This is a genomic window from Rahnella rivi (genome assembly GCF_019049655.1).
Lineage (GTDB): Bacteria > Pseudomonadota > Gammaproteobacteria > Enterobacterales > Enterobacteriaceae > Rahnella > Rahnella rivi.
In genome coordinates, this window is record NZ_JAFMOX010000067.1 from 401,593 (window position 1) to 459,263 (window position 57,671).

The window sequence follows — 57,671 nt, forward strand, 5'->3', positions numbered from 1 at the left end:
TGCAGTCAGGCGGAGCGTGGCGACGGCTGGTAGATTTCGTTTTCCAGTTCGTTCACGGCGTTCTCATAGGATTTTTTATCGCCAAAGCTGTTTTTGATAATTTCTAACGGGCGGCCAAGGGTATCGAAAGGTTTCAGTTTTAGCACCTGAATATCTTCAATTTCGTGCACACCCTGATCGGCATATTTGTCCAGCAGCGTATTTAAAACGTTCTGTGCGGGTGCGGAATATTTGGTGAAGTAATTACGCTTACGCACGTTGTCCGCGCGTTCACGACGCGTCAGCGGCGGCTGACCGTAAACGACGTGGCAGAGCAGATCAAACGGGTCGAGATCTTTACCCACCTCTTCCGCCAGCACTTCCCACAGAATGCCCAATTCCTTTAATTCATCGATGATTACCTGTTTGCGGGTGGCAGACTGCCACTTACGGGTAAAATCATCAAGCGATGCGTAGTCTCTGTCTTTTAGCAGCGTTTTGCGGGTGTAATCCTGGAAGGATTCGGTGACCAGTTTCCCATCCGCATCGTAATACTGAACGCGTTTTGCCAGGACTTTCACCTGCACGCCATTCACGTAGAATTTACGGATTGGACGTTCTTCATCTTCTTCAAAAGGCGCGAAATCCGGATCGGGCGTAACGTTATATTCCCCCGGTGTTTCGTGAACCGCTAAGGTATCAGGATCCGGTATTTCATCCGTAGATTCATCTTCCAGCATTTCATCAAACTCAGAATCCGGATCGGAGATGTCCTCCGGCGTGGTGCGGATCACTTTTTCCGGCACGCCATCAAAACGTTCATCGGCAAACAGTTCCGTGGCTTTTTTGAAGTCGAGAATAGTGAACCACAGTTTGCCGAATTTCTCGTTGATACGCGTACCGCGCCCGATGATCTGTTTAAATTTGGTCATGGACTGAATATTTTGGTCTAGCACTACCAGCTTGCAGGTTTGGGCATCGACGCCCGTACTCATCAGCTCGGAGGTGGTTGCGATAACCGGATACGGCTTTTTCGGATTGATGAAGTTATCCAGCTGCGCCTTGCCGATATCGTCGTCACCGGTAATTTTCATCACATACTTTTCATTCTTCGCGACCTGCTCAGGGTTCAGGTTCACCAGCGCCCGGCGCATACGTTCTGCATGATCGATGTCGTTACAGAAGACGATGGTTTTATCCATCGGATTAGTGCGTTTTAAATAATCGGTAATGGTCTGCGCTACCAGTTGAGTACGTTCATCAATCACCAGCGTGCGGTCAAAATCCTTCTGGTTATAGATGCGGTCATCCACCAGCTCACCGTTTTTATCCATCTGCCCGATAGTTGGACGCCAGCCTTGCAGATCAACGTCGATATCTACGCGGACCACTTTATAAGGTGCGAGAAAGCCGTCTTCAATCCCTTCTTTCAGCGAATAGGTATAAACCGGCTCACCGAAGTAATCGGTATTGGACACTTCGTCTGTTTCTTTCGGCGTTGCCGTCAGGCCGATCTGCGTGGCGCTGCTGAAATAATCAAGAATTTCGCGCCAGGCGCTATCTTCCGAAGCGCTGCCGCGATGGCATTCGTCAATCACAATCAAATCGAAGAAATCAGGAGCGACCTGTTTATAAGCTTTCTGATGTTCTTCCGGCCCGGTAATGGCCTGATAAAGCGCCAGCTGAATTTCATACGCCGGGTCGATGGTACGCCCGGTGACTTTTGCCATTGCTGTGCCGAAAGGCTGAAAATCATTATTTTTGGATTGGTCGACGAGGATATTGCGGTCGGCAAGGAACAAAATGCGTTTCTTATTTTTTGCCTTCCATAAACGCCAGATGATTTGAAACGCGGTGTAGGTTTTACCGGTACCGGTCGCCATCACCAGCAGTACCCGCTTTTGTCTGGCAGAGACGGCGGCTATGGTTTTGTTAATCGCCTGAAGCTGATAATAACGCGGTGATTTACCGGTGCTGTCATCGTAATAATCCTGACTGATCACCGGTAGCTGCTCAGCGGTAAATCCTTTCCAAAAGCAATATTTTTCCCAAAGCTGTAGCGGTGTCGGGAAATCGGCGAGCGATATTTCAGACTCGAGTTGTGAGGGATTGGTTTTGTCGTGAAAAATAAAACCATCGCCGTTGGAAGCAAACACAAAGGGCACATCAAGCAAACGAGCGTACCCCAGCCCTTGCTGCATACCCTTGCCGATCTCATGCTTATTGGCTTTTGCTTCTACAACCGCAAGCGGTAATCCCGGCTTATGGTAAAGCACGATATCAGCGGATTTCACCGTCAGGCGTGCCGCCAGTTTTCCGCGTACCACGACTTTCCCGTCGCGAAGTTTTACCTCTTGGCGAATCTGCGTCATCACATCCCAACCCGCCTCTTGAATCGCAGGCAGGATGAATTTTGTGATGATGTCCGTTTCGGTCAAATGAGTTTTGTTAACGCCAGCCATAGCAGAGTTCCCAACGGTGGTGTGTGTCTTCAGATTAACTTACAAAGGTGTTTCAAATCATGACGTAAAACTAGGTTTTAATCCATAAGCCAACACAGCGTGTGCCTTTCACGAAAAAATCGTCATGAAAAAATATCTCAGGATTGCCGATAATTGTTCTCTCAGAGAGAAGACTAGCTAATGCAACTCTGGATTAGCGGGATACTTACACAGTGAGGTGGATTGGTTGCAGTAATGCGAAAGATAATTTAATTCTCACCGCCTCAGATGATAATGAGGCGGTGAGAATTTCATATCTACAGGAGCTGTATTTTTGCATCAACTCCAGCATGTTCTCTTAAAAGATAAATTAAACCACCACCATCAATTAATTCTATAGGTTTATCTTTACAGAAATTATAAGCATCTTTGCCATATTTACTAGTGCAAACCAAGATTCCTTTATTTGCACCTTCATTCATCATGGTTCCATAAAGATCTCGTACGGCACTCACACCTACAGTATCTTTATATCTTTTAGCTTGAATGACAACTTTCCCACCAAGTATAGGTCTTGTATCAAACGCTATTGCATCAACCCCGCCATCTTTAGTACCTCGGGTTAGTTTGGTATCTAATCCCATCTGCGAAAAAAGATTTGAAACTAAAACCTCGAACTCCCCAGGGGATAAATCCATAAGATTAGGACGCGATTCCAATCCAGATAAGGCATCACCCTGCTCAATAAATCTCTTATCTACCATATTAAATTCTATAATAGGCTTAATTGCTTGAAGTTCTTCAGGATGATTAGATACTTGAGCACCAAGACTACGAAGGCAAGCTACCTTATCTATTCGGTCTAATTTTATAGCCATAAACTCTTCTTTGAAAGCTCTAACAGATACGACATTTACATTGATATCATGCCCACTAGTTGGGTCGATCGTATCGAGCACCCCATTGAATACTACTGATAATATAGCACCAGCCTGATCAGCCTCAAAAATCTCATGTAATGTACGCAAAGCAATTGCAGCTATAATATCTTGATATAGCTTATTTATTTCAAATGGCTTTCTTAGTTTTGAAGTTATCGCATCACGCGTCTTAATATATTTGTATTCTAAATCCTTAGGGATAACATCGATACTAGGTATGAAATACTCTATTACTAATTCCTTGTTTGCAATTGTATAGGCAAGACGGAAATTTTGTTGAAATCCATCTTGCGGATACTCAGAGCGAGTAAGAACCATTTCGCAGTAATTTTTAACGGATAGTTCATCTCCAGAAAAATAACTTATTTCAAACTCATCAATATCTTCATTATGCCGATTCACCTCATCAAGATATCTATTTTTTTCTCGTGAATATTCATTTTTCATCTCTTCGATTTTCTGGCTTTTTTCTTTTTCTTTAGAGATATACTCTTTCATTTCAATTTCTAATTTCTTCTCAGCCAACTCTACTTTCGAATTGTATTTTTTACCCGCACCAGGTATTAACTTTCTCCATCCCATCGGCATAGGTACGAAATCTATTATCGGGCTACTGTCGGGTAAAAGATGGCTCGGTGTCTGAAATTTTTTAAAACTAGGTACCATTTTTAAACTTGAAAAATCAATAGAATCATCATGATTTAAAGTGTGTTCTAAAATGCCAGATAATTCAGAGATTGTTTCAACCAAATCAGAATTAAGATCGTTAACCTCCTCTATTCTATCTTCTAAATACATTACTTTAGCAAGTTTATCTGCCTCCTTTTGCTCACGAATTAACTGTTTTTCTTCACGCACGTATTGTGCATATTCTTGTCTGTTCTGCCTTTCTACACGCCTAGCTTCAGCGGCATGGCTTCTCAGAGATCTTTTATTTTCACGGTCAATTGCCGCAGCAGCCCTAACCGAAGCCCTCAAAAAACCCTCAAAACCGGATCTACGCCCCATTTTATGTCCTTAAATTAGTTTAGCGCTTTTACTGTGTATAAATGATAACAAACAATTTTTTTCATAATAGGCGAAGTCATGAACCAAAAATACCTTTTGGGATCATCGTGAATAGAAGTGAAGGCTATGAAATGACTTAAAAAAATTTAACCAACTGAAAAAAAAGAGTTTTCTATAAGAGTGAACACTGTGACCAGTTTTTCTATAAATCTTTTTGTATCGCGTAGGCTAGTCAGAGTCACCCTACTCAAAGCGTTCAAAATATGAACATAACAAAGCACGATTATCTGCATTGGTATACGTTTAGGTATACACCACAAATCTGAACTCGTAATTAACTAGTTAAAACAATAATTTAGCTAATTTCCTCAACCTCCCCCAGCCCACCAAACAAGGTTTCGGTTATTACCAGATAAGACCGTTACCGCAAAGAAAGCCGCAGCCCGCAAGGGTTTGCGGCTTTTTTATTGCCTGTTATCAAACCGCATTTGTGTACCTCTCACGCCCCAAAAAATTTCATTGATCTATTTCTTCGACTAATTTAGAGTTTACTTAAATTAGTAAACTCTAAATTAAAAAATGAAAAATACCGAAATCCGTTTTCTGCAAGAAGGCGCGACTCAGGCGGCACAACTTCTTAAGTCCATGAGTAACACCAATAGATTAATGATTCTTTGCATGCTCATTGACTCGCCAGGCACTTCTGCGGGCGATCTGAGCAGGCTGACCGGATTGAGTCCTTCCGCGACCTCCCAGCATCTGGCAAGGATGAAGGAAGATGATTTGATTGAATGTTCCAGGGATGAGCAAAGAAGGAATTACTTCATCAAAAATGAATCGATTCGAAAAGTTATCGCAACGTTAAAGGACATTTACTGCCCTGAGGATGTGAAATGATCGTGAAGACCGTAAGTCCATCTGAAGCACAAGAGCTTATGAACAATGGCAGCACATTGATCGATATCCGTGAACCTGCAGAATTTTTGCGTGAACACGTTCCCGGAGCACACTCTTTCCCGCTGTCTGACATCGTATTGGGAAAAAGCATTAAAAATCTTCCGATACAACATCCGGTCATTTTTCACTGTTTAGCAGGCTCCCGGACAACTCAAAATGCCGAGGCACTTGTCAGAGCTGCGGCGCCCGTCCCGGTTCTGTTGCTTTCAGGAGGAATTAACGCCTGGAAAAGCGCAAATCTTCCAACCGTAGAGGATAAAAAACAGCCGCTTCCGATCATGCGACAAGTTCAAATCGCAGCCGGAACGCTTATCCTTATCGGGATCCTGATGGGATACACAATCGATACAAGCTTATTTCTTTTGTCCGGATTCGTCGGTGCGGGCCTTCTTTTTGCGGGTATCAGCGGCTGGTGTGGAATGGCGATCCTGCTTTCCAACATGCCGTGGAACAGGATTAATAAATAAGTATGGGGTTTTTAAAAAAGCCGCAGCCCGTGAGATGTGCGGCTTTCTGTGCAGTTAGTGCCAGTGATTATTTTCACATCTGTCCTTCGTTGCGAAGGAAGCAGATTGGAAGAGCATTTACTGTGCTTCTAAATAGTGCTTGAGCGTCATTCGCAAATCTGGCGTTAATTCTTTGATGTTATTAAGCATCCAGCACAAATATGCCGGATCATCTTGCGCGATTTCCTCAATTTTTTTTCCACGATATTTACCGAACATCATTGTGCTCACCAGCGCAGGACGCCCGGTGATCGTCACCATCTGTTCAGGTGTCCAGCCTGACTCATCCATAATCCGAATCAATAACGCCGCCGTGATATAGCAGTCAAAAAGCGCACGGTGATGATGAAGCTCCGCAGGCGTTTCCACTTGCAGCTTGAGGGATTTGTATAACCCCATATTGCTGTACTTGATGCCAGGCCATAAACGTCGCGCAAGTTTGACAGTACAAATCCATTCGCCTGACATCTCAGGGAGCATACGCTGGTCAAAGCTGGCGTTATGAGCAACATAATATGGGCTCCCGTGGTAACGAGGAATGATGTCCTCTATCCAGGGTTTATCGGCCACCATGGCTTCAGTTATTTTATGAATTGCCATCGCCTGATAGCTAATAGGACGGTCGGGACGCACCAGATCGCTCATCGGATTGACGATCTGTCCATCTACGATATCGACAGAAGCAACTTCAACCACACCACCTTGCAATCCACAGGTTTCCGTATCGATAACGCGCAACATATTCCACTCCAGATGACCAGCAAACGCCGACTAAAAATGTAAGCGTAAAGGAATGAACTCACTCTGCCAACCGCTGAATCATTGAAAAGTAAACCGTGGCCATCGTTCACAGCTAAATCCAGGAACGACCGTGCAAAGCCTGCGGCTGAAAAAGGGTGAACTGCATGTCACATATAAAACACGAACAGAAAGACTTCGCCTAAGGTTTAAAAAATATCGGCTCCCCTCTTTGCAGCCGCACAGAAACAACGCGGCGACCACCCTTTCCTGAATTTATCTCTCAAATTAATCTGCCTGCTACTGCAACGACTCACATTGTTTTCGATACTCAACGCAGCGTCTGAAACTGCCCGTTCCCCAGATTCTCCGGGTGGATTACATTCATCACCAGGCGGACGTCTGCAACCTGAAAGGAGTTAAACAAGAATGAGGTCTATCGCTGTGTCTCTGAGAGCCTGTTGGGCCTCATCGCTGATATCCGTGTCCGTAATGATGGTGTCGATTTTTTCCATCGGCAGCACCAGGTTATACCCGCGACGACCAAATTTAGTGGAATCGGTGACGACGACAACGCGCTGAGCGGCATCGGCCATAATCCCGCTGATGCTGTAGCCCTCATTAAACGTCGTAATTCCGGTCGCCGCATCCAGACCATCGGCTCCCACGAACATCAGGTTAGCCACGATGCCCTGCAAGGCATACTCCGTGATATTGCCATGCAATGAACGCGTTTTGTGCCTCAGTGTTCCGCCACAAACAACCAGCGTGATATCCGGGTTCTCAGACAATACAAAAGCCGCCGGTAAGTTATTAGTAATGACCGTGATATCGCCGGATTTCACCAGTTCCTCAGCCAGCAACATAGTGGTGCTACCGCTATCAAGGATCACCGTATCGCCGGGCTTCACCATGCCTGCCGCAGCCTGCGCAATGCGCTTTTTAGGATCGCTGGCCTGAAGATAACGCTCTTCGAGAATCAATTCGTCCTGCGGCTTATCCTGCCCGTCACTTGCCTTGTCTTCACGCTTTGCCGCGCCGCCATGAAACCGGGTGAGTTCGCCTTTTTGACCCAGCAGGGTCAGATCCGCACGAACAGTCACCTCAGACACACCGAAAGCATTCGAAAGCTCAGCAACCTGAACGGTGCCTTTCTGATTCACTAATTCAACAATTTTATTGCGACGATCGTAAGTATTCATCCTGTTTAGTCCAAAACGTCCTATTTCGCACAGTGTAAACAAAAGATATCGAAGTGAGGATAAAAAATTAACGGGGATGTGAAATACAGCACGCTTAGCTTGCCGCCGGCCTCGCCAGAAAGCATCCCCCTCTCTCGCCCCTCAATCCAAAATGAAAGAAAACGAATGAAATGACTTACGAAATATTACGATCATCATCACGAAACACAAACAACGCTATTGTTAGACTTTCGAAAAGACACGAATATCTTCGAAAACAAACGGAGGAAAAATGAAAGAAATAATCAGGAAGCATAAGAGTGGCGAAAGTATCGGGATATGCTCAGTCTGCTCAGCTCATCCTTTAGTGATCGAGGCCGCGCTAAGAGAAGATCTGCACAGTGGTCGTAAGGTGCTGATTGAAGCTACATCTAATCAGGTTAATCAGTACGGCGGTTACACCGGTATGCTGCCGATTGATTTTCGCGATTTTGTGCTCGCAATAGCGGAGAAATTGGGGTTTCCGGTTCAGCGTCTTATTTTGGGAGGTGACCATCTCGGGCCAAATTGCTGGCAGAGTGAAAATGCTGAAAGTGCGATGAGCAAAGCGGAAGTCTTGATAGCACGCTACGTCGAAGCCGGATTCAGCAAGATCCATCTCGATGCCTCGATGTCCTGTGCGGACGATCCTGTCCCGCTTGATCCTCTCGTTGTGGCTCAGCGCGCAGCCCGCTTATGCAAGGTCGCGGAAAAGGTCGCGACACCACAGCAGAAACAGATGCTGACGTACGTTATCGGGACAGAAGTTCCGGTACCCGGTGGCGAAGCGTCCGCGATTAAGCATGTTCATGTGACCGAAGCCAAAGATGCCAAAGCGACGCTGGATATGCACTATCAGGCATTCCGTGAAGCAGGGCTGGAAAGTGCCATTGATCGGATTATCGCCGTCGTTGTTCAGCCGGGAGTTGAATTTGACCATAGCCGGGTGATCCATTATCAGCCCACTCTGGCAGAGGATTTATCAGCCTTTATCGATGACACCCCGCTGGTTTATGAAGCGCACTCTACCGATTACCAGACCCGTGACTCATACCGACATCTGGTAAAAGACCATTACGCGATCCTCAAAGTGGGTCCGGCACTGACATTTGCGCTGCGTGAGGCTGTATTCGCGCTGGCCAATATCGAACAAGTCCTGGTTGCGCCTGAATCCCGCAGCCAGATCCTCACAGTGATCGACGGCGTGATGCTGGATGAGCCTGGCTACTGGAAAAAGTATTACAACCCGACGTTCAGCCTGTCACTTATCGACCTGCACTTCAGCCTTTCCGACCGCATTCGCTACTACTGGCCACACGCCCGTATTAATCGCGCGATGGAAGTCCTGATCGGTAATCTCCAGTCGCTTGATATCCCGCTTGGTTTACTGAGTCAGTACCTGCCAGCTCAGTTCGAACGGGTGATGTCGGGTGAACTTGCCAGCCATCCTCATGAACTGATCATCGACAAAATCCAGGATGTATTACGTGCCTATCACTTCGGCTGCACGCCACAAGTGACGGCCTGTGGAGAATGCAGCCATGCATAACTGCCAGGTGTTTGTAAAAACAGGCATCGCCTTCGAGGATTACCACGAAGCACTGACGCACATTGGTGAATCTATGGTGCAGGCGGGCGTTGTACAAACCAGCTATCCACAGGCGTTATTGATTCGTGAAGCGGAATTTCCAACCGGCATTCAGCTCGAACACCATGCGGTGGCTATTCCGCATTGCGAAGCCATGCACGCCCGAACCCCGTCCATTTATCTGATCCGTCCGGACGCACCAGTGGAGTTTTTCCAGGCTGATGATGAAGGCACTGTCGCGGCTTCGCTGATTATTGCGTTGATCGTCACCCATCCCTCTGAGCAGTTGGTGTTATTGCGCAAATTATTCAGCCAGCTGCAGGAACCCACGTTTTACGAAAGCCTGCTCACTGTGCCTGAAGACCAGCTGGCAGAACTGTTTAAACAACACGTTTTTGTCCCGGCGCCGGAGAACGCTGCCGCGGTGTAAACCTGAACCCCCTGTGATTCAAACTGTACCCAAAGCCTTACAAAAAAATAACACCAAAAAACAGACCATCAAGGAGCCTTACCGTGAAACGAAAAATTATTGTTGCCTGCGGCGGAGCCGTTGCCACCTCAACCCTGGCAGCAGAAGAAATCAAAGAGTTATGCAAAGCACACGGCATCAAAGTGGATCTCGTGCAGTGCCGCGTGACGGAAATTGAAACCTACATGGACGGCGTCCACCTGATTTGTACCACGGCCAAAGTTGACCGCACGTTCGGCAGCATTCCCGTCGTACATGGGATGCCGTTTATTTCCGGCGTCGGTATGGAAGCTTTGCGCGAACAAATACTGACCCTGCTGCAGGAGTGAGCCATGTTTACCGAAATAATGCGCTACATCCTCGATCTCGGGCCAACCGTCATGTTGCCCGGCGTAATCATCATTTTCTCGCTGATATTAGGGATGAAATTAGGCGATTCGTTTAAATCTGCCATTCACATTGGCATTGGGTTTGTGGGTATCGGGCTGGTCATTGGTCTGATGCTGGATTCCATCGGGCCTGCAGCGAAAGCGATGGCTGAACATTTTGAAATCAATTTACAAGTCGTGGATATCGGCTGGCCGGGATCGTCACCGATGACCTGGGCATCGCAAATTGCGCTGGTTGCTATTCCGATTGCTATCGGTGTGAACATCATTATGTTGCTGACCCGCATGACGCGCGTGGTCAACGTGGATATCTGGAACATCTGGCATATGACCTTCACCGGCGCAATGTTGCATCTCGCGACGGGCTCGTACTGGCTGGGGATCATGGGGGTGGTGGTTCATGCGGCGTTTATCTACAAGCTGGGTGACTGGTTTGCCAAAGATACGCGGGACTTCTTCAATCTCGAAGGTATCGCTATTCCTCACGGCTCCTCGGCCTATCTCGGCCCGATCGCCGTGCTGGTAGATACTCTCATTGATAAAATCCCAGGGCTGAACAAGATCCACTTCAGCGCAGATGATGTCCAGAAACGCTTTGGTCCGTTTGGCGAGCCGGTCACTGTCGGTTTTGTGATGGGCCTTATCATCGGTTATCTCGCCGGATATGACATCAAGGGCGTATTACAGCTGGCAGTCAAAACCGCGGCGGTCATGTTGCTGATGCCACGGGTGATCAAACCCATCATGGACGGTTTAACGCCAATTGCACGCCATGCCCGTACCCGCCTGCAGGCGCGCTTTGGAGGACAGGAGTTCCTGATTGGTCTGGATCCGGCGCTGTTACTCGGTCATACCGCCGTCGTCTCAGCCAGCCTGATCTTTATCCCGCTGACAATTTTGATCGCCGTGCTGGTTCCGGGAAATCAGGTGCTTCCGTTTGGGGACCTCGCCACCATCGGTTTCTTTGTCGCCATCGCCGTTGCTGTACATCAGGGCAACCTGTTCCGCACGCTGATCTCAGGCTGCATCATCATGAGCATCACGTTGTGGATTGCCACGCAAACTATCGATTTGCACACCCAGCTGGCTGCAAATGCCGGTGCGCTAAGCGCAGGCGGCAGAGTGGCGTCGATGGATCAGGGCGGGTCACCTGTCACCTATCTGTTGATTCAACTTTGCACACTGAAAAACGTTGCCGGGCTGAGCATCATCGGCACGCTTTATGCCATTGGAGTATTCCTCACATGGCGTCGTGCCCACAACTTCACCAAAACTGAAAAACTGGCCGCAGCTCAGGCTAACGCGTAAATCTTCATCCGGCGGGGGAATTCCCCCGCCATAAGGAAATCGACTATGAAATCTGTCGTTGTAAATGCTGGCGGGGCGATGACCGTGGAAGAATGCCCGATGCCTGTGCTGAACGCCCCGGATGATGTGCTGGTGCGCATTGCCTATTCCGGCCTCTGTGGATCCGACATTCCACGTATTTTCTCCCAGGGTGCACATTTTTATCCCATCACGCTGGGACATGAATTCAGCGGCCACGTGGTCAGTATCGGAAAAGATGTTGATGATATTCAGGAAGGTGATGCTGTGGCTTGCGTGCCGTTATTACCCTGTTTTAAATGTGAAGAATGCCGTAAAGAGGCTTACTCACAGTGTAAGCACTATCAGTTTATTGGGTCACGCCGCGACGGCGGCCACGCAGAGTTTGTCGTGGTTTCCCGTAAAAATTTATTCCGGCTTCCCGAAAGTTCTTCCCTTATTCAGGGCGCATTTTTGGAGCCCATTACCGTCGGCCTGCACGCATTAAAACTCGCGGGGGGATGTGAGGGCAAAGAGGTGATCGTGATTGGAGCAGGCACTATCGGCCAGTTGATCATCCAGGCGGCTGCGGCATCAGGCGCAAAATCCGTGACAGCGATTGATATCAATCAGCAACGCCTGGATCTGGCACTGAGAACCGGTGCCAGCCATGCCTGCAACAGCGCTGAAATGAATGCTGAAGAAATCCGTCAGCATAACCACGAACGTCGCTTTGACCAGTTGATCATTGAAACCGCCGGTACTCCGCAGACCGTGGCACTCTCGCTGGATATAGCCGGGCCCAAAGCGCAGGTCGTTCTGGTCGGTACCTTGCATAAAGAACTGACGCTTAACGTCGCCACCTTCAGCCATATCCTGCGCAAAGAGCTGACGTTGCAGGGCAGCTGGATGAATTACTCTGCGCCGTGGCCAGGCAGTGAATGGCAGCAGGCAACGCAGCTGTTTGCCGAAAACAAATTGAACCTTGAGCCGCTTATCGCGAGCGTTGGCAATCCGCAGGAGTTCGTGGCGGATGTGACTGCACTGGCGGGCAAACCCATGACCGGAAAAATTCTGCTGGATATGACAGGGAGCTGAAGCAATGTATCTCATTTCAAACAGGGAAATGCTGCTGGCGGCACAACGCGAAGGTTATGCGGTGCCAGCCTTTAACGTCCACAATCTCGAAACCGTTCAGGTGGTGGCAGAAACCGCAGCGGCCATGAGCTCGCCAGTGATTCTGGCGGGAACACCGGGAACATTCAGCTATGCGGGAACCGATTATCTGCTGTCGATATGTCAGGAAGCGGCACGCCAATACGGCATTCCGCTGGCGCTGCATCTGGATCATCATGAAGAACAGACCGATATAGAGACAAAAGTCCGGGCGGGGATCCGCTCCGTCATGGTCGATGCTTCCCACCTGCCCCTGGCGCAAAACATCGAAAAGGTCTGCCAGACGGTACGCTTTTGTCACGCATTTGACGCCAGCGTAGAGGCTGAGCTCGGGCGTCTTGGCGGGCAGGAAGACGATCTGGTGGTGGAAGACGGCGACAGCTTTTTCACCGATCCGGTTGTGGCAAAACACTTTGTGGAAACGACCCGTATTGACTCGCTTGCCGTCGCGATCGGTTCTGCTCACGGCTTGTATCAGGGAGAGCCCAAACTGGATTTCACCCGGCTGGGGCAAATTCGCCAGCAGGTCGATATTCCTCTGGTGTTACACGGTGCCTCGGGGATCCCGGAGCATATGATCCATCAGGCGATTGAACTGGGGATCTGTAAAGTCAATGTTGCCACGGAGCTGAAGATCGCCTTTGCCAATGCGGTGAAAGGGTATTTTTCTGAACATCCTGACGCCAACGATCCGCGTAAATACATTGTGCCGGGAAAACGTGCCATGCAGAAAGTGGTCGAGGAGAAGATCAGAATTTGCGGCAGTGCCGGGCGATTATAAATGCCAGCGTTTATAAACCGGCTCACTCAGCGAGCGGGATAAGGAAACAAAGCGGAGAGATTTCTCCGCTTACCAGACTTTTATTATCGCGCCGGTTGCGGTCATCAATACGTTCTGATTTTATGGGTGTTCTTCGAAAGTGAATGGAAACCGCTATGACAACGCTCAACCACTTTGGTCAGCCCATCGGCGATGCCCTGCCCGACTGGCAACCGCGAGAAAAACCGACGCACGTCCAGCTTGATGGCCTCTGGTGCCGCCTTGAGCCACTGAAAAGTGAACGCCACAGTCAGGATTTGTTTAACGCCTGGCATAGCATTGATGACAACCGTGACTGGACTTATTTCTCGGTGGATCGTCCTGCCACGCAGTCAGATTGTGATGCGTTTATTGCTCAGCAGGAGAAAAGCCAGGATCCGCTGTTTTTCGCCGTCATCGACCTCGCCACACAGCGGGCAATCGGCAGCGTTGCTTTGATGCGTATCGATGCCGTCCACGGCGTTGCGGAAATTGGTTGGGTAAACTGGTCGCCGCTGATGAAACGCTCACGTTTTGGCACGGAAGCTATTTACCTGTTGCAACGCTATCTGTTTGAAACCCTTAAATATCGCCGCTGTGAGTGGAAATGTCACAGCCTGAATGAACCGTCAAAACTGGCCGCGGAGCGTTTTGGGTTTCAATACGAAGGGACATTCAGGCAAGCGCTGGTCAACAAAGGTCGCAATCGCGACACTCTCTGGTTCTCGCTGCTCGATCATGAATGGCCGGCGTCGAAAAGCATGTTTGAACAGTGGTTGAGCGCGGAGAATTTCACACCTGAAGGCCAGCAGAAACAGCGACTTGAAGCACTGAGAAAGTAAAACATGTCCCGCATTTTCACTGACGCGGAACATGTGATAGCAAAAGATTATTGCCTGGCGGAAAGCACTGTAATATCTGGCCAGGCGTAAATGATATTGCGTGAACGCCATAGTGGCCCGGCATCGGTATAGCGTCCGGCTTCCCGGCCACCCAGAGCGGCATAAAAACGGATGGCGGATTCGTTGCCCTCTACCACGCCCAGCCCGGCAGCCCGATAGCCCGCTGCCGCGAGATATCGGGCAGCGTCGCTGATTAAACGCTTGCCTATGCCCTGACGTTTAAAATCACCAGAAACATACAGGAATTTAATTTCAGCCATTTCCCCAAATTCAGGATTGGATGAAGCAGACGCCAGACAAAATCCCGCCAGTTTTCCGTCAGCCTCGGCCAGTAAAATGCATTGTGATTCAGCGGGATGTTCAAACTTGTCCTGCCAGAAGATTTTACGACGCGGCACATCGAGCGCGGAAAACGCCTCTGCGGGTGCCAGAGAGCGATAGGTATCACGCCAGATAGCAACGTGTAATGCAGCCAGCGCATCAATATCGGCTGGCTGCGCAAAACGGAATGTTAAAACAGGCACAGGATCCCTCACTTTATCTGGGTAAGTATCGGAAAAATAACGCTCAGGCCAGTATAGTCAGCTTTTTTCCTCGCGCGCCAGCAAACTACGCTTGCGCTCGACGCCCCAGCGATAACCAGAAATATGACCGTCGGTTTTTACCACCCGATGGCAGGGGATCGCCACCGCCAGCACGTTTGCGGCACAGGCTCCGGCCACAGCGCGAACTGACTTGGGTGCGCCAATTTTGCGGGCAATATCCGCGTAACTGGCAGTGGAGCCGACCGGGATCTCGCGCAATGCCTGCCAGACTCGCTGTTGAAATGCCGTGCCGCGAATATCCAGCGGCAGATCCAGCCCCAACTGCGGCGCTTCGATGAAACCAATGACCGAAGCGATACGCTGTTCAAAGTCCGGGTCGCCGCCCAGCAATTCAGCCTGCGGAAAGCGATTTTGCAGCTCAATGATCAATGCCGTCGGGTCATCGCCGAGTAAGATCGCGCAAATCCCTCGCTGGCTTTCAGCGATCAGGATCGCGCCGAGCGAAGATTCTGCAATCGCAAACCAGACGCGCACATCACGCCCACCCGAGCGGAAAGCCTGCGGCGTCATGCCCAGCGTCGCCGCGGACGCCTCATAAAAACGCCCGTCGGAAGAATATCCGGCCGCGTGAATGGCCTCGGTGACCGTAGCCGTATCCGTCAGCTTTTCGCGTACACGGCGCGCACGCTGCGCCTGCTGATACTCTTTCGGCGTCACACCTGTATGGGCTTTGAAAAGACGGTGAAAATGGTAAGCGCTGATGCCAACAGTGCCGGCCAGCTGATCCAGCGTCAGTACGTCTGTCGATGCTTCCAGCAGACGGCAGGCTTGCGCCACACGCTGCGCGTGAAATTGCGCCAGTGAAATCAGCCCCTGGCGACAGCGTTTACAGGGCCTGAAGCCTGCCTGCTCGGCATCTTCAGCACTGTCGAAATAGACAATATTTTCCGCTTTAGGCTGCCGCGACGGGCAGGAAGGCGCGCAGTAAATACCGGTGGTTTTTACCGCGTATACAAATTTGCCATCTGCGCTGGCATCACAGTTAATCACCGCCAGCCAGCGCGGATCCTCACTCTGGATGCTGTCATTGTCGATCGTTACTGACCGGGGAAGGATTTCAGTTTTGCCTGACATTTTTTGCCTCACATTGACTGACTGGATGAACATCAGCATAAACCGGGGATCTGCCGCCTGCCCTCCGGCTCTTGCTTTCTCATTCAGCCATCCCTGCGAACACGCATGACACTCCTGGCCGGTCATGCGTGAGCAGTCGCCATGCAACGTCAGACTGACGGCGGATTACAGGTCTAACGTGCCGTCGATCAGGGTAACGGAATCCCCTCCGATCCAGGGTTCGCCGTCAACGAAAGTGACCGTCACGCGGCCCTCGCGCTGAAGTTTTGTGCCCTGCCGTACACGGTAGGTCTCTGCCATATGTGCGCCATCCGGGAAGTTTGCCGCTTTCAGAACCCTTGCCAGACAGGCATTGGCGCTGCCGGTGACCGGGTCTTCTTTCAGCACACCGTCTTCATCAATAATCGCCCGCACTTCATAATCTGCCGCAACGCTGTCGTCGTGCAAACCGTAAACCGCGATGCCATTAACTCCCAGCTGTTTTTGGAGCTGACTGACGGCTGCTGCATCGGCAGAAATATTCAGGCAATCCTGCGCGCTTTCCATCCGCACCACCAGCCAGATGATGCCCATGTCGACCGTAACCGGCGTCACATCGGCCTGGATTTTGCCCCCGCGCAGTGCGGTCGCCAGCAAGGCGAAGTGCTCTTCTTCCAGCGGTTTGAGCACCGCCGGAGGTGCGGAAAATGCCTGTCCGCCTTCTGCCAGCTGTTTCACCTGCACCAGCCCGACACCGCATTCCTGCACCAGATAGCCTGAGTTCTTTGGTTTCAGCCCGCTTTGCAACAGCGCATACGCCGTGCCGAGAGTCGGGTGCCCGGCGAATGGCAGCTCTTTATCGGTGGTGAAAATCCGCACGCGGTAATCAGCTTCCGGTGACGTAGGTGTGAGCACAAATGCCGTTTCCGCAAGGTTGGTCCAGCGGGCCATGGCGAACATGTCGTCGTCTGTCAGACCTTCGGCATCCAGGATCACAGCCAGCGCATTGCCTTTGAGCGGCTCGGCGGTGAACACATCAACTTGTTTAAAACGGCGCAGGCGGGTCATAGCTAATCCTTTTTAATCATTGAGGAATAAATAGCGAAGTGACTGAGTTTAGGAATATTTCGATAAGTTATCGAGAAAAATGTCAGTCGCCAATGGCTGATCTATGCTTAAGGCACTTTCCAAAACATTTTATAAAACACAAGGAACAGAAAGATGCCCGCGAAGGATTTGATAGGTATTGGCATCGGCCCCTTCAATTTGAGCCTGGCCGCGATGGCAAAAGATACGGAGAAACTCAACACCGCCTTCTTTGATGCAAACCCGGAATTCAGCTGGCACCCTGGCATGTTGTTGCCAACCGCCACCATGCAGACCTATGTCTTACAAGATCTGGTGACCACCGTCGCCCCACGCAGCGAATTTTCCTTCATCAATTATCTGGTGGAACAGAAGAAAATTTACCGCTTTCTGGCAACGGAACAGCTGATCATCAGCCGCGATGAGTTTTCCGATTACCTGCGCTGGGCGTGCGACCGCATCCCCAATTTGCATTTTTCTGCGCCGGTAGAAAGTATCGATTTCGACGATAAGCGGCAGGAGTTTGTGGTGCAGAGTGAAAAAGGCGAGCACCGCGCGCGCAATATTTGTCTCGGCACCGGTCATGCGCCGTGGATCCCTAAAGCGGCCCGCGCGGCGCTGGGGGAGAATTGTTTTCATGCCGCTGAAATTGAACTGCGTGAACCCGATTTCACCGGCAAACGTATTGCCGTGGTCGGTGGCGGGCAAAGTGGTGCCGATATCATTCTCAACGCGCTAAGCGGCCACTGGGGCGAATTCGCCGAGCTGAGCTGGCTGTCGAGACGCCCGAATTTTCAGCCTCTGGATGAATCGATTTTCACCAATGAATACTTCACGCCTGAATATGTGAATTATTTTTATACCCTGCCCGAAGAGGTGCGCGAGCGGGAGATTGCCACGCAAAAACTGCCTTCCGACGGCATCAGTTACCACACGCTGGAAGATATCTATAAGCAGCTTTATCACCGTTTTGACGTCCTGCATCAGCCGCGCAATGTACGTTTACTGCCGCACCGCGCGCTCGATCATATCGCGCGCAATGACGCAGGAGATTTCAGTTTGCAGGCAAGACACGGGCTGGAAAACTGCGAAGAACATTTCAGTGCGGATATTGTGATCCTGGCGACCGGCTATCGCCCCGGTTTACCGGACTATCTCGCGCCCATGCTCGGGAGGATCCCTTACGATCGTGAGCAGCATTTGCCGCTGCAGCCGAATTTCAATCTGCGCTGGGACGGCCCTGAACAGAACCGCATTTACGCGGTCAATGCCGGTATTCACAGCCATGGCAGCGCGGAAGGGCAACTGACGCTGACCGCCTGGCGCTCGGCGAAAATCCTCAATCATCTGCTGGGGGAAGCGCATTACGATTTGCAACCGGTGCCTTCGCTGGTGCAGTGGTGGGCAGGTAAATAGCAGGCACAAAAAAGCGGAGCCACGGCTCCGCTTCTCTCTTACGGCTTAAAAGCTACACGTAGAAATAGATCGCCAGAAAGTGACAGGCGCTCCCGCCGAGCACAAATCCGTGCCAGATGGCGTGACCGTAGCGGATCCTTTCCGAGGCATAGAAAATCACGCCCAGCGTGTACACCACGCCGCCAATCGCCAGCAACCAGACGCCGCCAGGCTGCAGTTTCATCGCCAGCTGATAAATCACCACCAGCGACAACCAGCCCATGGTCAGATAGGTGATCAATGAAAGCACTTCAAACCGGTGGGCGAATACCAGTTTGAAAATCACGCCAAATAGCGCCAGCCCCCAGATCACCGCCATCATCCCTTTTGCCAGCGGGGAATTTAAGCCGACCAGCAGGAACGGCGTGTAAGTTCCGGCAATCAGCAGGTAAATGGCGCAGTGATCCAGCTTTTTAAGCCAGTATTTCGCTTTCTGATGCGGAATGGCGTGATAGAGCGTGGAGGCTAAAAACAGCAAAATCATGCTGCCGCCGTACACGCTGTAACTGGTGATTGCCACGGCGCTGGCGTTATCAGCCAGAGCCTGAGCCAGCAAAAGCACCAGCCCGACAATCCCGAAAACCAAACCAACGCCGTGACTCAGGCTGTTGGCAATCTCTTCAGCCCACGGATATCCCTGTGGTGATGGAGACGTCTTACCCATACGATGAAAACCCTCGAGGCATAACAATAAAACGGCAGGTTATAAAATATCCTGACCCGCAGAGTAGCTGAGAATGATTCCAGTGTACACCTGTACGCTAAAATGGAGTATTTCCTCCTGTAACAGGCTCTTAGCAGGATCATCATTTCAGGAGGCTCATCACCGGAGCCCCTTCAATTCATTCACTTTGTTTATAATCCCTCCCTATTACATTCTTCAGATGACGGATTATTCCGCACCCAAAAACATGATTTTTTGTCATCAAGGGATTAAGGTGTACCGGAAATCTCTGATAACGCCATTAACAATGCCGTCAATATGACTAAGGTTTGACCATGTCTGTAGCAACTTCCCCGCTGAATTTCGGCGCCATGACCGACGTTTTTCAGTTCCTGATGGAAATCGACAAGCTGAAAAGCGTGCAGCGTCGCACCAAAGTGTTAGGCACCGATCGTCAGGAAAACTCCGCGGAACACAGCTGGCATTTCGCCGTGGCAGCGATGTCTCTGGCGCCTTATGCGCCACAAGACGTTGATATTAACAAGGTCATTCGTATGGCATTGATCCACGATATCGTCGAAATCGATGCCGGTGATGTGCTGGTTTACGATCTCGCTGCCCGCGCGGCGGTTCGCGATCAGGAAATCATTGCCGCAAAACGCCTGTTCGGCCTGCTGCCTGCGCCGCTAAATACGCAGTTCCTGGCGTTATGGAATGAATACGAAGCGGGCGAAACCGCAGAAGCGCGCTTTGCGCTGGTGATCGACCGCGTGATGCCGATGGTCATGAACCTGAGTAATCAGGGCCAAAGCTGGGTGGAAAATAATATCCGTCTGGAGCAGGTGTTAGCGCGTAATGCCTTTATCGCCGATATCCATCCTGAACTGTGGCAGCACATCCGCGGCCATCTGGATAACGCCCATCAGCAAGGCTGGCTGAAGTAATAAAACCTTCCCCTCGTGAGAGGGGAAGGCGCAAGACCAACTACTTCGGCACGGCCAGCGACGTCGATTCCACGTAAGGTTTCATGAGTGTATCGGCGTCTTTCTGTGCCTGTGCGGCTGCGGCTTCCGGCGTGACTTTCTCGTCATTCACCAGTGCCGCCAGCTGATTTTCCATCGCCTGACGCACTGCCACGGTTTCATAGGTCGAATACCACGGATAGGCGTATTTCAGCTGTTCCAGCGCAATCGCCGCTCGCGGGTCTTTCGCCAGATAGTCCTTCATTTCCGGTGTGTCATAAGACGCCATGCGCGGTGAAAAATAGCCCGTAAATCGGCTCCAGACGCCGTTCACTTTCGGGCTGACCAGATATTGCAGGAAGGTGTAAGCCGCTTTTTTCTGCCCGTCAGAAATGCCTTTAAAGCTCACCAGACTCGCTCCGCCGATGGTCACGCCGTTGCGCACTTTAGCGGGCATCATCGCCACGCCCAGTTCGAAATCTTTGGTGTTTTCACGCATAAAGCCCAGCGCCCCGGTGCTGAGCATGGTCATGCCGAGTTTACCGGAGAAGAACGCCGCGCTGATTTGTTTAGAATTGAGCACGCCCGACGGCATCACTTTGTCGCGATACACCAGATTCTGCCAGAAGTGCAGCGCGCCCAGCGTGGACGGTTTGTCGTAATACACTTCGCCCGGATAATCGGCGTTGTAATACTGGCCGCCGTTGGCACGGGTCAGCGCGGATAAAATCCAGGCGCCGTAGTCATCGTTAGTCGATGGCAACATGATGCCCCACTGCCCTTTTGCCGCATCCGTCAGCTTTTTCGAGTCTTCCAGCAATTCATCCCAGTCTTTCGGCGGCGCGGTAATGCCCGCTTTGGCGAACATGTCTTTGTTGTAATAGAGGATTGGCGTCGAGTTATGGAACGGGATCGCGTACGTCACGCCGTTAAGCTGGGCGTTCTGGCGCATGGCGGGCCAGAAGTTTTGCGTCAGGAACGGCGTGGCTTTCTGATCGCCGAATCTGAACAGTTCGTCCATCGGCAGAATTTCGTTTTTGATCGCCAGATCCGCCGTGAAGTTGGCGGACATGATCACCAGTGCCGGAGGCTGACCGGATTTGGCCGCCGCTTCGGCTTTGACTTTGGTGGTGTCGTAGTTGCCGGTGAAAATCCCGCGCACCTCGATATCCGTTTGTGACTGGTTGAACTCTTTGATAACGCGGGTCATTTCCATGGTCAGCTTGCCGTCAACCGGCGCAGGGAACATGAAATCGATATTTTCTTTGGCGGACGCCGTGCCTGCGGCAATGAAGCCGATGGCGAGCGCCAGCGCATGAGTTTTACGCATGAAGGTGATTCTCCTGGTGCAGATTCTGCTGGTTTTGGCCTGAAAAAAGATGAAGGTCGTGCAAAGAGAAATACAAGGTGATGCGGTCGCCGGGTTGCGGAATGTCCCGGCTGTTTTCCCGCAGCTGGTTTTTACGAACATAACGAATTTTGCCAAGCGACGTGTCGGCGTGGCACAGATACTCCGCGCCGAGCAGTTCGCGGTAGGTCAGCGTCGCCTGCAATTGCAGACTTTCGCCTTCCAACGGCCGGTCGCTGATGTGTTCGGGTCTGATGCCCAGATACACGTCAGCAAGCGCCTGCGCATGTTCCGTCTGCGGCAGACGTACCGGCTGGTTTTCGACTGTCAGCACGCCAGCGGCGCACGGCAGCAAAAACAGATTCATCGACGGCGTGCCGATAAATCCGGCGACAAACAGGTTGGCTGGATGCGCGTAAAGCGTTTCCGGTGCGCCGATTTGTTGCAGATGGCCTTTATCCAGCACGGCGATCCTGTCCGCCATGGTCATGGCTTCCATCTGATCGTGCGTGACGTAAACGGTGCTGGTTTTCAGCTGCTGGTGCAGCTGCATGATGCCGTCGCGCACCTCCGTACGCAGCCGTGCATCGAGATTGGACAGCGGTTCATCCATCAGAAACAGCTTCGGATCGCGCACAATGGCGCGCGCCATTGCCACACGCTGGCGCTGCCCGCCGGAGAGTTTGCCCGGTTTGCGTTTAAGCAGCGGCTCCAGCTGCAAGAGTCCGGCCACGCGATCCACACGCGCCTGATGCTGATCTTTCGGTTCGTTGCGCATGCGCATACCGAACGTGATGTTTTGCTCGACGGTCATGTGCGGGAACAGCGCGTAGTTCTGGAAGATCATCGAGAAATTACGTTCGCGCGGCGGCAGCGCAGAGATGTCATTGCCGTCGAGCATAATGCGCCCGTCGCTGACCTCTTCCAGCCCCGCCAGCAGACGCAGCAGGGTGCTTTTTCCGCAACCCGACGGCCCGACCAGCACCAGAAATTCGCCGTCGGCGATCTCCAGCGACAGCTGATTCACCGCCGTGCTGCCTTCAAACTGTTTGGTGATATTTTCCAGACGAATGCCAGACATCATTGATCATCCACCGGGCAACTGATTTGCGCGTCGTAAAGATACGGCCCCGGATACTGCGACAGCGGGTGCAGATAGCTGACCAGCCCGGTTTGATCCACCAGACGGTGCATGACGCAGGCCGCCGGTTCGAGGTTATAAAACGGCGCCGGATTGTGGTGGTAATACGGCACCTGATGCACCGTGCCGGGAATGGTAGTGATGATTGCCTGTTTGTACTGGGTGAAAATCAGGCGGTGCGTGTGGCCGCAGAACACGCGAACCAGCGACGGGAAGCGGTCGATCAGCGCCAGCAACTGGTCGCCGTTTTCGCAGGAAATGGCGTCCATCTGCGCCGAACCAACTTTCACCGGCGGATGGTGCATAAACACCGCCGTCGGTTTATCACCGCCCTGCTCCAGCTGACCTTCCAGCCACGCCAGCGTTTCCAGCGTCAGGAATCCTTTCGATTCTCCCGCCAGGCTGGAATCGACAAACAGCAGGCGCATCGCGAAATCATCGATGGCGTAACGCATATTCTGCGGGTCGGTGCCGAGCTGCGGACACAACGGATGCAGCGCTTCCAGAAACTGGGCTTTGTCGTCGTGGTTACCGGGAATGATAAACAGCGGATAACGCAGATTACCCAGCGTGCGGCGTGCCACCTCATATTCCTGCGGCAGACCGCAGTTGACGATATCGCCGGTGATCACCACCGCATCCGGTTGTTCTTCCAGCGCATTCAGCTGGCTGACGACTTCGGCGTTACAGCCGTTCACATCGATAAAGTCATACAGTTTGCGGCCTTGGCTGCGAAAGTGCATGTCAGAAATCTGAGCTAAAAACATGGATGACTCCTTTATTTGATCCCGGAAAAGCCGAAACTTTTCAGGAACTGTTTCTGAAAAATAATGAACGCCAGCATCAGCGGCAGGCACACCATCAGCGTTCCGGCGGTGATTAAGCCCCACTGCCCGCCCGATTCCGCGCCCATCGCGAAAGACACCAGCCCGACGGTCAGCACCTGTTTGTCCGGATCGTTAAGCACCATCAGCGGCCAGAGATATTCATTCCAGTGATAGGTAATGCTGACGGTGGCAAAGGCGAGAATGGCGGGCCACGACATCGGGATCAGTACGCGGAACACCACCTGCCACCAGCGGCAACCTTCCATCAGCGCGGCTTCTTCGATTTCACGGGGAATACTGAGAAACGCCTGACGCATCAGAAACACGCCAAACGCCGACGCGAAGTACGGCATCATCACGCCGGTCAATGTGTTGAGCAGGCCGAACTGTTTGAGGATCATCATGTTCGGCACCATCATGATGACCGGCATGATCATCAGCTGGATCAGCAGCAGGTAGAACAGCGTCTGTTTGCCGCGAAATTCGTGATACGCGAACACGTAACCGGCGGTGGTGATGGTCACCAGCTGAACCAGAAAGGTGCCGAAGGAAAAGAAGATCGTGTTGGCGTAAAGCCGCAGCCAGTCGGCGCTGTCCCACGCATCGCGGAAGTTTTGCAGCGTCAGCGGGAAGCGCGGCAGCAGCGAGGCCATGTCCGGCGAAAAACTGCTTTCGCTGAACGCCGAAGACAACATCCACAGGAAAGGCGCCATCCACAAAAAGGCCGCGCACAGCAGTAAAACCGGCAGCGTCGAACGACGCGCACCGCGCAATAACATCGACGGCGAACGTGCAGCCGCCCGCGATTTTTTGCCGGTCATCACCGGCACTTCAGACGTTTCAACGCTCATAGTGCGCCCCTCTTTCCAGCACCCGCAGGTTCAGCATCGAAAAACCAAACAGCAACACCAGCGTCAGGAAGGTCGCCGCCGAGGCTTTGCCTAAATCGTGGGTGTCATTGGCCAGACTCTGGATGTAATACAGCAGCACGGTGGTGGCGTTATTCGGTCCGCCCTGCGTCATCACCGCGACGTGGTCGATCTGCGTAATGGAATAAATCAGCGCGATGGTGACCACAAAGCTGATGGTCGGGCGCAGCAGCGGCAGCGTAATGTAGAAGAAAACCTGCGGACGCGACGCCCCTTCCATCAGCGCGGCTTCGCGGGCTGAGGCCGGGATTGACTGCAATCCTGCGAGGAAAAACAGCATGTAATAACCGGCGAATTTCCACACGCCAATCACGCTCAGCGCAATCAGCGCACTGTTGCTCATGCCGAGATAATTGTTATTCATCGGCCCGAACACTTTCGCCAGGGTGTAATCCAGCAGCCCCATGCCGGGCATGAAAATGAACAGCCACAAGGTGGCGGCGCTGACCAGCGGGATAATCATCGGGAAGAAAAATGCGGTACGCAGCCAGCGGTTCAGCGAAGTGTTTTCCCACAGCGCCACCGCCAGCAGCAGCGCCAGCACGATACCGGGCACGACGGTCATCAGGATGTAGGCGAGGTTATTAAGCAGCGCACGCCAGAACACCGAATCCTGAATCAGACGCAGATAGTTTTGCAGGCCGACAAACGGCGGGGCATCCGACGACAGACGGCTGTCAAACAGGCTGTCCGTCGCTGACTGAAATAAGGGGTAATAGGTGAATAAAAACAGAAAAATCAGCGTCGGCAGCAAAATCAGGTAGGGGAACAACATGCGGCGCATTACAGGATACCGGTCAGCGAATTAAGGTGCCTATCCTGTCCTGAATTTATGTCAGTCACATGGCGGGAATGTGATGGTTATTTGAATGAAAAATAAGCGAATGTTACTGAACAAAATTGAGCGGGGTGTGCTGCCAGAACGGCAAAAACGGGGGCCCGAAATGCAATCGGCTCCCTCCCCGTGAAAGGGAGAGAGCCGACGGAAATCTTACTCGTAATCTGACATCGGTACGCAGGAACAGAACAGGTTTCTGTCCCCGTACACGTCATCAAGACGTTTCACGGTCGGCCAGTATTTGTTGTCGTAACCGGCCGGGAATACCGCCACTTCGCGGGTGTACGGGTGGTTCCAGTCGCTGACCAGCTCGTTCTGCACGTGCGGTGCATTCACCAGCGGGTTGTCTTCCAGCGGCCATTCGCCTTTCGCCACGCGGTCGATTTCGCTGCGAATTGCCAGCAACGCATCGATAAAGCGATCCAGTTCCACTTTGCTTTCAGATTCGGTTGGCTCAACCATCAGCGTACCGGCCACCGGGAAGGACATGGTCGGGGCGTGGAATCCGTAGTCGATCAGGCGTTTGGCGATATCCATTTCACTGATGCCGGTGGTTTCTTTCAGCGGACGAATATCCAGAATACATTCGTGCGCCACACGGCCATCACGGCCGGTATACAGCACCGGATACGCGTCTTTCAGACGGGTGGCGATGTAGTTCGCATTCAGGATAGCGACCTGGCTGGCTTGTTTCAGGCCTTCCGCGCCCATCATGCGGATGTACATCCAGCTGATAGGCAGGATGGATGCGCTGCCGAACGGAGCCGCAGAAACCGCGCCGTTTTGCGTCAGTACGCCGTCAATCTGCACCACACTGTGACCCGGAACAAACGGAGCCAGATGGGATTTCACGCCAATCGGACCCATGCCTGGGCCGCCGCCGCCGTGCGGGATACAGAAGGTTTTATGCAGGTTAAGGTGCGAAACGTCCGCGCCGATGTAACCCGGCGTGGTAATGCCGACCTGTGCGTTCATGTTCGCGCCGTCGAGGTAAACCTGACCGCCGTACTGATGCACAATCTGGCAAACTTCGCGGATGGTTTCTTCGTAAACGCCGTGCGTTGACGGGTACGTCACCATGATACAAGAGAGCTCATCGCCCGCTTTCGCGGCTTTCTCACGCAGGTCACTCAGGTCGATGTTGCCCTGTTTGTCACAAGCCACTACCACCACAGTCATGCTCGCCATCTGCGCGGATGCCGGGTTGGTCCCGTGCGCGGAGCTTGGGATCAGACAGATATGGCGGCTGCTTTCGTTACGGCTTTCGTGGTAGCGACGAATCGCCAGCAGACCGGCATATTCGCCCTGCGCACCCGAGTTTGGCTGCATACACACCGCGTCGTAACCGGTGAGCTGAACCAGCCATTGTGACAACTGACCAATCATTTGCTGATAGCCGCCAGCCTGTTCTGTCGGGCAGAACGGGTGCAGATCCGCGAATTCCGGCCAGGTAATCGGGATCATTTCGGCCGCAGCATTCAGTTTCATGGTGCAGGAACCCAGCGGGATCATCGCCTGATTCAGCGCCAGATCCTTTTTCTCCAGACGGTGCATATAACGCATCATCTCGGTTTCGCTGTGGTACTGATTGAATACCGGATGCGTCAGGATCGGATCCACACGCAGCATCGCCGCAGGAATCGAGTTGCTGTCGGTGGATACCGCTTTGTCCAGCTTATCGATATCCAGACCGTTGTCGTCACCCAGCAGGGCGGCGAACAGGATTTGCACATCTTCACGGGAAGTCGCTTCGTCGAGAGTGATACCCACTGCGCCGTGAATGTCGGTACGCAGGTTCAGGCCGAAGCTCAGCGCGCGTTCCAGCACGGCGGCTTTGTCTTTCACTTCCACGGTCAGCGTATCGAACCAGGTGTTGTGGCGCAGCGTCAGGCCGCCCTGTTTCAGGCCAGTGGCCAGAATGTCGGTCAGACGGTGAATGCGTGAGGCAATGCGTTTCAGGCCTTCAGGGCCGTGGAATACCGCATACAGGCTGGCAATGTTGGCCAGTAACACCTGCGAGGTACAAATGTTGGAGTTGGCTTTTTCGCGGCGGATATGTTGCTCGCGGGTCTGCATCGCCATACGCAGTGCCGTTTTGCCCGCAGCATCACGGGAAACCCCGATGATACGGCCCGGCATGGAACGTTTGAATTCGTCTACACAGGCGAAGAAAGCCGCGTGCGGACCGCCGTAGCCCATCGGCACACCAAAGCGTTGCGCGGAACCAAAGACCACGTCTGCGCCCTGTTTGCCCGGTGCGGCCAGCAGCACCAGTGCCATAATGTCAGCGGCGACGCTGGTAATGATTTTGCGGGATTTCAGTTCGCCCAGCAGCGCGGTGTAATCGTGCACTTCGCCGGTGGTGCCCACCTGCTGTAACAGCACGCCGAACACGCCTTCCAGCTCGAGCACTTTTTCGGCTTTATCGACGATGATGTCAAAACCAAAGGTTTCTGCACGGGTACGCACCACGTCCAGCGTTTGCGGATGCACGTCGTCAGCCACGAAGAAACGGTTAGCGTCTTTCAGTTTGCTGGCACGTTTTGCCAGCGCCATGGCTTCGGCGGCGGCAGTTGCTTCGTCGAGCAAAGAGGCTGAAGCCAGATCCAGACCGGTCAGATCCAGCGTCAGTTGCTGGAAGTTGAGCAACGCTTCAAGACGGCCCTGAGACACTTCCGGCTGATACGGGGTATACGCGGTATACCAGCCCGGATTTTCCAGCATGTTGCGCAGGATAACCGGCGGTGTCAGCACCGCGCTGTAACCCATACCGATGTAGGATTTATAGCGCTGGTTCTGGCTGGCAATGGCTTTCAGCTCAGCCAGCGCCTGATGTTCCGTTACGGCGTCGCCGACGGCCGGTGGCCCCGGCAACTGGATATCGACCGGAACGATCTGCTGGATCAGCGCGTTTAAGGAATCCGCGCCGACCGCTTCCAGCATCTGTTGCTGCTGCTGAGAAGACGGGCCGATATGGCGGCCAATAAAGGCTTCGCTGTGTTCGAGTTGGCTGAGAGTCTGAGTCATTTGCTACGCATTCCTGGAATCTGCTGGAGGTGTCTTGGGATACTGACAAAAGTTACGGGTTTTGATTTGCCCCGCAAGCGGGTTACGGGGCGGTCGTGCAGTCTTGTTTATTCTTCGACAGAGGCGGCATAGGCTTGTGCATCAAGCAGGTTAGCCAGTTCGCTTTCATCTGACGCTTTAATCTGGAACAGGAAACCGGTGCCGTAGGGCTCGCTGTTGACCAGCTCCGGGGAACCTTCCAGTTCGCCGTTAACCGCGACGATTTCGCCGCTGATTGGCGAGTAAATGTCTGAAGCCGCTTTAACGGATTCCGCCACAGCGCAGTCTTCGCCTGCGGCAACTTCACGGCCAACTTCAGGCAGATCAACGAAAACCATGTCACCCAGTAATTCCTGAGCGTGTTCGGTGATGCCTACGGTGTAAACGCCGTTACCTTCTGAACGTACCCACTCGTGGGATGACGCGTATTTCAAATCTGACGGGACATTGCTCATCGATAATCTCCTGAAAACGTTTTAAATTTTTCTTTTTCTGCTCAATTAAATACGTTACTGCACCAGCGGTTTGCCGTTACGGACAAACCCTGGTTTGGTGACTTTTACCGGCATTTCGCGATTGCGGATCTGTACAATGGCCTGTTCGCCAATGCCTGCCGGAACGCGCGCCAGTGCAATACTGTAGCCCAGCGTCGGAGAGAAAGAACCGCTGGTGATCGCGCCCTGATGCGTGTTGCCTGCGGCGTCGGTAAAATGCACCGGCATCTCGTTACGCAATACGCCTTTTTCGGTCAGAACCAGTCCTACAAGCTGTTCGGTGCCCTGCTCGCGCTGTCTTTCCAGTGCGTCACGGCCAATAAAATTGCGGTCTTCCGGTGCCCAGGCGATGGTCCAGCCCATGTTGGCCGCCAGCGGTGAAACGCCTTCGTCCATTTCCTGACCGTAAAGATTCATGCCGGCTTCCAGACGCAGCGTATCGCGCGCGCCCAGACCGGCCGGTTTCACGCCTGCTGCCAGCAGTTTCTGCCAGAAATCAGCCACCTGCTCTTGCGGCAGCGCGATTTCATAACCCGCTTCGCCGGTGTAACCGGTGGTGGCGATGAAGAGATCGCCCGCCTGTACGCCGAAGAAAGGTTTCATGCCCGCGACAGCGTTTTTTTGTTCGGCGCTAAACAAGGTTTCTGCTTTTTCTTTCGCCTGCGGCCCCTGCACGGCAACCAGCGCCAGATCGTCACGCACGGTCAGTTCAACGCCGTAAGGTTCTGTATGCTGCGAAATCCATGCCAGATCTTTCTCACGGGTGGCGGAGTTGACCACCAGGCGGAAATAATCTTCGGTAAGGAAGTAAACAATCAGATCATCGATCACACCGCCGGACGCATTGAGCATGCCGGTGTAAAGCGCTTTGCCCGGTACGGTGAGTTTGGCGACATCGTTTGCCAGCAGGTAACGGAGGAATTCACGGGTACGGGCACCGTGGAGGTCAACAATGGTCATGTGAGAGACGTCAAACATACCGGCATCCTGACGCACAACGTGGTGTTCATCCAGCTGGGAGCCGTAATGCAAAGGCATCATCCAGCCGTGGAAATCGACCATACGCGCGCCGCATGCAACATGTTGTTCATAAAGCTGAGTCTGCTTAACCATCTTATTCCTCATGACGAAAAGGCTGCCTGAAAGTTGAAAATGACAGGGAGCGCAAACGATACCCTTTGTTCGAACTTACCACTGAATAAGCTCACTAACCATAAGTTAAAATAGGTGGAGCAGAAGGAATGTCAGTGATTTCACAAGGGCATTGTGCAGAGTTTTTGACTGGCAAACTGGGGTTTGTGGCGCAAAATCTACAAATAAACATCAAAAGTATCGATGTTATATAACGACAAGGCCGGATTTCTCACCATTTGCAGAATGAGAAATCCGGCCCCGGATTAGAAAATGTAATGGAAAAACCTCGCTGAAATTAGATTATTTCAATCGAAGCGAATCGTCCTGTAACCACTCTGGTAAATCATTCAACCCCATCGCCTGACGGACCAGTTTCGGTTTTACGCCCGGCAGCGAATCCGCCAGTGTCAGGCCAATATCGCGCAGCAGTTTTTTGGCCGGATTATCCCCGGCAAACAGTTCGCGGAAACCCTGCATCCCGGCAAGCATCAGCGCTGCGCTGTGTTTGCGGCGGCGCTCGTAACGGCGCAGGTACATGTGCTGGCCGAAATCTTTGCCTTCTTTTTGCAGGCGTTTGATTTCAGACGCCAGTTCAGCGGCATCCATAAAGCCTAAGTTCACGCCCTGACCGGCCAGCGGATGCACGGTGTGCGCCGCATCGCCGACCAGCGCCAGACGTTGACCGGCAAAGCTGCGGGCATAACGGCCGGTCAGCGGGAAGGTCACGCGCTCGCTTTCTACCGCGCAAACACCCAGGCGCAGGTCAAAGGTGCTGGCGAGAATTTTGTTGAACTCTTCCGGCGCCAGCGCGCTCAGTCGCTGTGCTTCCTCCGGCGATACTGACCAGACGATGGAAGACAAATGCGCATCTGCCAGCGGCAGAAAAGCCAGAATGCCGTCGCCGTGGAAGACCTGGCGTGCAACAGACTGGTGCGGTTCTTCCGTGCGGATGGTCGCCACCAGTGCATGATGACGGTAGTCCCAGAAGGTCAGAGGGATGTCGGCGTGCTGACGCAGCCACGACTGTGCGCCATCTGCGCCGACCACTAACCGCGCGGTGAGCTGGCGATCGTCATTGAGGGTAATGAATGCCTCGTTTTCGCCCCACGCCACATTTTTCAGGGTTGCCGGTGCCAGCAGGGTGATGTCGGAAGATTTTTCCGCACGTTGCCATAAAGCACGGTGGATCACCTGATTTTCAATGATGTGACCGAGATGACTGAAACCATATTCTTCGCCACGAAATGCAATTTTACCGAAGCTGTCGCGATCCCAGACTTCCATCCCCTGATAGGCATTGGCACGCTGAGCAATGATGCTGTCCCAGACGCCAATATATTTAAGCAGGCGTTCACTGGCAGCGTTGATCGCCGAAACCCGTAAACCCGGCTGTTCCGGCAACGGTGAATCGAGATCCGGTTGCTGATTTTCCAGCACAGCAACGCGTAAACCGCTGCCCTGTAAACCACATGCCAGCGCCAGACCGACCATTCCGCCACCGGCGATAACCACATCAAAAGATTGCATAATTTTTCCTGTAAGGCTTAACGGTCTACCCAACCTAAAGTCCGGCGGGTGAACGCATCGCGTAGCGGCGTAATGCCTTCCATCGCCAGTAAACCGAGATTGCGTCCGACCATTAATGGCAGCCAGCGGTTGGCAAAGAGGTGGATCAGGCCATCGGTCACACCGACGGTTGCCTGCTGATCGGGCTGACGGCGCTGCTGATAGTCGCTCAGTACGCGGTAACTGCCGACGTCAGAGCCCGTCATCGCCGCATTGGCCAGCGTTTCCGCCAGCGTCATGACGTCGCGCAGGCCGAGGTTAAAGCCCTGCCCGGCAATCGGGTGCAGCGTTTGTGCCGCGTTGCCCACCAGCGCCAGACGGTGGCTGATATGGCTGTTGGCTTTCTGTAATTGCAGCGGATAACTGAAACGTTTTCCGGCCTGTTTCATGGTGCCGAGACGCCAGCCGAAGGCTTTTTGCAGCTCGCTGAGGAACTGCGCTTCGCTCCAGTTATCGATTTCTTCTTTCGCTTCGCGCGGGTGACACCAGACCAGCGAACTGCGGCCATCAGACATTGGCAGCAGCGCCAGCGGCCCGTGCTGAGTGAAACGCTCGAAAGCACGATGGTTGTGCGGTTCGCTGGTTGCCACGTTGGCGATGACGGCAACCTGACCATAATCCTCACGCTGCCAGCCAATGTTGCAGGCTTTTGCCAGCGAAGAGTGCGAACCGTCGGCGGCCACCAGCAGTTGCGCGGTCAGCGTTTCTCCGCTGTCGAGCGTGACGCTGGCGAAGTCCTGCGAACGCGCGACATCGGTCACTTTCGCCGGACAGTGCAGCGTCACGCCGGGCGCATTTTTCAGTAAGGTAAACAGACGCTTGCCGACTTCATGCAGCTCAACCACCTGCCCCAGCGCTTCGACGCCGTAATGGGCGGCATTGAGATGCACAAAAGCCGCATGGCCGCGATCGCTGACGTGAATATCACGGATTGGCGTAGCAATTTTCGCCAGCGCAGGCCAGATGCCCACGCGAGCCAGTTGCTGACAGGTTCCCTGCGCCAGTGCGATCGAGCGGGCATCAAACCCCGGATGCCCGTGGTTTTCCGGCGCAGTGGCTTCCACCAGATGCACCGGCAAACGCCCCTGCGTCAGCGAGGAAATCGCCAGCGCCAATGTGGCACCGGTCATTCCGCCGCCAACAATTACGATGCTCATATTATTTCTGTGCCGCCGCCATTAATGCTTCAATATCATCGGCTTCTTTCACTACATCGCCGGTCAGGATTTCAATGCCGGTGGCGGTGATCAGAATGTCGTCTTCAATGCGGATACCGATGCCGCGGTACGCTTCCGGTACGTCAGCATCCGGCGCGATATACAGCCCCGGTTCAACGGTCAGCACCATGCCCGGTTCCAGCGTACGGCTGCGGTCAACAGAGCCGTAGTGGCCGACGTCATGAACGTCCAGCCCCAGCCAGTGAGATAAACCGTGCATGAAGAACTGGCGATGTGCCTGCTCGGCGAATAGCGTCTCAACGTCGCCTTTCATTACGCCGAGTTTGACCAAACCTTCAATCATCACGCGAACAGCGGCTTCGGTGGCGGCCTGAATACTGCTGCCGGGTCCTAACACGTCGAGCGCTTTGTATTCAGATGCCAGCACAATGTCGTAGATTTGGCGCTGTGCTTTGCTGAACTTGCCGTTTACCGGGAAGGTGCGGGTGATGTCACCTGCGTAGCCTTTGTACTCACAACCGGCGTCGATCAGCACTAAATCGCCGTCGCGCAGTTCGCATTCGTTTTCGGTGTAATGCAGGATGCAGGCGTTTTCGCCGCCGCCTACGATGGTGTTGTAGGAAGGATAACGCGCACCGTGACGGGTAAACTCGTGATGAATTTCGCCTTCAAGCTGGTATTCAAACATGCCAGGGCGACATTTTTCCATCGCACGGGTATGAGCCAGGGCGGTGATCTGCCCTGCGCGGCGCATCACGCTGATTTCTTCAACAGACTTGAACAAACGCATGTCATGCACCCACGGACGCCAGTCAGTGACGGTGGCCGGTGCAGACAAGTTCTGACGGAAGCCTTTGCGCAGTTTTTCCATGGCACGGTTAACGATTTCATCGGCATAAGCGTAATCGCCCTGCGCGTGGTAAACCACATCGAGGCCGTTGAGCAGCAGATGCAACTGGTCATTGATATCATCAAAAGGCAGCGCTTTGGTGACACCAAGCTTCGCCGGTGCAGCATCCTGCCCCAGACGGCGCCCGAACCAGATTTCAGCAGTGAGATCGCGCACGCGGTTGAACAGCACGCTGTGGTTATGATTTTCATCACTTTTGACCAGAATCAGTACCGCTTCCGGCTCGTTGAAACCGGTGAAATACCAGAAATCACTGCTCTGACGATACGGGTATTCACTGTCAGCACTGCGCGGTGCTTCGGGGGCGGAAAAAATCACTGCTGCGCTGCCCGGAGCCATCCTTGCTAAAAGCGCCTGACGACGATTCTCAAATTCTTGCTGAGTCATCTCACCTGCTCTCCTGAAATCGTTTTAATGTGTTGTTATGAAACAATTCATGAAAAACTTAATGCAATGTACGCGGACTTTCCGGGGCGGTCGGCAGGCTGTGGCCAAATTCGCCAAAGCACAGAATGGCCGCCACGCGGACGTATTCCACGACTTCTTCTAAAGACTGCGCCAATTGCTCCTGATCTTCATCTTCGTCGTAACCTAATTGCGCGATGCTGCGCAAATCGTCGATGGCTTCACCGACTTCGCCTTTCACTTTGGCGAGTTTAGGTTGCATCATGCCCAGGCCAAGCAGGAAATGGTTGACCCAGCCGGCCAGCGCATCCGCGCGTTCGAAGATGCTTTTTTCATCGTCAGGCATCATGATTTTGAATTCGAAACTGTCGTCTTCCAGCGTATCAGACGTCACTTTACGCAATTGCTGCAGCAAATCGGCCAGCGTATGTGGGAAGGCCATGCCTTCGTTGGTAAGATCATGCACCAGAGTCAACCAGCTACCGTCGCGGTTGCCACCGCACAGTAAACCACTGATCAGCCCGTGCATTTCTGCCGCTGTTAAAGCAACCGATTGTTGTTTCAGGTTTTGATCCAACGAATCGTAAGTAGGGTAAGTATTCTCAATAGACATGCGCATTCGCCATCGTTGGCTGGATAAGTTCGTGTTATGCTACCACCAAGGTCTGTCGTAGTACCAGATTAGCAGCCTGTGATTGGGCGTACTAAGGTATGAATGACCTGCTCTGAACAATCGGGCAGCAGTCAGCCAGCCATGGGGTTGTAACCTGGTATTGAGATAGTTATAGTGGCGCCCGCTTCCAACATCCTGCGCCAGGTCGTAGTGGTCACGTTGGGGCGGACGAATAAATTAGCAGGAAGGTGGCATGTCTGCACAACCGGTAGATATTCAAATTTTTGGTCGCTCTTTACGAGTGAATTGTCCGCCAGAACAACAGGAAGCACTGAATCTGGCAGCTGAAGATCTTAATCAGCGGTTGCAAGATCTGAAAGTTCGCACTAGAGTCACCAATACAGAGCAACTGGTTTTCATCGCGGCATTGAACGTATGTCACGAACTTGCTCAGGAAAGGTTGAAAACTCGCGATTACGCATCCAATATGGAACAACGTATCCGGATGCTGCAACAAACCATCGAGCAGGCACTGCTCGAACAAGGCCGGATCTCTGAACGTGAAGGGGCGCCTTTCGAATAACACGCGTTGCTGACTGACTGGTCACAGGTCGTCAGAAACGGTAAAAAATTTCTCTGAGATGTTCGCCAGCGGGCCCGTCCCCTGAGCCGATAATTAGTACCAACAGAATGTGATGATCCGTAATCGGTGCGCATGCTCGGTCCGTCCGAGAAGCCTAAAGATTGCGACAGCACGTTCACCTTGAACCATGGGTTCAAGGGTTACAGCCTGCGACGGCATCTCGGAGATTCCCCTTTCTTTCGGTACATCCCATCCTGGTCAATGTATCTATGTCGCACACACCCCAGTACGCTTCAGCAAGACAACACCTTCGCACCGAAATACGCCAACGCAGAAAAAACCTGACACCCGGGCAGCAAGCTGATTTCGCCCTTCAGGCGGCAGAACGTATCGTTTCGCATCCCAAAATTCAGGCAGCTAAAACAGTATCTGTGTTTCTGTCTTTTGACGGTGAGCTGGATACCGCCCCGTTGATTGCGCGTTTATGGCAGGAAGGCAAACAACTTTGCCTGCCGGTTCTGCATCCGTTTTCGCCTCATCATTTATTGTTTCTGCGCTATGCGCCGGATACACCGCTGGTTCGCAATCGTCTGAAGATCCTCGAACCAGGTCTGGATGTCACGCAGGTGATTCCACTCTCACGACTGGATATTATCCTGACGCCGCTGGTTGCGTTCGATAATCACGGGCAGCGCCTTGGTATGGGCGGAGGTTTTTATGACCGCACGCTGGAGCACTGGGAGGATGGCGGGCCTTATCCGATAGGGTTAGCGCATGACTGTCAGCAGGTCGATGCATTGCCAGCCGAGCACTGGGACGTACCTTTGCCGGAAGTCATTACCCCCGGAAAAATGTGGACGTGGTGAAACCCGTCACGGATCCTGATGCCTGCACATGACAGCGTACAAGCCCCATCAGTATGTTGTAACTAAGCCTCTAAAAAACCAGCACCAAGACACAAAACCAAATTAACTCATTGAAATTTCTGTTATTTTTCATTTATACATAGCGTTACACGCCGAAACCATTCACTCACGGACAACCTGAGCCGACACGCATACTATTCTCTCATCGGCCCCGCAGTGGGGTAGACACACAAACCAAAATTCTTGAGGAATAAACGATGAAAAAAGTATTAGCTCTGGTTGTAGCCGCTGCAATGGGCCTGTCTTCTGTCGCTTTCGCTGCTGAAACTACAGCAACTCCGGCGCCTGCTGCGACCACAACAACGGCAGCTCCGGCTCATGCCACCAAGCATAAAGCCCACAAGAAACCTGTTCAGAAAGCTCAGGCAGCCAAGAAACACAAAAAAGCAGCCAAAAAAGCGCCAGTGGCTCAGAAAGCACAAGCAGCAAAAAAACACGTGAAGCATGCTAAGAAAGCAGCTCCGGTTGCACAGAAAGCCCAGGCTGCCAAGAAACACGTGAAACACGCTAAGAAAGCGGCTCCGGTTGCTCAGAAAGCCCAGGCTGCCAAGAAACACGTGAAACATGCTAAGAAAGCTGCTCCGGCTGCAAAAGCAACACCAGCAGCATAAGAAGTAAACCAGAAGTCTTTGTGAACGCATCTGCTCACATTTATCAAGACTGAATAATTTAACACCCGGTTCGCCGGGTGTTTTTTTCTCCAGTGTCTATCCGGAGGTACTGACAGATGATGCTGCGCCGCTACCTGTTCGAAATCACCTTTTCATCCATGATCCTCTGCGGATTGATCACCCTCTCCTTTTACTTCTGAAACATGAAGCGCCTTCCAGGACGCTTAAAAACCTGACATTCCACTTTATGCAGACACAAAAAAACCGCCTTTCGGCGGCTTTGTCATTTATGGCTGATACGATCAGTAAAGCAAACGGGCACGAATGGTTCCCGGGATCGCTTTCATCAGCTGTAACGCGGTAGTCAGCGTCGCGATATCTGTTTCCGCATCGATAACCACATAACCAATTTCCGGGCTGGTCTGCAGATACTGCGCGGCGATGTTGATGCCCTGCTCCGCAAAAATCTGGTTGATGCTGGTCAGCACGCCCGGACGGTTTTCGTGGATATGCAACAGACGGCTGGCTTTCTCAGTGTGTGCTGGCAAAGAGGCTTCCGGGAAGTTAACCGCTGACAGTGTTGAACCGTTGTCAGAGTATTTCGCCAGTTTGCCTGCCACTTCGAGGCCGATACCTTCCTGCGCTTCCATGGTCGAACCGCCAATGTGCGGCGTCAGCAGCACGTTGTCGAATTCACACAGCGGAGAATTGAAAGGATCGCTGTTGGTCGCTGGCTCTTCCGGGAAGACGTCGATCGCCGCACCGGAAAGATGTTTGCTGCGCAGTGCATTGCACAGAGCAGGAATGTCGATGACCGTGCCGCGCGAGGCGTTGATCAGCAGCGCGCCCGGCTTCATCTGCGCCAGCTGCACTTCAGAAATCATGTCTTTTGTCCCGGCGGTTTCGGGCACATGCAGCGTCACGACGTCGCTGGTATTAAGCAGTTCCTGCAACGAAGCAATTGGCTGCGCATTACCCAACGGCAATTTGCTTTCGATGTCGTAGTAGAACACGCGCATCCCGAGGCTTTCTGCCAGGATGCCCAGCTGCGTACCGATATGGCCGTAACCAATGATACCCAGACGTTTGCCACGTGCTTCAAATGAACCGACGGCCAGCTTGTTCCAGATACCACGGTGCGCTTTCGCATTCGCTTCAGGAATACCGCGCATCATCAGCAACATTTCACCCAGCACCATTTCGGCTACTGAGCGGGTGTTAGAAAACGGTGCGTTGAACACCGGAACACCGCGACGCGTGGCGGCTTTCAGATCAACCTGATTGGTCCCGATACAGAAACACCCAACAGCCACCAGTTTTTCTGCTGCCTGGAACACTTCTTCGGTCAGCTGAGTACGCGATCGGAGTCCAACAAAGTGCGCATCACGAATCGACTCTTTCAGCGATTCAGTATCTAAAGCACCTTTGTGAAATTCAATATTGGTGTAACCCGCGGCACGGAGTGTATCAACCGCACTTTGGTGGACGCCTTCCACTAACAAAAATTTAATCTTGTCTTTCTCAAGTGATACTTTTGCCATTTCCCGACCCTATATTTTCTGGCTGAATTCGAACTGCGAGGTGATTGCTCACAGCCAACATAACAAAAAATCCGCCATCATCAATACAAACGATTGCCTGCCAGGCAGCAGAAGGCTCACCGTGCCTGTTGGTTTTTAGCATTTCATGCTGGTTAGATTTTACAGCGCCAGACGTTCAGGAGGAGAAATACTGAAATGTGACATAAGTCACCAAATTAAAGCCTTTGAAGAAAAGATGATTCAACCAGAAAATTATCATCTTCATAACATTGCGTTATGACAGCGGGATGACAAGGCGGAGGCTGGCTGCTTTGAGCTAAAGCAGCCAGATCTTCTGCTTATATCGTCATTACTTCAGTTTAACGGTTTTCACGCCTTCGGAAGTCCCGACCAGCGCCACGTCTGCGCCACGGTTGGCGAACAGGCCAACGGTCACCACACCGGCAATGCTGTTGATCTTATTTTCCATCGCGACGGCATCCAGAATGTTCAGGTTATGCACATCGAGGATCACGTTACCGTTATCTGTCAGCACATTCTGACGGTATTCCGGCAGGCCGCCGAGTTTCACCAGCTCACGCGCAACATAGGAGCGCGCCATCGGGATCACTTCCACCGGCAGCGGGAATTTACCCAGCACATCGACCTGTTTGGAGGCATCCACAATACAGATGAATTTTTTGGCAATCGCCGCAATGATTTTTTCGCGGGTCAGCGCTGCGCCGCCGCCTTTGATCATTTGCATTGAACCGTTGATTTCATCCGCGCCGTCGACATACACATCCAGCGAATCGACTTCGTTACTGTCGAAAACATGGATGCCAAGGCTTTTCAGTTTTGCGGTAGACGCGTCGGAGCTGGAGACTGCGCCTTCGATCTGGCCTTTGATGGACCCCAGTGCATCAATGAAATGCGCGGCGGTGGATCCGGTACCAACACCGACAATGGTGCCCGGCGTAACGTAATCCAGTGCGGCCCAGCCGACTGCTTTCTTCAATTCTTCCTGCGTCATAATGGCTTCTCTGTCTGATAACCCGAAAGTGGCGTGAATAGTTCGGTGAAACGAATTGTGCCGGTGATTATAAAGCATGTCCCGGCAGATTGGGCAGCCAAGAGCGTGACCAGCTCACACTTATTAAGTGCAATTGCGCTGCAAACACCAAGATTTTCCTCACCACAAAAACTGACAAACTGTGGCATAGTGTCCGGATAATATTGAACCCAAGGGACAGAACTCCGATGAAACGCCCGGACTATAGAACGTTGCAGGCACTGGACGCGGTCATCCGTGAGCGCGGTTTTGAACGCGCCGCACAGAAGCTTTGCATCACACAATCGGCCGTCTCTCAGCGTATTAAGCAACTGGAAAATTTATTCGGCCAACCGCTGCTGGTGCGTACCGTTCCACCCCGCCCGACCGAGCAGGGACAGAAATTACTGGCCTTGCTGCATCAGGTGGAATTGCTGGAAGAAGAGTGGCTGGGCAGTGACAGCAACAGCGACAGTAATGATACGCCACTGCTGCTTTCGCTGGCGGTCAACGCCGACAGTCTGGCGACCTGGCTGTTACCGGCGCTGAAATCGGTGCTGGTCGACTCCCCTATCCGCCTGAATTTGCAGGTCGAAGATGAAACACGCACGCAGGAACGTCTGCGTCGCGGTGAAGTGGTCGGTGCGGTGAGTATTCAGCCACAGCCGCTGCCGAGCTGTCTGGTCGATCAACTGGGCGCGCTGGACTATCTGTTTGTCGGTTCCAAACCCTTTGCCGATCGCTATTTTCCGAACGGCGTCACCCGCTCCGCCTTGCTGAAAGCGCCTGCGGTGGCGTTTGACCACCTCGACGATATGCATCAGGCCTTCCTGCAACAGAACTTCGATTTGTCGCCGGGCAGTGTGCCGTGTCATATCGTTAACTCGTCGGAAGCCTTCGTGCAGCTGGCGCGTCAGGGCACGACCTGCTGCATGATCCCGCATCTGCAAATCGAGAAAGAACTGGAAAGCGGCGAACTGATCGACCTGACGCCGGGCCTGTTCCAGCGCCGTATGCTTTACTGGCACCGTTTTGCGCCGGAAAGCCGCATGATGCGTAAAGTCACCGATGCGCTGCTGGCCCACGGGCATCAGGTTCTGCGCCAGGACTGACCTTCCTGCTCACCCAAAAATGAAAAAACCCGCCTGAGCGGGTTTTTTCATTTCTACAGAATCATTCTTACTGAGCAGGTGCTGGTGCTGGTGCTGCGGGTGCCTGAGGCTGCAATTCGAACACCACATCGACCTGATCGTCGAAGTGAATGCTTTGCTGCTCGTAGGTTTGCGCGACATCGCTCTGCCCTGCGGCTTCGGCGGTTTTATACATGCGCGCCACCGGCATCGGCTGGTAGTTAGCCACGTGATAACGGATGCTGTAGACCGGCCCCAGCGTGGTGTGGAAACCTTCGGCCAGCGATTTTGCCTGCTGCGTGGCGTTATCAATGGCTTTCTGACGCGCTTCATCGCGGAAACGATCCGGATTCGCCACGCCCAGCTCAACGGCACGCACTTCATTCAGGCCGGATTTCAGCGCGCCATCCAGCAGTTCATTCAGTTTATCCAGCTGACGCAAGGTGACCTGAACCTGACGCACGGCGCGGTAGCCTTTCAGCTGTGACGTTCCGTCTTTCAGGTAGTCATACTCCGGCTGAGTACGTAAATTCGCTGCATTGATGTCTTTCTTCTCAATGCCGTTTTTCTGCAGGAAAGCAAAGTACTCTGCCACTCGCTCATCAGCCTGTTTCTTGGCGCTGGCGGCATCTTTCGCAGAGACGTTCACTTCAATCGCCAGCGTGGCGATATCCGGCGTGGCGTCAACGCTCGCCGTTCCTGAGGTCACGACGTGCGGCCCGGCAGGTAATTCTGCCGCCTGCAACGCCAGCGGTAATGTCCCTAATCCCAACATCGCTGCAACAGTCAATGCTTTCAGTTTCACAGTGCCTCCATTAATCATCAAAGATATGGCAATAAACGTATTAACTGCGAAACCGTAGCATAATCCGTTACAACAGAAACTAAGATTAGTGACAAAAACTTACTCTGTCATAAAACTTAAAAGATCCCGGTCTGACGCGCCAGCTGAATAGCGATTCCCCACATGATGGTGCCGACAACCGCGTTAATCACCCGCTGTACTTTGCCGGTGTTAAGCCAGGGGGCGAGCATGGCCGCGAGGATCGCCAGCCCGAAGAACCAGATAATGGATGCGCTGACTGCGCCGAGTGCAAACCACGAGCGTTCATCTGCGTTCAGGCTGCCGCCCAGACTGCCGAGCACCACAAACGTATCGAGATAAACGTGCGGATTGAGCCAGGTGACAGCCATCATGCTGACTACGATTTTCCAACGGCTTTGCTTCGCCACTTCCGCCTGCGCCAGTTCAGGATTTTTGCTGAATGCCGTACGAAATGCGCCCCAGCCATACCACAGCAAAAATGCCACGCCGCCCCAGCTCACCAGCAACAGCAATGTCGGGGATTGACTCAGCAGCGCGCTGCCGCCAAAGATGCCACCGCAAATCAGCGCAATGTCGCTCAGGGCGCATAATCCGGCAATCATCAGGTGATACTGACGGCGGATGCCCTGGTTCATCACAAACGCATTCTGCGGGCCGATCGGTAAAATCATCGCGGCGCTCATCGCCAGTCCTTGCAGGAAAATTGCCAGCACGTTGTTATCCTTCAAACAGTCATTAACAGAGAATGCGCGCAGTGTAAGGGCTTTGCAGCCATAAGAGGAAATGGATAATTCTAATCACCCATTAGAACGGCTTATCATCAAGCCGGTGATATTTCAGGCATGAAAAAGGCGCCCGCAGGCGCCTGAAAAAATCCGAATCCGGGAAGGATCGGTTAGTCGAAAGTGCGTCGTTCTTCCTGCGGCTGGGTTGCCGCTTTCGCCACCTGATAAAGGTGAACATCCATCTGCGGGTAAGCAATATTGATGTTGTTTTCATCCAGCGCGCGTTTGAACGATTCCAGCAGATCCCATTTCACGCTCTGCGCATCACCGTTGCTGGTCCAGGCGTACACGATGAAATTCAGGGTTGAAGCCGCCATTTCGTTCAGGCGAACCACAACGTCTTTATCTTTCAAAACACGCGGGTCGGCGGTCACGATATCGGACAGGATCTTCTTCACCAGATCAACGTCAGAGTCATAACCCACGCCGATGGTCAGGTCGATACGGCTGGTCGGTTCGCGTGAATTGTTGATGATGTTACCGGCGATGATTTTACCGTTTGGCACCACAATGATTTTGTTGTCCGGTGTGCGCAGGGTGGTCGAGAAAATTTGTACCTGAGTCACCGTACCCGCCACACCGCCGAGATCGACATATTCACCGGCACGGAACGGACGGAAAATCACCAGCAGAACGCCCGCCGCAAAGTTAGACAGCGAACCCTGCAATGCCAGGCCGACGGCCAGACCGGCGGCACCGATGACCGCGATCACGGACGTGGTTTGCACGCCAATCCGCCCCAGCACCGCAATCAGCGTGAACGCGATAATCGCGTAGCGCACCATGGCGGAAAGGAAATCGGAAACCGTGATATCAATGCCACGAACTTTTAAGACCCGGCTGACGGCACCGGAGACGATGCGGGCGACAATCATCCCCACAATCAGAATAAAGATTGCCGCGACGATGTTGACGGCGTAATGCAGCAGTAAAGCCTGATTTCTCACCAGCCAGTTTCCCGCATTGTTAATGCTGCCCACAACGTTCAAATCATCCATTTAAAGTACCCCAAAAAAATACCCTGACGGGTTTTAAGAAACCAAAGCTGCCCGATTAACGGGCAGCAACTGTGCTTAAAGGTTAACTAACAATGCGATGAAGTGCCAATTTCCGGGGCAATAACCCCGTGAAATTAGGAATTTGCAGGGTGATTTTTCAACGGCTCCGGCGTTTTGAACGCCTGCAACGGACCGCGTCCGGTGAGCGTAAAGGCTGAAATGACGGTGAACGTCAGCGCCACCAGACCGAGGATCAGATAAGTCCCGTGGAAACCGATACGGTCATACATGTTGCCAGCGAATACCGACATAAACATGATCGCCACCTGCTTGAAGAAGCAGAAGGTCACCAGATAAATCGTCGCGGAGAAACGCACTTCAAACACCGACGTAATGTATTTGAAGCAGCCGACAATCAGGAACGGCACTTCAAACATGTGCAGGGTTTTCAGCACCACCACTTCAACCGGCGAAGAGGCAAAGGAGGAGCCGATGATGCGCACTGACATAATCATCCCCGCCAGCAACAGCGCATTTTTGCCCCCGATGCGGTTCACGATAAGCGGCGCGAAGAACATGATGCAGGCATTCAGCAGTTCGCCCATGGTGGTGACATAACCGAAGACCCGTGTTCCTTCTGATGAAGACGCAAAGAACGAGGTAAAGAAGTTGGCAAACTGCTGATCGAAGACGTCATAAGTGCAGGAGACGCCAATAACATACAACGCCAGGAACCACAGTTTGCGATCCTTCAGCAGTTCAAGGGCTATTTTCAGGCTGAACGGTTTGGTATTCGCGCCCAGATCGTTGGCGACGCGGGCGCTGGAAGTGACTTCCGGTTTGGCGATCAGCAACAGAATCGCGAGGATCACCGCACAGCCGGAGCCAAGCCAGAACACAAACTCATTGTTGATGGTAAACATAATGCCGACCACCGACGCGCACAGCGCCCAGCCGACACACCCGAACATCCGCGCACGACCAAATTCGAAGCTGCTGCGACGGCTGACTTTCTCAATATAGGCTTCAATGGCGGGCGCACCGGCATTGTAAATCAGCCCGAGATAGATGCCGCCGACCACCGATCCGAGATAAATATTCACTTTCAGCAGCGGGCCGAACACGTAGATAAAGAACGGCGCAAACAACACCAGCATGCCGGTAATGATCCACAACAGATGCTTTTTCAGCCCCAGTTTATCTGAGAGTAAACCGAACACCGGCTGGAACAATAATGAGAACAGCGAGATGCTGGCGAAGATAATGCCGGTGTCACTTTTACTGATCTGATTGATGTCATGCAGCCAGATCGGGAAGAACGGGAAATAGGCCCCCATGATGAAAAAGTAGAAAAAGAAGAACAGCCCGAACATCCAGAAATTGGTATTTTTCATGTAATTCATTTGCAGTTTCCTTGCGACTGAATGCTGCGCCGCAGCGTATTAACGCCACGGCGCGGGATGTCAGATGCGTTTCCAGGTGAAGGCGTAATGGTACTGACCGGCGGTCAGCAGGAAATCCGGGCTGACGCTCGGGCTCCACGAATCATCGCCGCCGACCCCCATATGGAAGCCGTCGATGTTCAGCCAGGTGCCCTGCTCTTCACGCAACAGGTGGCGATGGCTGGTGTCCATCAGCTGTTGCAGGCTGTAGCGGCTCAGGCCAAAGTGGAAATTGCCGCGCAACTGCCAGCCGGCGTAATCCAGCTCACGGGTGTTCTGGCGTAAACCACTTTCCGTCGGGAAGACGTAAGGTGTGTACAGATCGCCGAGCGGCAGCGTCCAACGCCCGTGCAGGGCAGCCAGACGGCGGTCCGGGTAGTTTTCATGCGGCCCGAGGCCCAGCCAGCTCGCTTTTTCGGCGGTGTCTGCCAGCTGACAGGTCAGCCCGATACGCCCCGGTGACGGGACGTTCGACGCCACGCGCACATCCACACTGATATGCAGTTCGCCCTGATTGTCGATGCGGTACGTTTTGCGGCTTAACAGGCGCGTTTCCTCTCCCGCCAGGAAAGCGTGCGTGGTGACGATAGCCACGCCGTCCTGCAACTGATCGGCGGAGATATTCAGCAGACGCGATTCCAGCTGATACATTCCGGCGGCTTTCCAGCGCTCCACCCAGGCATTCGGATCGATTCGCGTGACTTCGCTGACGCCGATGTCGTTATCCACCGGCGCACGGACAAACTGATCACGCAGCGCAGAAAGCAGGCGCGGCGTTTCGCCATCAAACCATTGCTCCAGCAAACCGCTTTGCTGACTGAACTGCCAGCGCTGCGCGCCGTGTACCACAGAAATCACATCACCCTGCTGATCCAGAACCGGCGCAGCGGCGGAGATTTTCTCCGGCACCGGCAGGCTGAGCGCCAGCGGAAGTTGCCACTGATCCCATGCGGTGCGATGTCCGGCTTCTGACCACGCGGTCGCCTGCGGCTGATGCACCGCGACGTTCAGCCACAAATCCCCTTCCGCCTGCGGAATATCCCCCAGATTCAGAGTTTGTGTGCCGTTCGGCGCGATATTGAGCACGGCTTCGCCCTGCGACACCACTTCGCCGTCACGTTCAATGCACCAGACCAGCTGCTCGTTATCGCTGTGGCGGAACAGGTATTCGCTCTGAATATCCAGCGTCAGCGGCGAGGTGCCGGTCAGCGTGAACTGGAAGAACTGCTGGGCGCGCTGCGCTTCGAACAAGGAAGGATGCGGCGTGCGATCGGCGAATACCAGACCGTTCATGCAGAACTGACGGTCGTTTGGCGTATCGCCAAAATCACCGCCGTAAGCCATATAACGCTCGCCGTCTTCGCCGGTGCGCAGCAGACTTTGATCGATCCAGTCCCAGACGAAACCGCCCTGCAGACGCGGGAACTGGCGGAACGCTTTCCAGTATTTGTCGAAGCCGCCAAAACTGTTACCCATGGCATGGGCATATTCGCAAAGGATCAGCGGACGCGTTTCGTCGGGCATGCTGATCCATTTTTTGATGGACCATTTAGGTACCGCCGGGAATGGCTGGTCCTGCTCAACGCGGGAATACATCGGGCAGATAATGTCGGTTGCCGCACTGTTGGCGCCGCCGCCTTCGTACTGCACCGGGCGGGTCGGGTCGACAGATTTGATCCAGCGGTACATCGCGTCATGGTTTGCGCCATGGCCGGATTCGTTGCCCAGTGACCAGATGATGATGCACGGATGGTTGCGATCTCGCTGAACCATGCGCGTGACGCGTTCGCTGAAGGCGTTGAACCACACCGGATCGTCCGACAGACGGTTCATCGGCTGCATGCCGTGAGTTTCAATATTGGCTTCATCGACCACATACAGGCCGTATTCGTCGCAAAGTTTGTACCACAACGGATGGTTGGGATAATGCGAACAGCGCACGGCGTTGAAGTTGTGCTGTTTCATCAGCACGATGTCGCGACGCATGGTCGCCTCGTCCATCACCTGACCGTTTTCAGGATGATGTTCGTGGCGGTTAGTGCCGCGGATCAGCACCGGCTGGCCGTTCACTTTCAACAGCCCGTTGCTGATTTCCACCTGACGGAATCCGACGTCGCAGGCTTCGGCTTCAATAAGCTCGCCCTGCGGAGAAATCAGGGACACCACCGCACGGTAAAGCGCAGGTTGTTCCGCGCTCCACAATGCTGGCTGGGTGACCGGCAGACGCAACGTGGTGCGGTCATAGGCCGCGCCGCGTTCATCAATGATGTCGCTGCCGAGCGGTTGCTGATGTTCTGCGATCGATTTGTCGCCCTGCCAGAGCTGCACGCGCACCTGATAATCAGCCGCGTTTTCCTGTGGCACGGCGGCGCTGACCTGCACTTCCAGTTCGGCCTGCGTAAAGCCGTGGAACAGATGCGTGCGCACCTGGTAATCCGTAATCTGTTCAAAGGGTTTATGCAGCAGGCTGACGTCACGGAAGATCCCGCTCATGCGCCACATGTCCTGATCTTCCAGATAGCTGCCGTCGCTCCAGCGCAGCACCATCACCGCCAGACGGTTTTCACCCGCCTGTAAGACGCCGCTGAGATCGAACTCCGCCGGTAAACGGCTGTCCTGCGAATACCCGATCCACTGGCCGTTACACCATAAATAGAAGGCAGAATTGACGCCGTTGAACACGATGCGCGTCTGGCCACTGTTCAGCCAGGCATTATCCACAGAAACTGTGAGCGAGTAACAACCGGTAGGATTTTCTTCGGGCACAAACGGCGGATTAACCGGAATGGGATACTGAACGTTGGTGTAAATCGGCGCGTCATACCCGGCAAGTTGCCAGTTAGACGGCACCTGTACGCGGTCGGCTCCCGCCAGATCCTGCTTCAGCCAGTGTTCAGGCACCGCTTCGGGGCGGGTGAAATAGCTGAAGGTCCACTCACCGTTCAGCGAGCGGATATTCGGCGATGCACTGTTCTGGCTAGCCTGGGCTTCATCCCGCCAGCTGTTGAATGGCGGGTGCGCCGCAAGGCGGTTGTACTGCGTGGATGCCGGTTTTTCCCAGTCACGACGGGCCAGAACGGCGGCCAGTGATGACAGTTTTTCGTCCGCTGATGTACTCATCATTTATCCTCTGCAAAATTGTTATGCGCTCACAATATAAGTCAACATGCGTAACATAGCGCAGTAAGTAAAGCAGAGGGGTGCAGGAAAGGGACGCGGATCACAGATTCCGCGTCGGGTCGTTCAGATTTTGAGAATTACAGCGCGCTGAGCTGACGTGCGATGCGGATCAGCTCCTGCGATAACGCTTCCTGAGAAACGCTCGCTTCGCCGACAGGTGCCGTGGTGTGGCGTTCAACCAGCGATGTCGGCAGCAACAGCGATGAACGGCGGCTGTCGCCATGGGTATGCAGATGATCAACCAGGCGGTTGACGCTTTCATGCCCCAGCAGGCGGAAATCCTGTTTGATGGTGCTGAGCGGCGGGAAGAAAAAAGCGCTGTCTTCGGTATCGTCATAGCCGATAACCGAAATATGCTCCGGTACGCGCAGGCCGAATTCGTGCACCGCGCGCAGCACGCCCAATGCCATCTGATCGTTAGCCACCAGAATCGCGGTAGGCCGCGCAGGCTGGTTCAGCAATAACAATGCCTGCTGGTAGCCGGATGCCGCGCTCCAGTCGCCGTGCTGAACCGCGCAGGGCGTCACCTGATGCTTTTTCAGCGTCTCCAGCCAGCCTTCATAGCGCAGCCGCGCAGAAACAGACTCCAGCGGGCCTGTCAGCACGGCAATTTGCTGATGCCCGAGCGCCAGCAGATGCTCAACGCCCTGCTCTGCGCCGCAATGCGGATCGAAGAGAATTTTAAACACATCCGCCTGAGGATCCACATCCAGAAACAGCGCCGGCAAGGTGCCGCACATCTGCGCAATGGCATCGGCACTGTCGTTCGACAAGGGCACGTTGATCAGGATGCCATCGACGCGCTGTGACATCAGCTCGCTCACCGCCGTCCGGCAGGCGGCGAGGCTCAGGTTGTCGGTCATCGAAATCACCACGTTAAACCCTAACTGATTCGCGCGGGTCTTGACCGCAGACGCAATCTGCGACGGCGCATGCAGCGCCAGTTCCGTGGTCGCCAGCCCCAGCGTATAACTTTGTTTACCGGCAAGCTGCTGTGCAACACGGTTCGGCACATAGTTCAGCGCCGCCATCGCCTTCTCGACTTTATCGCGGGTCTTTGACGAGACATGCGCCGCCTGATTGAGCACGCGCGAAACGGTCTGATAGGAAACACCGGCGTGGCGCGCAACATCATCCAGGGTGACAGATTTTGGCTTCATGGCTCTCTCTTCGGGGATTCAGGCGGGATTATATATGACGGGCTATTGTGGCCGGAAAGCAGACAATAAAAAAGGGGCCGAAGCCCCTTTGGTTAGGATCCTCACATTCCGGTGGTCAAGCACCGGAAGCGTAAGAATTACAGTACGTCGATTGCGTTCAGTTCTTTGAATGCCAGTTCCAGGCGCGTCACCATGGAAGACTGTGCAGAACGCAGCCATACGCGTGGATCATAGAATTTCTTGTTAGGTTTGTCCGCGCCTTCCGGGTTACCCAACTGACCTTGCAGGTAAGCTTCGTTTTTCTTGTAGAACTGCAGGATGCCGTCCCAGTTAGCCCACTGGGTGTCGGTATCGATGTTCATTTTGATAACACCGTAGCCTACAGATTCTTTGATCTCTGCTGCAGTAGAACCGGAACCGCCGTGGAACACGAAGTTCAGGCTGTTGTGTGGCAGGTTGTGTTTCTTGCACACGTATTCCTGAGAATCACGCAGGATCGTTGGAGTCAGTTTCACGTTACCTGGTTTGTAAACACCGTGTACGTTACCGAATGACGCAGCGATAGTGAAACGCGGGCTGATTGCGTTCAGTTTTTCGTATGCGTAATCAACGTCTTGTGGCTGAGTGTACAGTGCAGATGCATCCATATGGCTGTTGTCCACGCCATCTTCTTCACCACCGGTACAACCCAGTTCGATTTCCAGAGTCATATCGAGTTTTGCCATGCGAGCTAAATACTTGCTGCAAATTTCGATGTTTTCTTCCAGAGATTCTTCAGACAGGTCGATCATGTGAGAAGAGAACAGTGGTTTGCCGGTTTTAGCAAAGTGAGCTTCACCCGCGTCCAGCAGACCGTCGATCCATGGCAGCAGTTTTTTCGCGCAGTGGTCGGTGTGCAGAATAACTGGCACGCCGTAATGTTCTGCCATCTGGTGCACGTGGTGCGCGCCAGAGATTGCGCCCAGGATTGCCGCGCCTTGTGGCACGTCAGTTTTCAGGCCTTTACCTGCGATGAACGCAGCGCCACCGTTAGAGAACTGAACGATAACCGGGGAACGGACTTTCGCAGCAGCTTCGAGAACGGCGTTGATAGAGTCGGTGCCTACGCAGTTAACCGCTGGCAGAGCAAATTTGTTTTCTTTAGCGATAGCGAAAACTTTCTGTACATCATCACCAGTGATAACGCCTGGTTTTACGAAATCAAAAATTTTAGACATAGTTCTTTGTCCTGTATTCGTCGGCCGTAGATGGATTGAATCGGTTTGCTATGTCGCGCGAGTTCCACTGTGCAGCCCCTCGCGCGGCAAAGAAGAACAGGAAACCCTATGCTTCCTGTTCAGGGTTCATTACTTCTTAGCACGCTCTTCCAGCATCACAACCGCTGGCAGTGCTTTCCCTTCAACGAACTCCAGGAATGCGCCACCGCCAGTGGAGATATAGGAAATTTTGTCAGCGATACCGAACAGGTCGATAGCCGCCAAGGTGTCGCCGCCGCCTGCGATAGAGAAACCTTCGCTATCAGCAATGGCCTGCGCCACAATTTCGGTTCCTCTGCGGAAGTTAGGGAACTCGAACACGCCTACAGGACCATTCCACAGAATGGTTTTAGCGTTTTTGATGATCTCAGCCAGGCGGTAAGCAGACTCGTCGCCCATGTCGAGAATTTGTTCGTCATCTTTGATGTCTTTGACAGACTTCACGGTAGCAACGGCAGTTTCAGAGAACTCAGTGGCTACACGAACATCCGTAGGAACCGGAATGTCGCAGGTTTCCAGCAGTTTGCTTGCGGTATCCACCAGGTCAGCTTCGTACAGGGATTTGCCGACGTTGTTGCCTTGTGCGGCAACGAAGGTGTTAGCGATACCACCGCCAACGATCAGCTGGTCAGCGATTTTGGACAGGGAATCCAGAACGGTCAGTTTGGTGGAGACTTTAGAACCACCGACGATAGCCACCATCGGGCGTGCCGGGTTACCCAGCGCTTTGCCCAGTGCTTCCAGCTCTGCAGACAGCAGAGGGCCCGCACAGGCGATTGGAGCAAATTTGCCCACGCCGTGGGTAGAAGCTTGCGCGCGGTGCGCGGTACCGAATGCATCCATCACATAGATGTCACACAGTGCAGCATATTTTTTAGACAGTGCTTCGTCGTCTTTCTTTTCGCCTTTGTTAAAGCGAACGTTTTCCAGAACAACCAGCTCGCCTTCGGCAACTTCCACGCCATCCAGATAATCTTTCGCCAGACGAACTGGTGATTTCAGATGTTCTTTCAGGTAGTTAACAACCGGCAGCAGAGAAAACTCTTCGTTATATTCGCCTTCAGTCGGACGACCCAGATGCGAGGTAACCATCACGCGTGCGCCTTGTTTCAGGGCAATTTCGATGGTAGGTAAAGAAGCGCGGATACGTGCATCTGACGTTACTTTGCCATCTTTAACCGGCACGTTCAGATCCGCACGGATCAATACGCGCTTACCTGCTAAATCCAGATCGCTCATCTTAATAACAGACATGGTGAATCCTCTCGTTGATTCTCTTTAAAGTTGCTTGAAGGCGGTTTCGGCCAGAGAGGCCGGAACAACCGTACTAGAAACCGCTAGCGGACATTGCCAATGTTGTATCCAACATTCGGTTAGCAAAACCCCACTCGTTATCGCACCAGACCAATGTTTTTATCAGGTGCTTTCCACTTACCCGCGTTTGCGTTCCATCTACGATGGCGCTGTGGGGATCGTGGTTAAAATCTGTCGAGACTAATGGTAGTTCGGTATAGTCAACTATACCACGAAAAGCACCTGTTGCGGCCTTTTGCAGCAGCTGGTTCACCTCCGCTACCGTCACAGAACCCTCGACAAATACGCTCAGATCAATGGCTGTGACATTGATGGTCGGCACGCGCACGGAGATCGCTTCAAAGCGATCGCAGAACTTCGGCATGATGCGCGTGATCCCTGCGGCAAGCTTGGTATCCACCGGAATAATGGACTGGCTGGCAGCGCGCGTACGGCGTAAATCCGCATGGTACGCATCAATAACCGGCTGGTCATTCATTGAGGAGTGGATGGTTGTCACCGTGCCGGACTCAATGCCGTAGGCATCATCAAGCAGCTTGATCACAGGGATAATACAGTTGGTGGTGCAGGACGCATTGGAGACAATGCGGTGCTGACGTTCGAGCAACTGGTGGTTCACACCGTAAACGACGGTGGCGTCAAGATCATGACCGCCCGGATGCGCGAACAGAATTTTTTTGGCCCCGGCCGCAAGCTGGGTTTCGCCGTCTTCGCGGCTGCCGTAAACGCCGGTGCAATCAAGCACCACGTCAATGCTCAGTTCGCCCCATGGCAACTGGCTGGCATCTGGCTGATGGAAAAGACGGATTGAGTCATCGCCGACGTAAAGGTTTTCACCTTCCTGGCGGACATCCCAGGCGAAGCGCCCGTGGCTGGAGTCGTATTTGAGCAGATGGGCCATCCCTTCAGGGCTGGCAAGTTCATTGATAGCGATAACGGAGATTTCCGCCCGACGCCCGGATTCGTATAACGCGCGCAATACGCTACGGCCAATGCGACCAAAGCCATTAATTGCAATACGTATTGGCATACTTCTCCCTGTTACACGGTTGTTACTCAATATCAGTAACACCTATAGTAATGCAGCGTGCGTTTACGGTGAATCACCATCATCATCTGCCCGCACGATAGGTACAGCAGAAAAATATCGGTTTCCGACACGTTAACAACGTGGTCACGACGTTAAGCTCAATTAGCCTGACTGAAACGGTTCAGCTGAGAATAAACCAAACCCTGTCTAAAAGGAATAATTCCCCGAATTTCGCTGTGCGAATCGCGTCAATCGCTTAAAAAAACGTCATGCAAATCCGCGTATTCACAGTGATTTTACTTTTTCATCACCTTTCGAACAGTGATTATTCTCAAAAACCGACAGATTGAAACACTTTCAGAAGGGTGCGAGTTTACCGGGGTTTGCGCCAGAAGGGTTTGACCTGTGTCATTTGGCGGGAAAACGGCGTGCCACCCATGCATTTTGACGTAAAAAAAAAGCACCCGAAGGTGCTTTTAAGAAATCGCTATGAGCAGAATTACTTCAACAGCGCCTGTGCCTGAGCAACGACGTTGTCTACAGTGAAACCGAACTCTTTGAACAGCAGGTCTGCCGGAGCAGATTCGCCGAAGCTGTGCATACCGATGATTGCGCCATTCAGGCCCACGTATTTGAACCAGTAGTCAGCGATACCTGCTTCAACCGCAACACGTGCAGAAACGGCTTTCGGCAGGACAGATTCACGGTAAGCCGCATCCTGTTTGTCGAAGGCATCAGTAGATGGCATGGACACAACGCGTACTTTCGTGCCCGCTGCCGCCAGCTTATCAGCCGCTTCCACGGTGATACCGACTTCAGAACCGGTCGCAATCAGGATCACTTCCGGCGTACCGTCGCAATCTTTCAGGATATAACCGCCGCGTGCCACGTTTGCCAGTTGCTCAGCGGTACGTGGTTGCTGGGTCAGGTTCTGACGGGAGAAGATCAAGGTAACCGGGCCGTCGTTACGCTCAATTGCGTATTTCCATGCCACGGCAGATTCAACCTGATCCGCCGGACGCCAGGTGCTCATGTTTGGCGTCACGCGCAGGCTGGCGATTTGCTCAACCGGCTGGTGCGTCGGGCCGTCTTCGCCCAGACCGATAGAGTCATGGGTGTAAACGAACACGTTGCGGATTTTCATCAGCGCAGCCATACGCACGGCATTACGCGCATATTCGACAAACATCAGGAAGGTCGCAGAGTACGGCAGGAAACCGCCGTGCAGCGCGATACCATTGGTGATGGCGGTCATACCGAATTCACGCACACCGTAATGGATGTAGTTACCCGCCTGATCGTCACCGATAGACTTGGAACCAGACCACATAGTCAGGTTACTTGGTGCCAGGTCAGCAGAGCCACCCAGGAATTCAGGCAACACTTTACCGAAAGCTTCCAGCGCATTCTGAGACGCTTTACGGCTGGCGATGTTGGCAGGATTAGCCTGCAACTCTTCGATAAATTTCTGCGCGTCAGCTTCCCAGTTTGCTGGCAGCTCGCCGTTCACGCGGCGTTTGAACTCTTTTGCCAGTTCAGGATGGGCTTTGGCATAGGCTGCGAATTTATCATCCCATGCGGCTTCTTTAGCCTTACCGACTTCTTTAGCATCCCACTGCGCGTAGATATCCTGTGGAATTTCAAAGGCAGCGTATTTCCAGCCCAGTGCTTCACGGGTTGCTGCCACTTCAGCAGCACCCAGCGCCGCGCCGTGCACATCATGCGTACCGGCTTTGTTCGGCGAACCGAAACCGATCACGGTTTTGCACATCAGCAGGGAAGGTTTATCGGTGACGTTGTGTGCTTCTTCGATAGCCGCTTTGATGGCGTCAGGGTTGTGACCATCCACGCCACGCACGACGTGCCAGCCGTAAGCTTCGAAACGCGCTGCGGTATCATCGGTGAACCAGCCTTCAACGTGGCCATCGATGGAAATACCGTTGTCATCATAAAACGCGGTCAGTTTCCCGAGTTTCATGGTACCGGCCAGTGAACATACTTCGTGAGAAATACCTTCCATCATGCAACCATCACCCAGGAACGCATAGGTCTGGTGGTTAACAATGTCGTGGCCTGGTTTATTGAATTGCGCAGCCAGCGTGCGTTCTGCAATGGCAAAACCGACGGCATTGGCGATGCCCTGACCCAGCGGGCCGGTCGTGGTTTCTACGCCCGCGGTATAACCGTACTCAGGGTGGCCTGGGGTTTTGGAATGCAACTGACGGAAGTTCGCCAGTTCGCTGATTGGCAGATCATAACCTGTGAGATGCAGCAGGCTGTAAATCAGCATTGAACCGTGACCATTGGACAGCACGAAGCGGTCGCGGTCAGCCCAGTTAGGGTTGGTCGGGTTATGGTTCAGGTAGTCACGCCAGAGGACTTCGGCAATGTCAGCCATGCCCATAGGGGCGCCAGGGTGGCCGGAATTCGCTTTCTGCACGGCATCCATACTAAGTGCGCGGATTGCGTTCGCAAGCTCTTTACGAGAGGACATGTTCTACTCCAGGTCGGATTAATAAAGCAGTCAAGGAAGTCATTTTCTCAGACTCGGCATTAAATCGGCAATCTCTAATCACTCACGTGATGAAGTTCACAGAATACGCTTTTAAATCAGTGCGTTTTTTCGGACTTACACTATAGATCGGGCACTGCGAAAATCCTACCTTAACGCTATTCTTACAATGAGAGCCTGTTTTGGGCTGCATTACCTGTTTTGTTCACTTTTTCTGGGAATCTGAATTGATGAAATTTCGTCCTGTTATGTTGAGCCTGTTGGCCACCACGCTGATGAGCGGTTGTGCGACAGTGAATACCGATACCTTAATGCAATCCGGCGCACAGGCGTATCAGGCTTACACCCTGAGCGATGCCGATGTGAAAACCCTCAGCGTCCAGTCCTGTGAAGAAATGGATAAAAAAGCGCAAATCGCGCCAGACAGCAGCGAATATGCTCAGCGCCTGAAAAAAATCTCGGCGGCCCTGGGTGATAACATCAACGGCACGCCGGCCAACTACAAGGTGTACCTGACGAAAGACGTCAATGCCTGGGCGATGGCCAACGGCTGTATTCGCGTTTACAGCGGTCTGATGGACATGATGAACGATAACGAAGTTGAGGGCGTGCTCGGTCACGAAATGGGCCACGTCGCACTCGGCCACACCCGTAAAGCCATGCAGGTGGCGTACAGCGCTACCGCTGCGCGTTCCGCGATTTCCTCGCTGGGCGGCGTCAGTGCCACCCTGTCGCAATCGCAGCTGGCGGATCTGGGCGAGAAATACGTTAACGCACAGTTCTCCCAGAAGCAGGAATCCGAAGCCGATGATTACTCGTTCGATCTGTTGAAAAAACGCGGCATCGATCCAACGGGTCTGGCGACCAGCTTTGAGAAACTGGCAAAACTCGATCAGGGCAGCAGTATTGGCTGGTTTGACGATCACCCTTCTTCAGAAGCCCGTGCAAAACATATTCGCGAGCGTATTGCCGCTGGCAAATAATATAAAAAAAGAGATGCATGATCAGGTGCATCTCTTTTATTACTTCATAAAACACTTTCTGAAAATTCCTTAATTTTCCAATTAAATAAAAGTACTCTGCACAGAATCTGAAAATAATTCCCTTGCGTCTGTTTTTCTCGCTTAGTGACTTTGTTTGGTTATTCTTCCTGCGCATTGTTTTTATTTAACTGTCAAAGGAAGATGGATTATGAAATTTCGTATTACCTCAGTCGCGCTAGGCGTGGCTTTATTATTAAGTGGCTGCCAGAACGGTTCAGTCAATACCGACGCATTAATGAAGTCCGGTTCGGATGCTTATAAGGCGGCCACGCTGACCGATCAGGATGTCAGAAATATGACCGACGGCGCCTGTAAAGCCATGGATTCTGAATCAAAAATTGCCTCAACAAAAAGCAAATACACCAAACGCCTGAATAAAATCGCCAAAAATCTCGGCGACAACATCAACGGCACACCCGCGAATTATAAAGTTTACCTCACCAGCGACGTGAACGCGTGGGCAATGGCAAACGGCTGTATCCGTGTATACAGCGGGCTGATGGACATGATGACAGACGACGAAGTCGAAGGCGTGCTGGGCCACGAAATGGGCCACGTCGCACTGGGCCATACCAGAAAAGCCATGCAGGTCGCCTACAGCGCCTCTGCCGCACACAATGCTGCGGGCGCCGCCGGAGGTGTCGCCGGGCAACTTTCCAGTACCCAGCTGGCAGATCTGGGTGAGGAACTTATCAACGCACAGTTCTCTCAGAAACAGGAATCTGACGCGGATGATTATTCTTATGACTTGCTGAAAAAGCGCAACCTGCCGACAAAAGGGCTGGTAACAGCATTTGAGAAGCTGGCGAAAATGAGCGCTGGCAGTGAGAAGAGTTTATTCAGCTCGCATCCGCCTTCACAGGAACGTGCCGATCACATGAAAGAGCGTATGGCTCAGGATAAATAACGCCTGTGGCAAAAATGAATGGCAGCGCAGAGCTGAGTAAGCTCTGCGTTTTTTATGAGCCAAAGAATGTTCAGCCGTGGTGTAACCTGTCCGGACTCGCGGAACGGGAGATAAACAAAGGCAATAAAATAACCGGGAAGATGACTTTTTTATAAAACTCATGAATTGATTTCAATTTAAACATTCATGATAAAAATAAAAAAGGCACCAGAAAGGTGCCTTTGAACGAGATGACAGCGTCTGACAATCAGCCTTTTTTAAAGGCCTGCACGTGCAGCATTTCCAGCGCCAGTGTCGCAGCGGCCAGAGCGGTGATTTCTGACTGGTCGTAAGCCGGAGCCACTTCCACGATATCCATACCCACGATATCCAGATCCAGATCTTTCAGGCCACGAACCAGTTTCAGCGCGCGATCAGAAGTCAGGCCGCCGATAACCGGTGTGCCCGTGCCCGGTGCGTGCGCCGGATCCAGGCAGTCAATGTCGAAGCTCAGGTAAACCGGCAGATCGCCGACGATCTGCTTCACCTGCGCCAGGATATCATCCACGGTGCGGTCGTTAACTTGTGCAGCATCCAGAACGGTGAAGCCCAGATTTTTATCGAATTCGGTACGGATGCCGATCTGCACAGAGTGGTCAGCATCGATCAGGCCTTCGTTCGGCGCATGGAAGAACATCGTGCCGTGGTCGAATTTGCTGCCGTTAG

At 53.0% G+C, this 57,671-nt stretch carries 51 protein-coding genes and 1 other RNA gene (1 of these 52 running past the window's edge); 19 read left to right on the forward strand and 33 right to left on the reverse strand.

The window, feature by feature from the left end; translation table 11 throughout:
- Positions 1–5: 5 nt before the first annotated feature.
- Positions 6–2,441, reverse strand: a complete 2,436-nt coding sequence (gene hsdR, locus J1779_RS24945) for an EcoAI/FtnUII family type I restriction enzme subunit R (protein ID WP_217205018.1) — start codon at positions 2,439–2,441, stop codon at positions 6–8.
- Between the two features lie 296 nt (positions 2,442–2,737).
- The gene (locus J1779_RS24950; RefSeq protein WP_217205019.1) at positions 2,738–4,369 is read right to left on the reverse strand and encodes a restriction endonuclease; all 1,632 of its coding nucleotides are present in this window, start codon (positions 4,367–4,369) and stop codon (positions 2,738–2,740) included.
- A 579-nt stretch (positions 4,370–4,948) separates the two neighbouring features.
- On the opposite strand from J1779_RS24950, the gene J1779_RS24955 reads away from it, so the two are divergent.
- Positions 4,949–5,266 carry an ArsR/SmtB family transcription factor gene (locus tag J1779_RS24955; RefSeq protein WP_217205020.1) on the forward strand — a complete coding sequence of 106 codons (318 nt, stop codon included), beginning with the start codon at positions 4,949–4,951 and terminating at the stop codon, positions 5,264–5,266.
- Entirely contained in the window at positions 5,263–5,793 is a 531-nt protein-coding gene (locus tag J1779_RS24960) for a rhodanese family protein (protein ID WP_217205021.1), read from the forward strand. Before J1779_RS24955 ends, J1779_RS24960 begins: the two co-directional genes overlap by 4 nt.
- A gap of 117 nt (positions 5,794–5,910) precedes the next feature.
- Here the strand turns inward: J1779_RS24960 and exoX are convergent, their stop codons facing one another.
- The gene (exoX, locus tag J1779_RS24965) at positions 5,911–6,573 is read right to left on the reverse strand and encodes an exodeoxyribonuclease X (protein ID WP_217205022.1); all 663 of its coding nucleotides are present in this window, start codon (positions 6,571–6,573) and stop codon (positions 5,911–5,913) included.
- A gap of 416 nt (positions 6,574–6,989) precedes the next feature.
- Positions 6,990–7,772, reverse strand: coding sequence for a DeoR/GlpR family DNA-binding transcription regulator (locus tag J1779_RS24970; RefSeq protein ID WP_056773108.1), 783 nt, complete (start codon positions 7,770–7,772; stop codon positions 6,990–6,992).
- A gap of 271 nt (positions 7,773–8,043) precedes the next feature.
- On the opposite strand from J1779_RS24970, the gene gatZ reads away from it, so the two are divergent.
- From gatZ to J1779_RS25005, 7 genes are all read left to right on the forward strand, one after another.
- A complete protein-coding gene (gatZ, locus tag J1779_RS24975) occupies positions 8,044–9,339 on the forward strand; it encodes a tagatose-bisphosphate aldolase subunit GatZ (protein WP_217205023.1) in 1,296 nt (431 codons plus the stop codon).
- On the forward strand, positions 9,332–9,808 hold the full coding sequence (gatA, locus tag J1779_RS24980; protein ID WP_217205024.1) for a PTS galactitol transporter subunit IIA: 477 nt from the start codon (positions 9,332–9,334) through the stop codon (positions 9,806–9,808). Before gatZ ends, gatA begins: the two co-directional genes overlap by 8 nt.
- 83 nt (positions 9,809–9,891) lie before the next feature.
- On the forward strand, positions 9,892–10,176 hold the full coding sequence (gatB, locus tag J1779_RS24985; protein ID WP_217205025.1) for a PTS galactitol transporter subunit IIB: 285 nt from the start codon (positions 9,892–9,894) through the stop codon (positions 10,174–10,176).
- 3 nt (positions 10,177–10,179) lie between these two features.
- Entirely contained in the window at positions 10,180–11,544 is a 1,365-nt protein-coding gene (locus tag J1779_RS24990; protein ID WP_056773116.1) for a galactitol-specific PTS transporter subunit IIC, read from the forward strand.
- A 45-nt stretch (positions 11,545–11,589) separates the two neighbouring features.
- A complete protein-coding gene (gene gatD, locus J1779_RS24995) occupies positions 11,590–12,639 on the forward strand; it encodes a galactitol-1-phosphate 5-dehydrogenase (RefSeq protein WP_217205026.1) in 1,050 nt (349 codons plus the stop codon).
- Positions 12,640–12,643: 4 nt separating this feature from the next.
- Positions 12,644–13,498, forward strand: coding sequence for a tagatose bisphosphate family class II aldolase (locus J1779_RS25000; RefSeq protein ID WP_217205027.1), 855 nt, complete (start codon positions 12,644–12,646; stop codon positions 13,496–13,498).
- Positions 13,499–13,653: 155 nt separating this feature from the next.
- The gene (locus J1779_RS25005; RefSeq protein ID WP_056773123.1) at positions 13,654–14,358 is read left to right on the forward strand and encodes a GNAT family N-acetyltransferase; all 705 of its coding nucleotides are present in this window, start codon (positions 13,654–13,656) and stop codon (positions 14,356–14,358) included.
- A 47-nt stretch (positions 14,359–14,405) separates the two neighbouring features.
- Here the strand turns inward: J1779_RS25005 and J1779_RS25010 are convergent, their stop codons facing one another.
- The 3 genes from J1779_RS25010 to J1779_RS25020 all read right to left on the reverse strand — a co-directional run bounded on the left by J1779_RS25010 (position 14,406) and on the right by J1779_RS25020 (position 17,144).
- Positions 14,406–14,942, reverse strand: a complete 537-nt coding sequence (locus tag J1779_RS25010; RefSeq protein ID WP_217205028.1) for a GNAT family N-acetyltransferase — start codon at positions 14,940–14,942, stop codon at positions 14,406–14,408.
- Between the two features lie 57 nt (positions 14,943–14,999).
- Positions 15,000–16,097, reverse strand: coding sequence for a bifunctional DNA-binding transcriptional regulator/O6-methylguanine-DNA methyltransferase Ada (gene ada / locus J1779_RS25015; protein ID WP_217205029.1), 1,098 nt, complete (start codon positions 16,095–16,097; stop codon positions 15,000–15,002).
- 165 nt (positions 16,098–16,262) lie between these two features.
- On the reverse strand, positions 16,263–17,144 hold the full coding sequence (locus J1779_RS25020; protein ID WP_217205030.1) for a PhzF family phenazine biosynthesis protein: 882 nt from the start codon (positions 17,142–17,144) through the stop codon (positions 16,263–16,265).
- A gap of 153 nt (positions 17,145–17,297) precedes the next feature.
- On the opposite strand from J1779_RS25020, the gene J1779_RS25025 reads away from it, so the two are divergent.
- Entirely contained in the window at positions 17,298–18,578 is a 1,281-nt protein-coding gene (locus tag J1779_RS25025) for a lysine N(6)-hydroxylase/L-ornithine N(5)-oxygenase family protein (RefSeq protein WP_217205031.1), read from the forward strand.
- A 52-nt stretch (positions 18,579–18,630) separates the two neighbouring features.
- On the opposite strand, the gene trhA is transcribed toward J1779_RS25025, so the two are convergent.
- A complete protein-coding gene (gene trhA, locus J1779_RS25030) occupies positions 18,631–19,281 on the reverse strand; it encodes a PAQR family membrane homeostasis protein TrhA (RefSeq protein WP_056773133.1) in 651 nt (216 codons plus the stop codon).
- Between the two features lie 335 nt (positions 19,282–19,616).
- Here trhA and J1779_RS25035 point away from each other — a divergent pair, with 335 nt between their 5' ends.
- Positions 19,617–20,225 carry an HD domain-containing protein gene (locus tag J1779_RS25035; protein WP_217205032.1) on the forward strand — a complete coding sequence of 203 codons (609 nt, stop codon included), beginning with the start codon at positions 19,617–19,619 and terminating at the stop codon, positions 20,223–20,225.
- 40 nt (positions 20,226–20,265) lie between these two features.
- Here the strand turns inward: J1779_RS25035 and J1779_RS25040 are convergent, their stop codons facing one another.
- The 12 genes from J1779_RS25040 to J1779_RS25095 form a co-directional block, all read right to left on the reverse strand.
- Positions 20,266–21,573 carry an ABC transporter substrate-binding protein gene (locus J1779_RS25040; protein ID WP_217205033.1) on the reverse strand — a complete coding sequence of 436 codons (1,308 nt, stop codon included), beginning with the start codon at positions 21,571–21,573 and terminating at the stop codon, positions 20,266–20,268.
- The gene (locus tag J1779_RS25045; RefSeq protein ID WP_217205064.1) at positions 21,566–22,672 is read right to left on the reverse strand and encodes an ABC transporter ATP-binding protein; all 1,107 of its coding nucleotides are present in this window, start codon (positions 22,670–22,672) and stop codon (positions 21,566–21,568) included. The genes J1779_RS25040 and J1779_RS25045 overlap by 8 nt, the downstream gene beginning before the upstream one ends.
- Positions 22,672–23,499 (reverse strand): phosphodiesterase, encoded by an 828-nt coding sequence (locus J1779_RS25050; RefSeq protein WP_122096057.1) that lies wholly within the window; start codon positions 23,497–23,499, stop codon positions 22,672–22,674. The genes J1779_RS25045 and J1779_RS25050 overlap by 1 nt, the downstream gene beginning before the upstream one ends.
- 11 nt (positions 23,500–23,510) lie before the next feature.
- Positions 23,511–24,410: a carbohydrate ABC transporter permease gene (locus J1779_RS25055; RefSeq protein ID WP_122096058.1), complete on the reverse strand. Its 900-nt coding sequence runs from the start codon at positions 24,408–24,410 to the stop codon at positions 23,511–23,513.
- Positions 24,400–25,272, reverse strand: a complete 873-nt coding sequence (locus J1779_RS25060) for a carbohydrate ABC transporter permease (RefSeq protein WP_056773152.1) — start codon at positions 25,270–25,272, stop codon at positions 24,400–24,402. Before J1779_RS25060 ends, J1779_RS25055 begins: the two co-directional genes overlap by 11 nt.
- 207 nt (positions 25,273–25,479) lie before the next feature.
- The gene (gcvP, locus tag J1779_RS25065) at positions 25,480–28,353 is read right to left on the reverse strand and encodes an aminomethyl-transferring glycine dehydrogenase (RefSeq protein WP_217205034.1); all 2,874 of its coding nucleotides are present in this window, start codon (positions 28,351–28,353) and stop codon (positions 25,480–25,482) included.
- 107 nt (positions 28,354–28,460) lie between these two features.
- A complete protein-coding gene (gcvH, locus tag J1779_RS25070) occupies positions 28,461–28,847 on the reverse strand; it encodes a glycine cleavage system protein GcvH (RefSeq protein WP_217205035.1) in 387 nt (128 codons plus the stop codon).
- Between the two features lie 54 nt (positions 28,848–28,901).
- Positions 28,902–29,999, reverse strand: coding sequence for a glycine cleavage system aminomethyltransferase GcvT (gcvT, locus tag J1779_RS25075; RefSeq protein WP_217205036.1), 1,098 nt, complete (start codon positions 29,997–29,999; stop codon positions 28,902–28,904).
- 321 nt (positions 30,000–30,320) lie between these two features.
- Positions 30,321–31,547, reverse strand: coding sequence for an FAD-dependent 2-octaprenylphenol hydroxylase (gene ubiI / locus J1779_RS25080; RefSeq protein ID WP_122096062.1), 1,227 nt, complete (start codon positions 31,545–31,547; stop codon positions 30,321–30,323).
- A 17-nt stretch (positions 31,548–31,564) separates the two neighbouring features.
- The gene (gene ubiH / locus J1779_RS25085) at positions 31,565–32,743 is read right to left on the reverse strand and encodes a 2-octaprenyl-6-methoxyphenyl hydroxylase (RefSeq protein ID WP_217205037.1); all 1,179 of its coding nucleotides are present in this window, start codon (positions 32,741–32,743) and stop codon (positions 31,565–31,567) included.
- 1 nt (position 32,744) lies between these two features.
- A complete protein-coding gene (pepP, locus tag J1779_RS25090; RefSeq protein ID WP_217205038.1) occupies positions 32,745–34,061 on the reverse strand; it encodes a Xaa-Pro aminopeptidase in 1,317 nt (438 codons plus the stop codon).
- Between the two features lie 58 nt (positions 34,062–34,119).
- On the reverse strand, positions 34,120–34,692 hold the full coding sequence (locus tag J1779_RS25095; RefSeq protein WP_056773168.1) for a YecA/YgfB family protein: 573 nt from the start codon (positions 34,690–34,692) through the stop codon (positions 34,120–34,122).
- Positions 34,693–34,945: 253 nt separating this feature from the next.
- Between J1779_RS25095 and zapA the strand changes: the two genes are divergently transcribed.
- The 5 genes from zapA (at position 34,946) to ydgU (ending at position 37,012) form a co-directional block, all read left to right on the forward strand.
- Positions 34,946–35,275 carry a cell division protein ZapA gene (gene zapA, locus J1779_RS25100; RefSeq protein WP_013576788.1) on the forward strand — a complete coding sequence of 110 codons (330 nt, stop codon included), beginning with the start codon at positions 34,946–34,948 and terminating at the stop codon, positions 35,273–35,275.
- Positions 35,276–35,322: 47 nt separating this feature from the next.
- Positions 35,323–35,506, forward strand: a non-coding RNA gene (ssrS, locus tag J1779_RS25105) — 6S RNA.
- Positions 35,507–35,544: 38 nt separating this feature from the next.
- On the forward strand, positions 35,545–36,141 hold the full coding sequence (locus J1779_RS25110) for a 5-formyltetrahydrofolate cyclo-ligase (protein WP_217205039.1): 597 nt from the start codon (positions 35,545–35,547) through the stop codon (positions 36,139–36,141).
- Positions 36,142–36,398: 257 nt separating this feature from the next.
- Entirely contained in the window at positions 36,399–36,812 is a 414-nt protein-coding gene (asr, locus tag J1779_RS25115; protein ID WP_015698458.1) for an acid resistance repetitive basic protein Asr, read from the forward strand.
- A gap of 119 nt (positions 36,813–36,931) precedes the next feature.
- Positions 36,932–37,012, forward strand: a complete 81-nt coding sequence (gene ydgU, locus J1779_RS25860) for a small membrane protein YdgU (RefSeq protein ID WP_455769640.1) — start codon at positions 36,932–36,934, stop codon at positions 37,010–37,012.
- 102 nt (positions 37,013–37,114) lie between these two features.
- Here the strand turns inward: ydgU and serA are convergent, their stop codons facing one another.
- Together serA and rpiA are read right to left on the reverse strand one after the other, a co-directional pair.
- A complete protein-coding gene (gene serA, locus J1779_RS25120; RefSeq protein ID WP_122096066.1) occupies positions 37,115–38,353 on the reverse strand; it encodes a phosphoglycerate dehydrogenase in 1,239 nt (412 codons plus the stop codon).
- Positions 38,354–38,702: 349 nt separating this feature from the next.
- Positions 38,703–39,365, reverse strand: coding sequence for a ribose-5-phosphate isomerase RpiA (gene rpiA, locus J1779_RS25125; protein WP_013576792.1), 663 nt, complete (start codon positions 39,363–39,365; stop codon positions 38,703–38,705).
- A gap of 227 nt (positions 39,366–39,592) precedes the next feature.
- On the opposite strand from rpiA, the gene J1779_RS25130 reads away from it, so the two are divergent.
- Complete coding sequence (locus J1779_RS25130) at positions 39,593–40,495, forward strand: LysR family transcriptional regulator ArgP (protein ID WP_056773177.1); 903 nt, start codon at positions 39,593–39,595, stop codon at positions 40,493–40,495.
- A 67-nt stretch (positions 40,496–40,562) separates the two neighbouring features.
- On the opposite strand, the gene J1779_RS25135 is transcribed toward J1779_RS25130, so the two are convergent.
- From J1779_RS25135 to tkt, 10 genes are all read right to left on the reverse strand, one after another.
- A complete protein-coding gene (locus tag J1779_RS25135) occupies positions 40,563–41,318 on the reverse strand; it encodes an oxidative stress defense protein (RefSeq protein WP_122096067.1) in 756 nt (251 codons plus the stop codon).
- 116 nt (positions 41,319–41,434) lie between these two features.
- Positions 41,435–42,052 (reverse strand): arginine exporter ArgO, encoded by a 618-nt coding sequence (argO, locus tag J1779_RS25140; protein WP_122096068.1) that lies wholly within the window; start codon positions 42,050–42,052, stop codon positions 41,435–41,437.
- Positions 42,053–42,234: 182 nt separating this feature from the next.
- Complete coding sequence (gene mscS, locus J1779_RS25145) at positions 42,235–43,122, reverse strand: small-conductance mechanosensitive channel MscS (RefSeq protein WP_056773188.1); 888 nt, start codon at positions 43,120–43,122, stop codon at positions 42,235–42,237.
- A gap of 134 nt (positions 43,123–43,256) precedes the next feature.
- Positions 43,257–44,525: an MFS transporter gene (locus J1779_RS25150; protein ID WP_056773190.1), complete on the reverse strand. Its 1,269-nt coding sequence runs from the start codon at positions 44,523–44,525 to the stop codon at positions 43,257–43,259.
- 60 nt (positions 44,526–44,585) lie between these two features.
- Entirely contained in the window at positions 44,586–47,684 is a 3,099-nt protein-coding gene (locus J1779_RS25155; protein WP_217205040.1) for a beta-galactosidase, read from the reverse strand.
- A gap of 137 nt (positions 47,685–47,821) precedes the next feature.
- On the reverse strand, positions 47,822–48,904 hold the full coding sequence (locus J1779_RS25160; protein WP_122096070.1) for a LacI family DNA-binding transcriptional regulator: 1,083 nt from the start codon (positions 48,902–48,904) through the stop codon (positions 47,822–47,824).
- A 137-nt stretch (positions 48,905–49,041) separates the two neighbouring features.
- Positions 49,042–50,121: a class II fructose-bisphosphate aldolase gene (gene fbaA / locus J1779_RS25165; protein ID WP_056773197.1), complete on the reverse strand. Its 1,080-nt coding sequence runs from the start codon at positions 50,119–50,121 to the stop codon at positions 49,042–49,044.
- Positions 50,122–50,250: 129 nt separating this feature from the next.
- Positions 50,251–51,414, reverse strand: coding sequence for a phosphoglycerate kinase (pgk, locus tag J1779_RS25170; protein WP_056773202.1), 1,164 nt, complete (start codon positions 51,412–51,414; stop codon positions 50,251–50,253).
- 73 nt (positions 51,415–51,487) lie between these two features.
- Positions 51,488–52,504: an erythrose-4-phosphate dehydrogenase gene (gene epd / locus J1779_RS25175; protein WP_122096071.1), complete on the reverse strand. Its 1,017-nt coding sequence runs from the start codon at positions 52,502–52,504 to the stop codon at positions 51,488–51,490.
- A gap of 499 nt (positions 52,505–53,003) precedes the next feature.
- On the reverse strand, positions 53,004–54,998 hold the full coding sequence (tkt, locus tag J1779_RS25180) for a transketolase (protein WP_217205041.1): 1,995 nt from the start codon (positions 54,996–54,998) through the stop codon (positions 53,004–53,006).
- A 248-nt stretch (positions 54,999–55,246) separates the two neighbouring features.
- Here tkt and loiP (J1779_RS25185) point away from each other — a divergent pair, with 248 nt between their 5' ends.
- A complete protein-coding gene (gene loiP / locus J1779_RS25185) occupies positions 55,247–55,999 on the forward strand; it encodes a metalloprotease LoiP (protein WP_122096072.1) in 753 nt (250 codons plus the stop codon).
- A gap of 208 nt (positions 56,000–56,207) precedes the next feature.
- Positions 56,208–56,966 carry a metalloprotease LoiP gene (gene loiP, locus J1779_RS25190; protein WP_136375438.1) on the forward strand — a complete coding sequence of 253 codons (759 nt, stop codon included), beginning with the start codon at positions 56,208–56,210 and terminating at the stop codon, positions 56,964–56,966.
- 247 nt (positions 56,967–57,213) lie between these two features.
- On the opposite strand, the gene speB is transcribed toward loiP (J1779_RS25190), so the two are convergent.
- Positions 57,214–57,671, reverse strand: the 3' portion of a protein-coding gene (speB, locus tag J1779_RS25195) for an agmatinase (protein WP_217205065.1). The gene runs 466 nt beyond the window's last position; only the last 458 of its 924 coding nucleotides appear in the window; its start codon lies beyond the right edge, outside the window — the gene reads right to left on this strand; its stop codon occupies positions 57,214–57,216.

What these genes read in the sequence shown, in the direction of transcription:
- J1779_RS25035 (WP_217205032.1), top strand. Translation starts at nt 19,617, where the DNA reads ATGTCTGTAGCAACTTCCCCGCTGAATTTCGGCGCCATGACCGACGTT.
- J1779_RS24950 (WP_217205019.1), bottom strand. Translation starts at nt 4,369, where the DNA reads ATGGGGCGTAGATCCGGTTTTGAGGGTTTTTTGAGGGCTTCGGTTAGG.
- J1779_RS25110 (WP_217205039.1), top strand. Translation starts at nt 35,545, where the DNA reads ATGTCGCACACACCCCAGTACGCTTCAGCAAGACAACACCTTCGCACC.
- trhA (WP_056773133.1), bottom strand. Translation starts at nt 19,281, where the DNA reads ATGGGTAAGACGTCTCCATCACCACAGGGATATCCGTGGGCTGAAGAG.
- ubiI (WP_122096062.1), bottom strand. Translation starts at nt 31,547, where the DNA reads ATGCAATCTTTTGATGTGGTTATCGCCGGTGGCGGAATGGTCGGTCTG.
- J1779_RS25045 (WP_217205064.1), bottom strand. Translation starts at nt 22,672, where the DNA reads ATGTCTGGCATTCGTCTGGAAAATATCACCAAACAGTTTGAAGGCAGC.
- rpiA (WP_013576792.1), bottom strand. Translation starts at nt 39,365, where the DNA reads ATGACGCAGGAAGAATTGAAGAAAGCAGTCGGCTGGGCCGCACTGGAT.
- J1779_RS25060 (WP_056773152.1), bottom strand. Translation starts at nt 25,272, where the DNA reads ATGCGCCGCATGTTGTTCCCCTACCTGATTTTGCTGCCGACGCTGATT.
- gcvP (WP_217205034.1), bottom strand. Translation starts at nt 28,353, where the DNA reads ATGACTCAGACTCTCAGCCAACTCGAACACAGCGAAGCCTTTATTGGC.
- J1779_RS25000 (WP_217205027.1), top strand. Translation starts at nt 12,644, where the DNA reads ATGTATCTCATTTCAAACAGGGAAATGCTGCTGGCGGCACAACGCGAA.
- J1779_RS25095 (WP_056773168.1), bottom strand. Translation starts at nt 34,692, where the DNA reads ATGTCTATTGAGAATACTTACCCTACTTACGATTCGTTGGATCAAAAC.
- J1779_RS25150 (WP_056773190.1), bottom strand. Translation starts at nt 44,525, where the DNA reads ATGAATTACATGAAAAATACCAATTTCTGGATGTTCGGGCTGTTCTTC.
- ubiH (WP_217205037.1), bottom strand. Translation starts at nt 32,743, where the DNA reads ATGAGCATCGTAATTGTTGGCGGCGGAATGACCGGTGCCACATTGGCG.
- J1779_RS25025 (WP_217205031.1), top strand. Translation starts at nt 17,298, where the DNA reads ATGCCCGCGAAGGATTTGATAGGTATTGGCATCGGCCCCTTCAATTTG.
- J1779_RS25040 (WP_217205033.1), bottom strand. Translation starts at nt 21,573, where the DNA reads ATGCGTAAAACTCATGCGCTGGCGCTCGCCATCGGCTTCATTGCCGCA.
- J1779_RS24960 (WP_217205021.1), top strand. Translation starts at nt 5,263, where the DNA reads ATGATCGTGAAGACCGTAAGTCCATCTGAAGCACAAGAGCTTATGAAC.
- tkt (WP_217205041.1), bottom strand. Translation starts at nt 54,998, where the DNA reads ATGTCCTCTCGTAAAGAGCTTGCGAACGCAATCCGCGCACTTAGTATG.
- gatD (WP_217205026.1), top strand. Translation starts at nt 11,590, where the DNA reads ATGAAATCTGTCGTTGTAAATGCTGGCGGGGCGATGACCGTGGAAGAA.
- gatZ (WP_217205023.1), top strand. Translation starts at nt 8,044, where the DNA reads ATGAAAGAAATAATCAGGAAGCATAAGAGTGGCGAAAGTATCGGGATA.
- fbaA (WP_056773197.1), bottom strand. Translation starts at nt 50,121, where the DNA reads ATGTCTAAAATTTTTGATTTCGTAAAACCAGGCGTTATCACTGGTGAT.
- gcvH (WP_217205035.1), bottom strand. Translation starts at nt 28,847, where the DNA reads ATGAGCAATGTCCCGTCAGATTTGAAATACGCGTCATCCCACGAGTGG.
- ada (WP_217205029.1), bottom strand. Translation starts at nt 16,097, where the DNA reads ATGTCAGGCAAAACTGAAATCCTTCCCCGGTCAGTAACGATCGACAAT.
- pepP (WP_217205038.1), bottom strand. Translation starts at nt 34,061, where the DNA reads ATGACTCAGCAAGAATTTGAGAATCGTCGTCAGGCGCTTTTAGCAAGG.
- loiP (WP_136375438.1), top strand. Translation starts at nt 56,208, where the DNA reads ATGAAATTTCGTATTACCTCAGTCGCGCTAGGCGTGGCTTTATTATTA.
- zapA (WP_013576788.1), top strand. Translation starts at nt 34,946, where the DNA reads ATGTCTGCACAACCGGTAGATATTCAAATTTTTGGTCGCTCTTTACGA.
- J1779_RS24990 (WP_056773116.1), top strand. Translation starts at nt 10,180, where the DNA reads ATGTTTACCGAAATAATGCGCTACATCCTCGATCTCGGGCCAACCGTC.
- pgk (WP_056773202.1), bottom strand. Translation starts at nt 51,414, where the DNA reads ATGTCTGTTATTAAGATGAGCGATCTGGATTTAGCAGGTAAGCGCGTA.
- J1779_RS25130 (WP_056773177.1), top strand. Translation starts at nt 39,593, where the DNA reads ATGAAACGCCCGGACTATAGAACGTTGCAGGCACTGGACGCGGTCATC.
- gcvT (WP_217205036.1), bottom strand. Translation starts at nt 29,999, where the DNA reads ATGGTTAAGCAGACTCAGCTTTATGAACAACATGTTGCATGCGGCGCG.
- J1779_RS25160 (WP_122096070.1), bottom strand. Translation starts at nt 48,904, where the DNA reads ATGAAGCCAAAATCTGTCACCCTGGATGATGTTGCGCGCCACGCCGGT.
- J1779_RS25055 (WP_122096058.1), bottom strand. Translation starts at nt 24,410, where the DNA reads ATGAGCGTTGAAACGTCTGAAGTGCCGGTGATGACCGGCAAAAAATCG.
- J1779_RS24970 (WP_056773108.1), bottom strand. Translation starts at nt 7,772, where the DNA reads ATGAATACTTACGATCGTCGCAATAAAATTGTTGAATTAGTGAATCAG.
- epd (WP_122096071.1), bottom strand. Translation starts at nt 52,504, where the DNA reads ATGCCAATACGTATTGCAATTAATGGCTTTGGTCGCATTGGCCGTAGC.
- serA (WP_122096066.1), bottom strand. Translation starts at nt 38,353, where the DNA reads ATGGCAAAAGTATCACTTGAGAAAGACAAGATTAAATTTTTGTTAGTG.
- ydgU (WP_455769640.1), top strand. Translation starts at nt 36,932, where the DNA reads ATGCTGCGCCGCTACCTGTTCGAAATCACCTTTTCATCCATGATCCTC.
- J1779_RS25020 (WP_217205030.1), bottom strand. Translation starts at nt 17,144, where the DNA reads ATGACCCGCCTGCGCCGTTTTAAACAAGTTGATGTGTTCACCGCCGAG.
- asr (WP_015698458.1), top strand. Translation starts at nt 36,399, where the DNA reads ATGAAAAAAGTATTAGCTCTGGTTGTAGCCGCTGCAATGGGCCTGTCT.
- loiP (WP_122096072.1), top strand. Translation starts at nt 55,247, where the DNA reads ATGAAATTTCGTCCTGTTATGTTGAGCCTGTTGGCCACCACGCTGATG.
- J1779_RS25155 (WP_217205040.1), bottom strand. Translation starts at nt 47,684, where the DNA reads ATGAGTACATCAGCGGACGAAAAACTGTCATCACTGGCCGCCGTTCTG.
- J1779_RS25050 (WP_122096057.1), bottom strand. Translation starts at nt 23,499, where the DNA reads ATGTTTTTAGCTCAGATTTCTGACATGCACTTTCGCAGCCAAGGCCGC.
- hsdR (WP_217205018.1), bottom strand. Translation starts at nt 2,441, where the DNA reads ATGGCTGGCGTTAACAAAACTCATTTGACCGAAACGGACATCATCACA.
- mscS (WP_056773188.1), bottom strand. Translation starts at nt 43,122, where the DNA reads ATGGATGATTTGAACGTTGTGGGCAGCATTAACAATGCGGGAAACTGG.
- gatA (WP_217205024.1), top strand. Translation starts at nt 9,332, where the DNA reads ATGCATAACTGCCAGGTGTTTGTAAAAACAGGCATCGCCTTCGAGGAT.
- J1779_RS24955 (WP_217205020.1), top strand. Translation starts at nt 4,949, where the DNA reads ATGAAAAATACCGAAATCCGTTTTCTGCAAGAAGGCGCGACTCAGGCG.
- J1779_RS25005 (WP_056773123.1), top strand. Translation starts at nt 13,654, where the DNA reads ATGACAACGCTCAACCACTTTGGTCAGCCCATCGGCGATGCCCTGCCC.
- exoX (WP_217205022.1), bottom strand. Translation starts at nt 6,573, where the DNA reads ATGTTGCGCGTTATCGATACGGAAACCTGTGGATTGCAAGGTGGTGTG.